The organism is Pseudoalteromonas sp., from assembly GCF_041629635.1.
Taxonomy (GTDB): Bacteria; Pseudomonadota; Gammaproteobacteria; order Enterobacterales; family Alteromonadaceae; genus Pseudoalteromonas.
Map to the genome: position 1 here is coordinate 1 of NZ_JBFKMX010000020.1, position 41,492 is coordinate 41,492.

Here is a 41,492-nt window from a genome sequence, read left to right on the forward strand (position 1 = left end):
GTGCAAGGCATCAACTTATTCATATTTTTAATCATCACATATTTTGCTAGTCAATATTATGGCAAAACTCACAATGGCTTATTAGCTTGGACAAATAACAGTTACCCTGTTCAAGGCTCTGTAGTGAGTTTAAACAGCCAATAAGAGGAATACCGTAATCGAAAAGGTCGAAAACGTACTGAAACTCTTTATTACGTTCAATACCGAGTTGATATTGATGGTGAATCATATGAGGAAATTAGCGAAATTAAGTACTCTTTATATAATTCCTTAGCAGTTGATGATCCAATAGATGTCATCGTATCGCAAAGTGTTGATCACTTTGACCTTAAAGCGAATGTTGATGAAGCTAGGGCAAGTAACAATTTTTTAGGTTACGCAGTGAAAGTAGGTATTTTTACAGCTCCTGCATGCCTTTTCTTATATTATATTTTGTCCGTTATTTTTGTTAGAGAAGCAGCCAACGCGTTACCTGAGGGTTTTTACAACAGTAACTCTTGGTTAGATATTGATGACTTTTATCTAATTTGGCTTGCGGACAATCAACTAATTTCTGTCAAATTTGATAAAAACGAAGTGAGTAAGGTGCAAAATGCGTATCAAAAACAAAGTACGTTAGATGAAATAGTCTCTTTAATCAAAAAGCCTAAGGTAGTTACAATACCCCTCAGTGAAATCACAGAAGTCATAAGCAAACATAACAGCGATGTGCTTTCAATTAGTGTCGGTGAGTCTGATCACAGTATTGAGTTTTTAAACCAAGCGGTTAAACATCATGCTTTAGACCAAATAAAGGCTTTGTTACCGCAGCACCTTATTCATACCACAAACAAAAAGTCACGTTTTATGGCGGTATTGCCTTGGTTAGTCGTAGCAGGTATTTGCGCGGGTGTGATGTTCTTTCTTGGTAAATCAATTTTAAGTACGCTGCTGGCTTTATTTGTTATTGTGAAAGTGCTGCCAAAGCTTATTGCGCGTCTAATTTCACCAACCGTTGTACAAACATGGCAAGTGCCTGAAGTGAGCTCTTAACGCTTTTCAAATTAGCTAAAAGCCTACTGGGCTTTTAGCTAACTCAAATAAAACATAAATTGCAGCACTTTTTATTGAGCTACTGAGTGATATTTGTTTTGATAGCTTATCTCTCACAATTAGGTGCTATTTATGCGCAGCGCATTTTATATATCTGACGGTACAGCAATTACCAGTGAAGTATTTGGTCATGCTACCTTGTCGTTATTTCCTGTAGAATTTAAACACATCACAATCCCGTTTGTTGAAACAGAACAAAAAGCATACGAAGTTAAACTTCAAATTGATAAAGCATTTAAAGTTAGTGGTGAAAAGCCGTTAGTGTTTTTTACGTTTGTTGATCCACAACTAAGCGATATTATTTTATCTTCACAAGGCCAGTGTTTTGATTTTTTAACTGCTTACAGCGGACAAGTAAAAGACACCATTGGTGTTAACCCTGTACCCCGTACACATCGAACCCACTCAATACATGAAAAAAGCTACGATTTCAGAATCGATGCAGTTAACTATGCACTTGCCAATGACGATGGCAGCAATTTAAAAGACTACGATGAAGCAGATATTATCTTAGTTGGTGTAAGCCGAAGTGGTAAAACGCCTACCAGCTTATACTTAGCACTTCAATATGGCATAAAAGCCGCAAATTACCCGCTTACAGAAGACGATTTAGATATGATGCGTTTGCCAAGTGCACTGCAAAATCATAAACGTAAGTTATTTGGTCTAACCATAAACCCAGAACGCTTAGCTGCAATCCGCAACGAGCGGATGGCCAATAGTAAATATGCCTCTTTAAGACAATGTCGACTAGAAGTACGTGAAGCCGAAATGCTTTATAAAAAGAATAAAATTCCACATTTAAGCTCGACGCATTTTTCGGTGGAAGAAATCTCAGCAAAAATTTTGGCAGAAACAGGCCTTGAACGTCGTAAGTACTAATCACACCTAGTTATTGAAAATGCCTAAATGGTTAAGACTAATTTAGGCAATTCACCATTTATATTGAACTACACTAAACTTAATGTGAGTGCATTCGTATAAGTTAGATAGTTTTGATTTATCTATTTTTATCAAACTGTGTCATATTTAATCTAGGACTCAGATATATAAGAATTTTATTAAAGTTAATAGTGAGATGTCATGCGCTGTTTTGTTGTTTTTTTTTATTTTCAATTTGTTTAGTTGTTTCTCGTTGCAGGCCAACGTAATTGATATCTATATACCTGATGAGTTTATAAAGATTACACCACTTTTGTTAACAATCGCGATGTCACAAGTATAAATGATTTTTCTGCTAAAGCCATTCGCCGTGATGTAGTAGATATCATAATCGCCCAACAAGCCTTAAAGTTAGGGGATTTGAATATCAATTTAATCATATCCTCGGCAAAGTAAATTTTAGTAATATCCGCATGCTCGAAACCGGCAGACTACTCATTAGTTTTGACTCCTATTGGTTAACGGATGTTCATGCAAACGAATTTCTTATAAAAGTCTAGACCGCTTATTCGTCGTGGAGAATATATTGCCGGGATTTACACCCAATCTGGCCGTGAAAAGAAGTTAAAATTGAACGAAATCGCTGACTTTAAAAGATTAAGTACAGTCTCTACCCCTAAATGGCGAACCGATTGGAATACCCTTTCCGCATTGCTATTAAAGGAATTAGTAATTGAACACGAGTGGATCAGCATGGTGAGAATGGTAAATTTTGCTTTGGTCGACTTTATGCTAATGCCTTTTCACTCTTCGCCTGATAAACGCTTTACACTGGATAAATTAACCTAGTACCCTTGCGTAATGTCGCTGCCGAATTAAAGGACAGCCGTCATTTTGTGATTAGCCGCAACCATCCGCTAGGCAAAGAAGCATACATCGCTATTGAAAAAGGGCTTACGCAGTTACTTAAAAGTAATGCAATTACTCGCGCCTATACGCAAGCCGGCTTTTTTATTGATAAAAGTAAATACACCATCATTAACACTGATAACCAAATGCCACTTAATAAAGGCTAATAAGTTCAATTGTTAAAATCTTATATCCTCTCAAGTAGGTTATTCGGATCTGCATAAGCAACTTGAATTCACTTTTAGAAATATCTTTAACAATCTAGTTGTTTGTACTTCGATGTTTAAAACTAAGAGATGTTTCTTTAATCAGGTCGCCGCTTTAATTTATCGGTATAGAGTAGAAATTAACGTGTAATTGTTCTTTTTTTATTATCAATTTCAATATGTGCAAAATCCCAAGTAAAGGCTTTATGACAAAGTAAGTCATATTTATCATATTGTTTTTCTTGATAATCTGCTAATCCACGATGTATACCACGCATTTTTGAAGCTGCACCACTAATAATTAGTGGTAAGGGTGGTTTTTTAGCAGTGCTTACGTTTGTGCAATCATCTGTTAAAAGCTCTTAATCATGTTCATGACCTGCAATATAAGCATCTGCATACTCACACAGCTCAGGCAAGATTAAGCGTCTTAAAACATGTGCTTCATCGTAAACTAAAAGTAATTCATAGCGCACATTCTCCAAGATAAAGCTATCGCTTAACCCAAGAGGTCCTGCGAATGTTGCTGCAATTGCACCAACCATAACAACTTTACCAATCGTTCCTGCCATGGCTGGAATAGTATCTTCTAATTCGAAACGATAATCTCGAAACGGTAAATTAGGTCGCCAGCGTTTAGGCTGCATAATTTGTAACTCATGTTCGAGGTACTCATCGCGGCTGTTAAATTCACTACTTGGTTTATGGAGGGATTCATAACTTTGAGCTGTTACATCATCTTTGTTGGATTTTGCTGTTGTCATTACATCTCCTACTTCGAATGTTAAATTACGGATGTTAAATTGGTAATGAAAACAGGGTAACTTAGTCAGTTCTGCTTTAGACTAAGCAATAAGTCGAGTAGTAATTTATAAATCAGCTAATATCGATTGGTTTTTAGACAGTATTATAGCCAATAATGAGATAACCCTTTATTTTAAAGGGTTAGAAATGATGCTCACTAATTAAACTGGTTGTTTTTAACTCTTTATCTTTTAGTCTAATAGCGCACAAAAAAGGCCAATAAGTGTTCAGCTTATTGGCCTTATTGTAAAAGAAAACGTTAAAAATCTTTTGCAATGAGCTTAATGCAACTGAGCGCTTCATCAATTTGCTCGTCCGTTACATAAGGTGCAGGCCCAAGCCTTAGCTGATCACCGCGACTGTCTGTTTGAATGCCGTGCTCTGCGAGCATTTTCACCCATTTAGCAGCTTGTTTAGTTGTAAGTGATAAGAACCCAGCATTATCGTTTATTGAATGACTTGGCAGTGATAAAACATTATCTGGTAAATCCATTTTTTCAATGCCTTGCCACAAACGCGCAATTTGCTCTTTGTTCACATTAGACAAAACTTCGGCCGTTAAATTATGTTCTTTAAAAAAGGTAAAAACCGAAGCAGCACGATAGTGGCTTGCAGGATCGTATGTTGAACCGGCAAATGCTGCTTGCCCTTTACCATAACCAACTTTACCGGGTGCTTGATCTAAACTTTCAAATTCAGCAAACCAACCTGTAATAATCGGGCTGCCGTTATAACCTGTTGGAATACGCATAAAACAATTGCCCTCACCTGCTTGGCAATATTTATAGCCTCCACCAACGATAAATGCGCTGTCTAAACGCCAATCATAAAGATTAAATGGGATCACATTAAGTGCATGATAAGCATCAACTAAACATGGTATTGCTAAGTTTTTAGCCGCAACTGCTACATCGCCTACCCCATGAAAAATACGACTCGAGGCAAAAAAAACGGCTGAGATCATTACAGCATCGGTAGTTTCGTCTAGTTCATTTATCAGTCGTTCTGCTAGGGTCTCTGCAGGGTGAGTATCAACAACATTGATATGAATATTGAGATCTTTCAACCTGTCTAACTGTCTTCGCATTGAATGAAATTCACCATTGGTAGTAACAATTTTAATCGGTGAATTCTTTTTGCTTTTAAAACACGCTAAATCTGATAAAAAACGCAGGATAAGCTCATGCGTTGATTGCCCTAAAGCAATCTGAGCATTTGACTCACCCATCAAATCACGATAAAAATTTCGAACGATCTCGGCTTTTTCAAATGCCGCGCCCCATTTATCATCAATGTGTTTTGCAGCATCGCTAAAACACGCTAACAAGCCATCTTTTGCAACATTTGGCCATGCTTGATGAGAATGACCAGATAATAAAATTCGATTACTTACATCAAATTCTGAGTAATAAGGTTGTAGTTGTTCTGCTTTCATTCTTATTTCTCTTAAAGCTTGGTTCTAAGTTCAAAAAGCTCAGGGAAGAAACTAATATCAAGCGCTTTTTTCAAAAAGGCAACGCCAGATGAGCCGCCCGTGCCAACCTTATTGCCAATAATGCGCTGCACTGTATACATATGTTTAAAGCGCCATTGTTGGAAACTGTCTTCAATATCTACCAGTTTTTCGGCAAGTTCATACAACTCAAAATATTTATCAGCATCTTTATATACTTCAAGCCATGCGTTAAGCACTGAATTATTGCTTTGGTAAGGTAAACTGACATCGCGATTTAACTGGCTAGCGTCAATATTAAGGCCATGCTTTTGTAAAATACTGATGGTGACATCATATAAACTTGGCGCATTTAAAATGGCTGATAATTCACTGTGCACCAATTCATCATTTTCATGCACTTTTAATAAACTGTGATTTTTGTTGCCTAGCAAAAATTCTAATTTTCGATAGCCGTATGATTGAAAGCCTGAAGAGTGACCTAATGCATCTCTAAATTTAAGATAATCAACAGGTGTTAACGTAGATAGAATATTCCAAGATTGTGTAAGTTGATTAAAAATTTGCTTAACACGCGAAATCACTTTAAATGCATGGCCAAAATCGCCATTATTTAAATTGGTAATTGCAGCACTTAATTCGTGCCCTGCCAGTTTTAACCACAGCTCACTTGATTGGTGAATCACAATAAACAACATTTCATCATGCTGATCAGAAAGTGGTTTTTGCGCCGATAACACCTGCGATAATTGCAAATAATCACCGTATGACATATCGTCTTTAAAATCGGTGTGAATGTCTTTTTCTAACTCACGAAAGTTATGATGTGGGCAAGTCATTAGAAGCTCCAAAATTTATTATTAGTGTAGCGTGTCGCAATGCTCACGCCACTTTATATAACCCAAGAGAATAACTTAGATAACTCAGCTATTAGAGCATTATTTTTGCTTGATGTCAGTGAAGCCAACATTCTTTAACTATTGAACTTGTAAGATTTCAATGACACTTGTGTAAAGTGTATACTTTTATTCGTCATTTCAACTAATCAGACCTTTTATCCCGTGAATTTACTGGACAAAACTCAGCTAAAGCGCTAATATTCAAAACGCTTAAAACATAGATCAATCCCTATTACTGCGTTATTCCTGTTTACTCCTTTTTGAAAGTTGTACATAGAAGCTAGATGCGATATTAGCTGAAATATAAATTAAGCTCGGCGGTGAGATTCACCACAATAAACACTTTTAAAAAAGGTAAAAATTATGTCTAACAAAGTAAATGGCGTAGTAAAATGGTTTGACGAGTCAAAAGGTTTTGGCTTTATTTCACAAAACGATGGCGGCAAAGACGTATTCGTACATTTCCGTGCAATCCAATCAGAAGGCTTCAAAACGCTTACTGAAGGTCAAGCGGTAGCTTTCGAAGTTGAAGACGGCCAAAAAGGTCTTCAAGCTGCGAACGTTGTAGTACTTTAATTAGTCACTACAAAGAAAAAGCGAGTTTATAAACTCGCTTTTTTTGTGCCTGTCATTTATAAAAAACAGCTAGCCACACCGTTTCACTGTTAGGATCTGTTTCAACAACTTTATGTTTGCACCCAGCAGGGATTAAAAGGTGATCACCCACATCTAGCTTTACTTTGCTACTATTTTCAAATTCCAGCACCCCGTAACCACTTAGCACACAAACCCACTCGTCTTTGTCTTGATCATACCATCCACTTTGTGGTGAAGATTGTCCGAAACTAACAATGCGTTCAATGCGTGTAGATGAAGATTTTATGAGAACACTAAAATGCTCTTGCGTTGTGTCCTTGGGTAAATTAGCAAAAAGGTTATTTTTATCGAGCATAATTACACCGAAATATCGTGTATCACTTGTTTTGCCAAAGCACGTAAATCCTCAGCTTCAGGGTGAGTGTAACCATAAGTACGCAAACCATAGATGCTCATTACTAAAAATCTAGCTCGACATTTTGCATCGCGAGTGCCACTAATTTCACCTCGTTCCTGAGCCGCTTTAATAATGTTTTCGAGTCCTGATTGCCACCGTCTTAGCTGCGTTGTGACTAAAGTTTGTACATCACTATCTTGCTCTGCAAGTTCATTCAGTGCTTTTTGCAGTAAGCAAGAGGATTCCGGTTCACAACTAATACACTGGTCAACAATATAATCCAAATAGCGTGTTAACCCTGCTAATGGCGAATCAACACTGTCAAAAAAGGTATTAAAACAGGCACTACTATCAAGGTTATATTGCTCAATTGCTGCAAGCAATAAACCTTTTTTGTTGTCAAACGCACAGTAAATAGAACCAGGATGGAGCCCTGTTGCGGCTTTTAAGTCTTGCATACTGGTTTTATTAAAGCCTTTATGCATAAAAGCTTTCATTGCTGCTCTTAAAACAAATTCACGGTCAAATTCAGCGCTTCTCATCTGTGGCCTCATAAAATATTACGCCTCAATATAACTCAATTTGAACATTTGTTCAAAAAAGCACTTGAACGATCATTCAAAAAAGGTTAATTTGAATAAGCATTCAAATTAACCACATGAGAACATTATGACAAAGTCACTTTTTGACAAAGTGCAGCTTAATGCCGAAATAACCTTAGAAAATCGTATTTTAATGGCACCTTTAACCCGTTGTATGGCAGATGAAAACTTGGTGCCAACACAGCAAATGGCAGATTATTATGCCAAAAGAGCCGAAGCTGGACTGATTATTTCAGAAGCAACAATTATTCGTGCTGATGGTCAAGGCTACCCTAATACACCTGGTATTTTTACAGCTGAACAAATTCAGGGCTGGCAACGTGTTACACAAGCCGTACATAACAATGGTGGAAAAATTTTTGCACAGCTTTGGCATACAGGGCGCGTAGCACACCCGCATTTTTTCAATGGTGATACTGTTTTTGCACCAAGTGCATTAAAAGTTGAAGGCTCGGTGCCGCGCATGCGTGAACTAGAATATATCACCCCAACCCCATTAAGTGAGTGCCAAATTGAGCAATTAGTAAATGACTATGCACAAGCAGCCAGCAATGCAATTGATGCCGGGTTTGATGGTGTAGAAATTCATGGTGCAAATGGCTATTTAATTGACCAGTTTTTACACTTTGATAGTAATCAACGCGATGACCAATTTGGTGGTAATCCTGAAAATATGTCACGCTTTGCACTACTCGTTGTAGATGCCATAAGCAATCGTATTGGTGCTAAGCGCACAGCCCTTCGTGTTTCTCCAGGTGCCTATTTTAATATTTCTCCGGACCCACGTGATCGTTCAGTATTTGATTATCTTTTAAATGAACTGACAGATCGTGAACTTGCTTATTTGCATATCGGTATCTTTGATGATGCGCTTGAGTTTGATTATTTAGATGGCCGAGTATCAGACTATGTACGTAAAAATTACCCGAACACATTAGTTGGTGTTGGCGGCTTTACTGCAGAAACCGGCCTAGAGGCAATAAATCAAGGGCGATTTGATTTACTGGCCATTGGTCGTCCATTTATTGCGAATCCTGATTACGTGGCAAAAGTTAAATCAGGTGACGAGGTCGTTGCATATAACGATGAAATGCTAAAAGAATTGATTTAATAGTTTACAAAAAGGCATGTTTTACATGCCTTTATGGATATTACAGTATTTAAAAAAGCAGCATGATAATTAAATTTTTTTCTATGACTCTTGCCTGTAAGCTTAATAAGGAGACTTACGCAATGTAATATTTTTCTCTTCTTCTTATTATTTATACCTTAGCTTATTTTACTGTATCCATTACTGAAGCAATTTTTACGCTATCGTTCTCAATCAGAGAACAATTTATGCGAAAGTAAATATCAAAAAAATTAGTAGTACCCCCCACCCACTTTCAACTTATTTTTGATAATTAAATAACTATTTTATTTTTAACTCAGAGTCTGTTAGCTATTTTGTAATACCCAAAAGGAACAACTAATAAATTCTAGCTTTTAATAAAGCTAGCATGAATTTACATAGTGATAAATTAACCTACACTTTAAGAAAACTCTAAGTTATAAAACGTATGAAATTAAAGACAGCGTTTATCAGCTCACAGACTTTCCTTCTTTTAAGCTTTTTTGTTGTTCTGATTTCTAGTGCCATTATTTATCATAACTTTACAACTCATTATAACATTACTCAAAGTTTAAATGATTATAAACAAGTAGTTACTGACACTATAAGTTTACAATACGAATTCACTCTTGATAGAGATAATCTGATGGAGGAATGGGCAAACGAACAATTCGCTGATTTTTCTCAAATACATTTCGAAGTATTGCAATTAGTCAAGCACAATGAAATTGCAAAACGATTATTAATACAAATTCAAGAAGCCATTCTAAATTTCGAACAAAATTTACGTTTACAGATTTCAATACAAAAAAAATTAGGTTTTGATGAAGAACAAGGAATTCGTGCGAATTTTCGTAGCTCAATACATACTATCCAGCAATCGAGTCAGCAAATAAATGACGCAAAGCTTGAGTTACTTATTTTAGAATTAAGAAGAAGGGAAAAAGATTATTTGTTACGCCGTAAGCCAAAATATCTTGAGATGCACAAAGAGATATTGGTCGAATTAAAGGTTTATTTACAAACCGAGAAAAGCGTTTCAAGTACAAGATTACTCTCCTTTTTAAAAGAATACGAAATTAACTTTAGACAATATGCTTCATATTTAGAACAAATTGGCCAATCACCAACACAAGGGCTTTTAGGTAAGAATAAACTTCTGTCACAGATCATTAATGAAAGATACACTAATCTCTCTCTTTATTTAAATAAACAGTCTATAGACAACAGTAAAAAGACATTAATCATCACTTTTATAATTGTTTTTACCTTTTTATCATTGAGTCTGACTAGTTCATTTTTAATCAATAAACGGATTGGCTATGGTTTATTTGAATTAAATAAATTTATCGCCGCCATTTGCCAAGGTGATAGCTTTTCAACGAGAACAAATTTACGTGGCGATGATGAAGTAAGCGATTTAGCCAAAAATATCGATAATTTACTTGCACATATTGAAGAATTAATTAATCGCCTAGGGTTTGCTCAAAAACGTTTGATTGAAGACGCTAAAATGGCAAGTTTAGGTACAATGGTGAAGGGATTTGCACATGAACTCAACACACCACTTGGTATTGCTATCACCAGTGAATCTCATTTAAGGGAGCAAGTTGACCAGCTCAAAGAAGCATTTCACCAAGGAACATTACAAAAGAATACTCTTCAGCAATTGATATCAGATGCGGATAATTGCTTAAGCTTGATGGAGTCTAACCTTAATCGTTCAGCTAACTTAATCAATAATTTTAAACAAGTAGCATCACATCAAGAATATGATGAACTTGTCGAGTTCAATGTTGAAACTTTTTTATCTAATTTATTCGATAGTTTGAAACATGAGCTTGAAAAATATAATGTTACTTACTCCATTGATGTCACTAAGGGCTTAGTAATTCGCAGTTATTTAGGCGCTTTTAATCAAATATTTACTATTTTTATCATTAATAGTCTTCGCCATGGTGTCCATAACAATGAGCCAATTAATATTGAGATTCTCGCAAAAATAGTCGGTGCTAGTCTTCACTTTAGGTATATTGATGATGGTGTTGGTGTTAAAGAAGAATTACTCGATAAAATCTTCGAACCTTTTGTCACCACAAAACGTGCAAAAGGTGGAACCGGGCTTGGTTTGAGCATTGTTTATAACCTTGTTACTCAAAGGCTAAACGGTACAATTGAGTTTCAAAGTATCGAGGGTGATGGTGTTTGCATCTATTTACACTTCGATGACGTAGATTATAGTTTGAAGTTTAATGAGTAATTTATCAAGGTTATTAATTAGCCCCACTCCACTTATAATATATGCTAATGTTCTCACTTTTACACAATACTATTACATACTATGGATCAATTAGTTAATCAGTTTATTAGCCTTCTTAAACTTAGCGACTTTGCAGATATTAAATCTTTTTACCAAAGCCAATCACAATCCATTCAAACCCAAATTTTGCTATTTTTAGCAATCCAAGCTAATAAAAATAACAATTATTACGATTATTTCCAGACCCTCAGTGTCAATCTCTCTGAGGGGCAACCCATGCCAGTCTCACTTGTTTCTCAAGTAAAAGAAATTGAACGTCTTAAATTTTTTACCCCACTACTAAAAACAATGGCTCACTTTACAGTACAAGATGAAAAAAAACGAAATGTATTACACTACTTATTTGTTGCCCGAGGACAACCAAAGGTCGTTCCCTTTACTTACATACGTTCGTTACTACTGTTTGAAAGTAATTTATTTTTGCCTAAAGCACTCACTCAAACTGAATCCAATAATTTAACACCGCTGGAATGTTACCTTCATTTAAATATTCAAGGTAACATTTTACCATACCCTGAACTAACCGCATTTTTGGCACTCATTGAGATAGAACAAACTCAACGACCAGTTAACACGAATAGCTTAGGCATTGCGCTTTCACGTTTTCACAAACAAAAACGTGATTTTAGATTGGACAACAAATTCATAGATCAAAAAGCGTTACTGTTAGCAAGTTATTATGGTGTGTCTGTGCAAGCAGTGTTAAAGAAAATATAACTTTTAACGTTTATTTTAATTATATTTTGTGTTTAACAAGATAGTAATCTCAGATACAAAACATTTTCTTTACCTGTGGTATCCACTTTGTTTGGACTTTATGATCTCAATTTTATCTCAACTTAAAAACTCTTTTGAAAAGCTGTTTATCACATCTTTTTTAAAAGTGTTCTTTATAAATTATATTGCTATCTTTGTAATCACCTCATTCGTTAATTTAAAATTCATTCATACAAAAAACGACAGCCCTCGTCATAAGCTTGCCTTTATAGATCAATTTCAGGAGATTACAAATATTATGTAATAATCCCCTTGCTATAAAGTCAACTCGGCAAATAAATCAACAGCTAACCCCAATACAAAGGAAATAAGCAATCAAAACAGATAGGTTAATTCTATTGTAGCTTTTTACAATCGGGTTCGGTTGCATAGCGACCTTAGCCATCAATCTCCTTAAAAAATTTTAGCAATAAGACGCTCTTGTTAGTTAACTGTTTACAAGTTTGTGAGAAAGCCAATGATTTGCTCTTTGCAAGAAATAACAGCATTAGGGTGTTGCCGTATTAACATTAGACGGCTTGTTTATTTGTTAGCAATGCTGACATTTGTGCGCTTCAATCTGTAATACACTTTCCTTTACTAAAAACTCTTTCAATAAACATTTTTCTACTGCCAACTGGCACAGTTCATGATGCATTTCTTTTGTACAACTTGGTTTAAGCACAATATGAGCACCGACAATGGTTTTACTACCCTTTTTATCAACGGTTACGTTATGCACACTACTAATATGCTCTAAGGTAGCAAGGCGAGATTCAATTTTACTTGCATCAGGTAATTCTTTATCCGATTCAAGCAATCCTTCAACACATTTTTTAATTACGCGAAAACCGGTAACTAATACAAATCCAGCGATAAAAATACTTGAGAAAATATCAATATCCACCCAACCAGTGAAATAAATAACTATTCCTGCAGCAAAGGTAAGCACTGTTGATAACAAATCTAAGAAACTGTGCAAGAACACAGCGTAAACGTTCACACTTTCTTTGCGTCCTTGGTAAAGTACATAAGCAGATGATGCATGAAATAAAAAACCTAATCCCGAAACTGCAGTCATTAAAAAGGTATCAACTTCATGATTATGATGTTCATGGTTTAATAGTTTACTGGTGCTGGCTAAAATTATTGCAGTAGCAATGACTAAATAAAAAATCCCATTGAGTAGACCACCGATTAATTCAGCTTTTTTATAGCCGGTGTTGTAATTTTTAGCTAGATGAATAGCAATGCTCGATGCAATTAAGGCCACAACCAATGAACTATTATGCACAAATAAATGCCCTGCATCGGCAAGTATTGCCATAGAATTAGCAAAAAATGATGCTATGAATTGGATCACCATAAATGTGCTAGTAATAGCAAGCGCAATTAAAAGACGACGCCTTGCAGTTTTATGGGTGGTGATGTCTGTCATGAAAGGGAAATAAACTAGAACTAAAATGTTATATTGTCTCAATTATATCGCTTAGTTCTGACAAAATCACTCTAATCGCTTCTAAAAGCCAAAATAAAATGATAGATTTTGCATATTGCATACAATAAAGAGAATTTTATTATGACTATCGGGGTCGGTGGCAGCACAATCGAACAAGCTTTAGCCAAGCTTGAAAATATGACGCAACATGTTAAACCAATATCAAATCACGAGCTAAACTCACGCATTGCCAAAGCACAATCACTAATGCAGCAACAAGGTATTGCTGCAATGTATATTGATGCTGGTACCAACCTAACCTATTTCACCGGGTTAAAATGGTACAAGAGTGAACGTTTAGTGGGAGCTATTTTACCTGCAAATGGTGACCTTTGTTATATTGCACCTCATTTTGAACAGGGCTCACTCAATGATTATATGAAAATCCAAGGTGAGTTTTATGGCTGGCATGAACATCAAAGCCCTTATCAGTTACTTGGTGATGTTTTAAATAAATTAAACATATCTAAAGGAAACATCGCAGTAGATCCTAGTGCCGGATTTTTTTTAGTGGATGGCATCATTAAAGCCAATCCATCATTTAACATTATTAATGCGGATGTTATTACTGCACCATGTCGAGAATGTAAATCAGCTTCTGAAATCGCCTTAATGCAAACGGCTAAAAATATGACCTTAGAGGTTCATAAAGCAACGGCTAGCATTCTAAAACCTGGTATTACAACAAAAGAAGTTGAAGCATTTATCAACCAAGCACATAAAAAAGTAGGCGCATCAGGTTCTTCATTTTGTATAGTGTTATTTGGTTTAGCAACATCGTTCCCTCACGGTGTAAAAGATCCACAAGTGCTAAAAGAAAATGATTGGGTATTAATTGATACCGGGTGTATTATCGAAGGTTACCACTCAGATATCACACGCACTTATCCGTATGGTAAAGCAACTCAAGAGCAACGTGACGCTTGGCAAGTTGAAAAAGAAGCCCAAATTGCTGCATTTAATGCGGCTAAAATTGGAGCCCCTTGTGAAGTAACCGATGCTGCCGCGCGCGTTGTGCTTGAAGCAGCTGGTTTTGGTCCAGAATATCAGTTACCTGGACTACCACATCGAACTGGCCATGGATGTGGCATGGATATCCACGAATCACCTTACCTAGTGAAAGGTGACACTACGACACTTGCAAAGGGAATGGTATTTAGTAATGAACCTATGTTAGTTATTCCTGGCAAATTTGGGGTACGTTTAGAAGATCATTTCTATATGGATAGTGATGGTCCAAAATGGTTTACTGAGCCATCATATAGCATCGACGACCCATTCGCACTGACTGTAGAATAACACGTTAAAAAGCCGCTAAAATGCGGCTTTTTTATTATTGTAATCCTTGATATAAATTTTGATGTTCACTGCGGTGCAAATTAAATAAAAATTTTCGAAGACGGTCACGGCCGCGTTGCACTTTAGCAATTTTTGCTGCAACTATGTCACGTTCCACTCTCACTGTTTCAAATTCAAAATCTACCTCTTCATTATTTGGTAAATTAATACAAAGCGATTTTTCATTCAAAATACGTTTAAGGCTGCGTCTATCACTTACTCTAAAAGCAATACCGGTACTGGAAAGCGATAACAGATCATGCTTTTTGCCCTTTTGATCTTTAAGCGCAACATCATTAAAGTCGCCAACACGCCAACTTCGTTCACCATTTTGAATATCAACTATCTCTGGTGTGCCTAGAATAGGTTTAAACTCACCATCTTCAATCGTCATTTCGAGTGGAAACCACAATTGGTAGTGACTTATTTCAGCAAGTAGCGTTAACTTAGATTGTTCAAATACTTGATATAAACTTGTCGGAATATCAGATTTTACACTGAGTGCATGCCCAGACTGAAGCGTGTCATCAGCTAACTGCCTGTCCGCAAACATTCCAGAAAAAAACTCAAGTTCTTCTTGTGATAATTCCATAACATTAGCCTTATTCTATTTGGTAGAGCCTTTCTTTAACAATTTTTAGAGGAATAGTCGGCTCGTCACATCAAATGTCCCCAAAAAGTGTGACAAACCTTACCGAAAAACTTGATTTAACTCAATGTTTGCACTGAATTTTTGTGCATTTATCATACAAAGCAAGTTGTTTTTTGTACCATTTGTTTGACAGATTAGTTAGTTTTTACTAAGTGAGATGTGTTTTTTGTTAGTTCACCTCACTATTTGGTGACTAATCGTTTATCAATTAACTTTTTAAATTAATTGCTGTAAACAGTGTCGAAATTTATCTTGAAGGATCTCACATGAAAAAGTCTTTTCTAGCACTAGCCTTATCGGCAACTTCTGCTATGCCTGTTGTAGCAGAACAGTTTCACTTCAATGCGGCAACATCACCTGACTCTGATACCATGGTTATTTTCAAACATGAAAACCAAAACAATGATGTTTTTTCAAATTATCCATTTTCAGCCCAATTAGCAGAGGCTATCGAAGCAAACGATTTTAACGGTAAGTTCGCAAGTAAATTAGAGGTAATCGCTCCTCAAAATAGCATATATAAGCGTGTGATTGTGATCGGTTTAGGTGAAGATAATACACTTGAGAAAGCAGAACTTACTAAACTGGGCGGCCAACTTTCAGGCATGCTTGAGAAGAAATACATTGAAAACATCGCGGTGGATGCAGCTTCATTTAGCGCTAACGATGTTGCACTTCTAGCGCATGGTATAAACCTACGCGCTTACCGTTTTGATAAGTATCAAAAAGAAAAGCGTAATGAGAAAACATATACCTTTATTACACCGCAAGCAGATGAAACGAAAGCACACTATAAGCATCTAGCAAACATTGAAAAAGGTGTTTTTCTTGCACGCAATTTAACATCTGAAGTTGCAACAGAAATGACACCTGTTGATTTTGCTAATGAAGCTAAGAAACTGAAGAAAATTGGCGTAAAAGTATCAATCTTAACACCAAAAGAAATAAAAAAGCTGGGCATGGGTGCACTTGAAGCTGTTGGTCGAGGCAGCAGCGAAGGCTCGCGTCTGGTAGTGGCTCATTATAAAGGTAGCGATGACGCACCAATTGCCCTTGTTGGTAAAGGCATTACCTTTGATTCAGGTGGCTATAGTATTAAAACTGGTTCTTCGATTGCACGTATGAAGTCAGATATGGCAGGCGCGGCTGCTGCACTTGGTACAGTCAAAGCACTTGCCCTTAACGAAGCAAAAGTCAACGTTGTTGCTGTAATGGGTATGGCTGCCAATATGGTTTCAGAAAACTCAGTTGCACCAGGTGATGTTGTTCGTACAGCAGCGGGTCATTCTGTTGAAATTTTAAATACTGACGCTGAAGGTCGTTTAGTATTATCTGATGCACTTTGGTATGCTCGCACCGAATTTGAACCAAAAGTAATGGTTGATATCGCAACATTAACTGGCTCAAAAGTACGTGCTTTAGGTAACCGTTATGCTGCCGTTTTCTCAGATGATGATGCTTTAGTTGAATCACTTACGTTTGCAGGCAAGCAAGTGAACGAAAACTTATGGCGTTTACCGCTTGGTTATAAAGACATGCTAAAGAGCCCTATTGCTGATTTTGCTAATATTGGTTCTGGTGGTCCGGGTGCTACAACAGCAGCAACATTCTTACAACAGTTTGTTGGCGATACTAAGTGGGCACACATTGATATCGCAGGTAATGCACTTGCCTCATCAGATAAGAATGAAGTACCAAAAGGAGGTACCGGCTACAGCGTACGTTTATTAACACAGTGGATTGAAAACCAATCTAAATAAGCTTAAATTATTAATAAAAGTGGGCAATGCCCACTTATTATTTAAAACGCCAACTAAATTTGCCAAGCGTAACTAAATTTGGTGAAGAATGTACGCTCGTTCGCTTTTAAATTCTGCTCATCACTTTCAGCATAGCCATTATCAGAGTAACCCAAATAAAACAGAGTTTGCGGGTTTATCTTGTAAGAGTAAATTAATTGAGTTGCAAAATCGCGCTCTTTGCTAATTAGGTTAACTACATCTAAAGGTGAATCACCATATTTTCCAACCTCATATTGCACCACGAGTTTCAACATGCTCTGCATGTTAAATTTCATATAAATGCGAAAATCAGTTAAGTTCACTCGAAAAGACAGAGCATCATCTAACTTCATTTCACTATAAGTGTGGTCCAGTTTAAATTGCAGATAATCATTATAATCCCATGATATACCGGGATTAAAATACAATGAATCACCTAATTCTGCATTGCGATAATCAATCCGATCACCAATGCGACCATAGAAGGTAAATCTTAAATCACCATAAGGTTTACCCGAAAACCATAAATTGCCCCACTGTTCATCATAATAACGAGATAGGTACTTTGCTTCTCGTGTCAAATATCCAACTTCAGTATTAATATTGTAAATGGCTTCTAAACCCGCATAAATCTCAAACTCTCGCTCCAAACGGTCACCATGTTGTTCGTATGTAATATCAAAATCACCACTCACCCAATAATCCGTTATCGCTTCGCCTTTTGGCATATACCAGTGATAACCACCTCCAAGTAAACTTTTGTTGTAGCCGGCTTTGGTGATAAAACCGAGATCACTACGAAAGTCTTTATCGACTTGCTGGTAAGATGCAACCAGATCATATGCTTTAGTATCTCGCTCATATTTTACAGATAAAGCATGACCCGTTTGGTTTTTTGCCAGGTCATAATCTGTAACCAAATCATCCGTATTTTCGGTATCAGAATAAGCCACTTGGTAAGTAATTTGATCTTGCTTTGATAAATAAGTTGCGCCGTCAAAAGACGCTAAATTATTGTAATAGTTTTCACTTTGACGACTGGTTACTAACAAACCTAGATTATCTCGAGTACCATAGTCTAGTTGATAACTTGCTATTCCTGCATTTGCATCTTCTTTTATAACTGCAAATTTGGATCTTTGTGCACCTGGTAAGATTAATGCACTTTGTTGATCATCCGCATAGAGTAACCCATAGGTGTGCGAACCTGATTTCCCAGTAATTTTTGCACCTACATCAGGATCTGCAATGTTACGTGTATGCACTAAATTCAATAATTCAGTTTCGAATGTATCAGCTCCATCTAAAAAGAAAGGCCGTTTCTCTTCATAAAAAAGCGCAAATGTTGTGTTTACATCTAATTGGCCAGTATCTGCTTCTACTTGCGAGAAATCAGGATTAATCGTTGCGTTTAAAATCGCATCTGAGCTAATGCCATAACGAATATCTAAGCCTGGTTCAATTTCTGTGTCACCACTTTCCCAACTATTGCTTATGTCACGTGTATCATTTCTTAAAGCTGTAAACGTTGGTGTCAACTGAAGGTTTTTGCTAGGTGTTGCATTTTCGAAGCCTGTAACTTTATCGAATTGGCAAAAGCTGCATTTAATATCGTAATCAAATTGAACATTAGAATATTGATATCGTACATCTCTGGGCATGTTTCTATACAAAGATAAGCCCCATGTTTGAACCCCGTCTAATAATGGGAAACGTACTGCCGTAAATGGAATTATCATTTCAACAGTGTAGCCATCATTTGTGATTTGAGTTTTTGCATCCCAAATAGCATCCCAGGAGGGGTCTTCCTGCCACGAGCCATAATCTGTCATACGCGCATCAGCTTGTGCCCCAAGTGCATTAACATAAAACTGATACCCAGTGCGCTCATCGTTAAATGTATCTATCATCAAAATAACATTATCATCCGACCATAAGTCATCACGGTCACGTAGAGATGCTCGGATATTTTTAGGGTTAGGGTCATACGCTTTAAATGCAACATAGAGTTGCTTACCATCTTCATATAGCCAAGCATGGGTTTTTACTTTTGCCGCAACGCCCTCCACAGGCTCCACTTCCCATTCTAGGTCAATAAACGTAGCGTCTTTCCAATGTGTTTCATCTAGCACACCATCGAGCGTAATTGACGAATTAATTCTTTTTAATTTGTAGTTTTGTTTCGCTATAAGCGAAGTACTTACACAAAATAAAAAAATTGCTAATACCCAGGACAATTTTTTCACACCGTATCCTTACTAAAATTTAAATTATTGTTATTTTTTTCAATATCGCAATTCTAGTGCTAAACTTGTCTTATTGTAAACCCATAATTTATAATGAATTTTAACATCACAGTATCGTTTGCTTTGCTATATTTTTATCAATTTTTCTTGAACTTAATTGGACTAGTGCTTACAGTAGCCGGTGAGTTAAATTAAGTAGATGAAAGCATGGATCGTAGAGTTAAAAAAGGAATTCAATTTTTACTCCTATTATTTGGTGTAACTCACTCTGCTGTTATTTATGCCATTACTAATAGTGCGCTTTCTGATAAAATTAACCTTATTCAAAAGCAAAGTGACCTTGCCCAACAAAATGACGCCTATTACTCGCTTAAGGCGAATCAAACACTTAATGATGAACAAAATGCTCGTTTATTACACCTTATTGCAGTTAACTTCGCTAATCAAGGTAGACTTCAAGAAGCAATTTCACCTTTAAATCAAGCGCTTAAACTTAGCCAAAATCAAGCAAAAATTGCTGACATTAATAAACTACTTGGCTTAATCCATTTCTATATAAATATTCCTGATGCTGCAATCAAATATTATAACGCGGCCCTTATTTACCAAGTTGAACAACACGAACATGTAAAAGCTGCAAATTTAGAGAACAACATTGCTCTTGCCTACGAAAAATTAAACCAATACTCGAGGGCATTAGAATATTATAATCAAGCTGAACCAAGATATGCTCAGTTTGGTTCCAAACAAGATGTCTTAGATATTAAGCTTAATCGCGCCGGCTTGCTCTCAAAATTAGGCCATAATTACAAAGCTATAGCACTATATCAATTATTGCTCAATAAACATGCGGATGAACTAAATGAAGATTCTCTAACCCTTGCACATAGTAACATTGCTGTTGCGCTTAATGCCATTGGTGAGTCGGAAAACGCCATAAAGCACCTCAATTCTGCAAAACAATTACTATCGACTCAACAAGATACTTACCAACTAGCATCTGTAGAACTTAATCTAGCTGACAGCTACATTTGGTTGAGCGACTTTCAACAAGCACGTGTGCATATTGTTGCTGCAGCCGATTTAAACACTCAATTAAATAATCCAACATTAAGTTTCAGTCTTGCTTATCACCGTTCTCGCATAGCGGTTGCTTTAAATGAGCCTGATATTGCGCTAACACAAATTAACAAGGCGATTGAGATTGCAAAAAAATATAACTACAGGAATGATTTGCAACGAGCCTACGCACAGGCACTGATAGTCTATGGCGCTAACAATTTAATTGAGAAAGCATATGCATTGCGAGAACAACAGTTGCTTATTATTAATGAAATAAATGAGCAGACTATGAAAGAGTTACTTGCAAAGGAACAATCCAAAGAAGACCGAATCCATCTAGAAGATCGTGTATCCAAACTCGAGAAAGAAAAGCAAATACAGCAACTTGCCATTGAAAAATCAAAACAACAACGGATTTTTTTCCTCGTTGCGGGACTTTTAATAATTTTATTAATTGTCGCAGCGCAACGGAGAGCACATGAAAGAAAAGCAAAAAAACAACTTGAATTGATCGTTGCTCAGCGAACTGCAGAATTACAAAAAACAAGTGAAGACTTACGTCATGCAAGTCTTGTAAAGTCGAAGTTTTTGGCCAATATGAGTCATGAGATTAGAACCCCGCTCACTGCAATTATTGGTCATTCAGAGGCAATGAGTAATAGTCATTATGATATGCGTAACTTCAATAAAGACCTAAATATAATTAACAATAACGGTAAACATTTACTCGATTTAATAAACGATATACTTGATATCAGCCGTATAGAAGAAAACAAGCTAGAACTCGATATAAGTACCTTTAATCTCAATTGTTTAATTGATGACATCAGTGCTATGTTTGCGACCTTGGCAGAGAAAAAACATATTCAATTTCAAATTATTAATAGCCTCGATGATGATTTTGCTATCAACGCGGATCAATTCCGTCTTAAACAGATCCTATTAAACTTGTGCTCTAACGCGGTTAAATTTACCGATAAAGGCAGTGTTACATTATCAATACGCGAAACATTCACAGGCGTGCGCTTTAATGTTATTGATACCGGCATAGGCATGGAAGAAAAGCAGTTAGAAGAAATTTTTGATAGCTTTACACAGGGTGATAGCAGTATTTCTCGTCGTTTTGGCGGCTCAGGACTTGGACTTTGCTTATCTGAACAATTAGCAAACTTAATGAGTGGCTCAATATCTGTAACCAGTGAAATTAATAAAGGTAGTGAGTTTACACTTCATTTAAACGTTGATAAAAGTAAACTAGTTAAACCATCAAATCAATTGCAACATGATGATAAAACTATTTTTGAAGGCAATGTGTTAATTGCTGAGGACCATGACGATAATAGAGAGTTAATTAAACGGTTACTCACTCATTTAGGCTTAACAGTTGTCGCTGTAGCAAATGGCAAAGAAGCTGTCGAAGCATGCATCACACAGCGCTTTGATTTAGTCCTATTAGATATCCAAATGCCTGTACTGGATGGTATTGGCGCTTTAAAACAACTTAAACGTTCTGGATATGGCCAACCTATTGTCGCAATCACTGCAAATACTATGCAACATGAAATATCAAGTTACCTTGAACTAGGTTTTGCTGATCACATTAAAAAGCCACTCGAACAAGATAACTTTATCTCAACGTTGAAGAAATATGTCAGTTATGACAGCAAACAACGTAGCCATAAGGCTGTTAATTTTGCCACTAAAATCGATAATAGCGATCTTTCTGCAAACTTTTCTGCTGGTTTAGCAGAAGAAAAAGCCTCTTTGAAAGCGCTTTATTTGGAACAAAACTGGCAAGAGTTACAACAGGCTTTACATAAGTTACGCGGCGCAGCTGCCATGTTTAACTATCACTCAATTGAGCAAGCTGCCGACTATTTTGAAAAAGCTTTAAAATACAATGATAAAGAAGCTTATCCAGAAGCATTTGAAGGTATTATCTTTGCACTATCAACACATAACTAAGGCTATTCACAAAAATAAAGTATACTTTTCTTTGCTAATAACCAATTCTAGTAAATAGCTATTTTATTACATTTGTTTCAATTGTGATATCAGTGATAAAACCCGCTATATTATAGGAATCGTTCAAAATCATAACAACTTAGTTATCCACTCATGGAATAAGCACACTGCAGATTCTATAGTAAGCAATAATAACCAAATAACAATTAACACGCTTTGTAGATTGAACAAGCATCATAAATTAGCCGGATACATGTGTTTATCTCTAACAATTGTAAAGCGCGTATTTGCAAACAAATAGTAGTGCTCAATTAATCTTTAACTAGCTTTTTTAGTTAGCAATAATACACGCTAGGATGGGTACTTTTACGCGAATGATATTTTTTACTTTGCATATAACTGATTTTGATATCGCTAATTAAAGCTGTTGCAGCACACAATAGATATTAAAAATGAGTTAAGAGAGTTACTGAAACGATAACCCCGAGCATCTTAAAATGCATTAATTATTACGAACCTTGATTAAACCCTATTAGTGAAAACATTCAAAATATGAAGTGTGTACCTTTACAAATAGTAAAGGCACTCTTCTTAAATTACACTTTAAAGCGTGAAATGAGCACTGAAAGTTCAGATGCTAATTCACTTAACTGCTTTAATTGTGCTTTATCTTCAATTGCTATGGCATTGAACTGACGCGATAACTCTGCTATTTCTACCGCCGATTCATTGATATGTTGTACAACAGTGTTTTGCTGCTCTGTGGCTGTAGCAATTTGTTGATTCATGTCTTTAACATCAGTTATAGACGAATCAATTAACGCTAAAGTGTGACTCGCCTCTAAGGAACTCTCACTAACCGACTTTGTTGTTTCATAACCATTAGCCATTGCACCTAATACAGCTTCGGTTGATTTTTGAAACTGTTCAATTTGACTTCGGATCTGTTGTGTTGAACCTTGTGTTTTACTGGCGAGCGTTCTTACTTCATCAGCAACAACTGCAAAGCCTCTCCCCTGTTCACCAGCACGTGCAGCTTCAATTGCAGCATTGAGTGCCAATAAGTTAGTTTGCTCCGAAATCGCATTAATTACATCAACAATTGAATTAATGGATTCGGCTTGTTCAGCTAATCGATGTATGTCTGTATGTGCGTTTTCAATTATCTCAGTTAACGCTTTCATGGCATGTGTATTTGTATCAGTTTGTGAAATATTTTGCTTAGTATTAGCTACAGCTTTTTCACTGGTTTTCGCAGTATCAAGTGCAAGGCTGGACACTTCTGATACTGTTGTCCCCATCTGAGTAATCGCAGAGGCAACTTGTTCACTCAAACCATCCTGTTGAGAAGATAAGATAGTTACTGTCTCAAATGAATTAACTAATGACTGAATATCTTTAACAAGCCTTGCTTCAATTTGTTTTAAGTTTGATATCATCATTTGATTGTTTTCAATAACAGCATTAAAGCCTTTGGCGAGTACTCCAAGCTCATCTTGACGATTCTCGTCTAAACGTATTGTTAAATCTCCATCACGTTTACCCATTGAAAATAATTTATTTGATATAGAAGAAATACTGCGGGCTATATGGTTGGCTTGAAGCACCATTAGAACAATAAATACAAATGCTATTGCAATACTAACAGCGACCGTTTTCACCAAAACACTGCTTACTTGCTCTTTTGTTTCATAGCTTGGTAGCAAAGCAATTAATTTTAACCCTGTTCCTTCCAGTTCTTGCATTGCAACAAAATGCTCAACGCCTTTTAAATCATGTTTTTCGATAATTACTTTATCTAATTCTGAACTAGGTGTTAGCAATTTAGATAACCCTGCGTACTTACTAATATTTGAAAATGATTTCCCAACTAGGCTTTCATCAGGGTGCGCAGCAATTGTGTTATCTGATTTAGCTAAAAATACATAGCCAGTTTCACCAATTTTGTTGCTTTTAATTATTTCAGTAATTCTACTGATGTCATAACCAAGTCCTGTTAAGCCGAATATCTTTCCGCTCTCTTCTACTTTTACATTAACATAAGCTATCAGTTTTTTAGTTTCTTGGTGAATATCTACAGCAAGCTGTTGCTTAACTGGTTTTTGTAAAAAGTTATAAAACCATGCATCTCGCGGATCGTTACTCGACATTACTTTTAAGATGCCATCATTTTGATAATACTTGCCAGTTATGCTCGATACCCAAAATACAACTGCTGCGTCATTTTTGTTCTTAATATGCTGGAAGTAGGATTGGATCTCAGGCCATTTCGCTGCATTTTCATCATCTCTAGCCCACTGCATCAGGTAATAATTTTGCTCCATTGCATGAGCCAAAGCTAATGGCGTATTTAACTCTGCACGAATACTCGCTTCGACTTTACCAAGCAGTGCGGGGAAATATGACTTATCATTAAAATTATCAACTACCTGATTAAACTGAATACTCGTAAATAGGGTAGAGAGTAATGTGCTTAATACCAATGCACAGGTTATTGTTAAAATTAGTGCATTACGAATACTAATATTTAGACGTGTTATCATACTACTGTTATCAATTTGATGTGTGATAGGCTAAAACCAATCACATTTGGCACAATGGCTTAAAATCCTACTATATCTGTTTCGAAATTTCGAGTAATTAGATTGAGTTAGCCTTTTTCTTCACATCAATAGATAAGTTTATAAATGACTTTTAAACAGTAAATTCAGAAATCAGCGAGTTAAGTGTAACAGCCAAATCATTTAAACGCTTTAACTGCTGCTGATCTGCAATTGCAATATCATTAAACTGTTTCGATAAATCAGCTATTTGCACTGCGGATTCATTTATATGTTGCACAACCACATTCTGTTGCTCTGTAGCTGTTGCAATTTGTTGATTCATATCTTTCACTGCAGTGATACTCGCATCAATCGTACTTAAAATTTGTGATGAACTTGCAGAAGTATCACTTACTCTTCCTGTGGTTTCATTGCCTTGAGCAATCGCATTCAGCACAATTTCTGTAGAGCGTTGAAACTGGTCAATTTGGCCACGAATTTCTTGGGTAGAACTTTGCGTTTTACTTGCCAATGTTCTTACCTCATCAGCAACAACTGCGAAACCGCGCCCTTGCTCACCTGCCCTTGCCGCTTCTATCGCCGCGTTAAGTGCTAATAAATTAGTTTGTTCCGATATTGCATTGATCACATCAACTATCGAATTTATCGATTCAGCTTGCCCTGCCAACTCCTGTATATTTTGGTATGCTTGCCCCATTACATCTGTGAGTTGCAACATTGCTTCTGAACTTGAATTCATATGTTTGATACTCTGTTGTGTGTCACTTACAGCGCGTTCACTGGTATTAGCTGTATCAAGTGCCAAATTGGAAACTTCAGAAACTGTTGTCCCCATTTCTGTTATAGCCGATGCAACCTGTTCACTTAATGCATCTTGATTTGCCGACAATATGGTTACTTGGTCAAAAGAATCTACCAATGATTTAATATCTTGCCCCATTTGTAGTTCTATTTCTTTAAGCTTAATGACCATAGCTTGATTGTTTGCAATAACGGCATTGAAACCTCTTGCTAATTCGCCGAGTTCATCTTTTCGAGAATCATCTAGCCTTAATGTTAAATCGCCGCCTTGATTCCCCATATCAAGCAGCTTCTGACTAATGCTTGCAATACTTTTGGCAATACGATTTGCAATCCAAACCATTAGAACAATAAAAAGAGCTGCAATAACACTATTAATGGCAATTGTTTTGAACATAGCTTTATTGATTTTAGCGCTCATTTCACTTGTTGGCATCACGGCTATTAGTTGCCAGCCAATATTTTCAAGCGTCAGGCTGGCAGCAAAATACTCTTCATTCTCCAGTATTAATTTTTCTAAGTGTACACTGTCCGTATCTTGGGCATCAGCAATTAAGTTTGTTAGCGGCTGGTACTTTTTAATATTTTGATACGTTTTTCCAACAAAGTCCTGTTGTGGGTGTGCAGCAATCCTTCCATCCGACTTCACTAAAAATACGTAGCCAGTTTTACCAATCTTATTTTGAGCTACGATATCAATAATTTTACTAATATCATAACCTAAGCCTGTCAATCCAATATCCTGGCCATTGACGTTTACTTTGACGTTAATAAAGGCTGTCAATCGTTTAGATTGTTCATCTACATCGACAGCTACTTGATGTCTCTCCGACGACCTCATAAAGTCAAAAAACCATTTATCTCTGGCACTATTTTTTGAAAGTGTTTTTAAAATTCCATCATTTTCATAATACTTAAGGGTTTGACTTGATACCCAAAAAACGACAGCAGCATCGTTTTTACGCTTTATATTGGTAAAATAATTTTGAATACGAGGCCAATCTTCATCAGATTCACCTTTTACAGCCCAGTCTCGTAAAAAATCGTTCTGTTCTAAGCCTTTGGATAGAGCTATTGGGGTATTTAATTCTGCACGAATGCTAGACTCTACCTTACCTAGTAGTGCCGGAAAATAAGCTTGTTCATTAAACTCATCAAACACAGTATTAAACTGAGTACTGCTAAATAATGTTGACAGTAAAGTCGTTAAAATAAGTGCAAGGGTAATTGTTAAAATAAGGGCATTTCGAATACTAATATCTGAAATTTTCATAGCTATTTATTCTGATACGCGATATAAAAATAATAGACCAATATTTAGATATTTTTGTATTTATAGTTTAATAACTTCTTTAAATATAACCATTAAACCGCAGTAATAAGCCAAAAATAAGCGTTACTTAAACCAATCATGGGATATTTTTTCTCACTAATTAAATATTCAAGTCAAGCAATTGCCAGAATAGTAAGATAAAATTGGTTTAGTTTTATCTCTATGGAAGTACTGTGAAAGTTCTTGTAATTGGTTTTGTTTGGCCTGAACCTAAATCCTCTGCAGCAGGCAGTCATATTTTATCGATTATGCAAACCTTTCTTAATTTTGGCTGGCAAGTTGAGTTTGCATCTGCATCACAAAAAACACCTCATATGTTCGATTTAGAGGACGCAGGATTCTCTACGTCTGAAATCAGTTTAAACTGTGATAGTTTTAACGATTACATCTCAAATCTAAAGCCAAATATTGTGATGTTTGATCGCTTTATGATTGAAGAGCAATTTGGTTGGCGTGTTGATTCTTATTGCCCTAAGGCACTCAAAATCCTTGATACCGAGGACTTACAAAGTGTTAGAAATGCACGTTATACAGCACATAAATCTGGGCGTGAATTACAAGCCCAAGATTGGTCTAGCGACCTTGCAAAACGAGAGATAGCCGCCATTTTGCGCTGTGATCTAGCGTTAATCATTTCAGATTTTGAAATGAGTTTATTAGTAGAGCAATACAAGCTAGATCCCGCAATATTACATCATTTACCCTTTATGATTGACCCTGATAGATTAGAGTCAAACCCTTGCTTTCAGGACCGACAGCACTTTATTACGATTGGGAATTTCAGGCATGCTCCGAATTGGGATAGCGTGCTTTATTTACAGAAGTTGTGGCCTAATATTAGAAAACAACTGCCCGATGCAGAATTACATATATATGGGTCCTATCCTCCTCCAAAAGCCACCGCATTGAGCAATTCTAAACACGGTTTTGTTGTTAAAGGCTGGTGTGATGATGCCTATGATGTTATTAAAAATGCTAAGGTATTACTCAGCCCGCTACGTTTTGGTGCGGGGATCAAGGGTAAATTTTTAGATGCCATGGCCTGTGAAACGCCCTCGATTACTACTGACATTGGCATTGAAGGGATGTTCAGTGCCGAGTATTGGCCTGGATTAGTAGCTAATTCAGATGAAAGCCTGATAGATAGCGCTATAACACTTTACAATGACGAACAGTTATGGCAAAAAAAATCGGCTTTGTGCCAGCAAGCTATTAAGTTAAAATTTTCAAGGACAGTACATGCAAACACCTTACTCTTACGCATTTCTGAAATTCTGGATAACTTAACACAACATAGATTAAACAATTTTGTCGGTGCCATGCTTAAACATCACAGTCATGCTAGCACCAAATACATGTCTCAATGGATTACAGAAAAAAATAAAGTGCGATAATTCGATATTTTCATACTTTGCAATATAGTGAACGAGTAATCGACATGAAAAAGTGCGTTACTCGTTTACAAACTATAACAATTTTCATTCTATTACAGTTTTATTACATCGCTTCTTGTTGTACCTTTGCAACCGCTGTCAACTTGGATGATTAACCGTATGAATTTAAAGCAAAAACTTTTGTGTTCATTTTTTGCACTCGCATTTTTTCCTATTGTCATTATTACAATAATCGCAATCACGATCTCTAATAATGCTCTTGAAAAGCAGGCGTTTAATCAATTGACGTCTATCAAAAACATCAAAGCTACTGAAATTCAAAATTACTTTGAACAAAGCAAAGCAGATTTATCTTTGATTGCCTCTTCGTGGAATAACTTTGGTGATGTCACTAATCAGCGTCTAGCTGAGACTAAACATGAATACTTTCATCGCTTTATCAAGACCAACCAATATTATGACCTTTTTATCATAAATGTAGAAGGTGATATCTTTTATTCTGTAACAAAAGAGTCTGATTACAACACAAATTTATTAAATGGCCCTTATAAAAATTCAGGCTTAGGTAAATTATTTAGCAAAACGCTCAGCGCCCCTCACTTTAACATTATCGATTTTGCGCCTTATGCACCCAGTAATAACGAACCTGCTGCATTTATTGCACAACCATTAATAGAAGATGGCGAGATTAAAGGCGTAATCGCATTACAGTTATCTATAAACAAAATAAATAAAATGATGCAACAACGTGATGGTATGGGAGAAACAGGTGAATCTTACATTGTGGGGTCTGATAAACGACTAAGATCTGATTCATATTTAGATCCTGTAGGTCGCTCTGTTGTTGCAAGTTTTGCCGGTTCAATCGAAAAAAATGGCGTTGATACCCTCGCTGTTAAACAAGGATTAAATGGCATTAGTAGTACTGAAATAATAAAAGACTACAATAATAACGCTGTTCTTTCGGCTTTTATGCCAATAAATTTTGAGCACTTAAATTGGGTTTTAATTTCAGAAATTGATGTTGCGGAAGCATTTGCTGCTACATCAAAGATGAAATATTCAATCTTACTAGTAACATTAGTTAGTTTAATTATTGTCACTATTACCGCTCTGCTTATAACGCGTTCAATTTTATTACCCCTAGGTGGAGAACCTATGGCAATGCATCAATTGGCAATGCGTATTGCAGAGGGGGATTTAACCTATGACTTTAATCAAAATGATAATGCGCACGGTTTATTCAAATCAATGAAACAGATGAATCAGAGTTTATTAAAGGTTATTTCAGGTATCTTATCATCGACTTCACAACTCTCACATACGGTCGAGCAGACAAGTGCCACTAGCATACAAGCTAAAGCAAGTCTTGCAGAACAGCATATGAATATAGAGTCGGTTTCTTCTGCAATGCATGAAATGGCCATCACGATTGAAGAAGTAGCTAATAATGCAAAAGATTCATCAGATCAAACACAATTTGCTACATTAAAAAGCACAGAAGCTAATGAAAATATCAATGCAGCTCTAATTGCGACAGAAGAATTAAAAGCGACACTTACCGATGCAGATAACATTATTAAACAAGTTGAAAGGAAAAGCCTAGGCATTAACTCAGTACTGGAAGTCATTCAGGGTATTACAGAACAAACAAACTTGCTTGCACTTAATGCCGCTATTGAAGCCGCACGCGCAGGAGAGCAAGGTCGAGGGTTTGCTGTTGTAGCAGATGAAGTTCGACAACTTGCATTTAAAACGCAACAATCAACTGCCAATATTGAAAAAATGATCCAAGATTTGCAATCCGACACAGAATCAGCGGTTTCAACAATCGAACAAAGTACACAGCTTGCAAATACAAGCCTTGAGAAGGCCCATAATAGTAAAAACACAATGATCAATGTACTGAAAGACATGGAAGTAATAACATCAAACTCGGAAGCTATTGCTACCGCTGCTTCTCAACAAAGTATCGCAGCAGAAGAAATAAACCAAAGTATTATTGCGATTAACAATGCAGCCATTGAAAATGCATCTGGTGCAGAACAAATAGCTACAGCAAGTATCGAATTAAAAGATTTAACACATAGTTTAAACAAATTAAGTGCACAATTTAAATTGGATTAAATTTGATTCATATTAAAAGCGGCAAATGCCGCTTTTAATATATGTATTTAGTATAAACAGCGCTTTTCTAGTACAAATTCTTGTTCAGAAATATCACTTTTAGCTCTCGGTAAATACTGCTTTTTAATCTCAGTAATTTCACCTGAGAGCCGCATCATATCAATACCTTGCTGTAGCTTTTTTACAATTTCTATTGGCATATCATTGTTAAGGGCTAAATAATTACCTAATAATTTCTCGTCGTTAATATAATAAGCTGGTTTAACCTCATTTTTTTTCAACCGATTATTATCAATATGAAATTGCAACGTATTTGCCGAAGCGATAAATAAATCAAGCTTGCCAAGTTTAAAAGCATTGATCTCGCCAAATTTTTCAGAATAATTTATATAGTGTTTGTTTTCTTCGAGCCCCCAACTTTTTAGTAGGTGTTCATAAACATCTCCTTTTTGCAGGCCCACAGTATAATTCTTAAGTTGTTGATGATTAAAAATATGAATATCCGTTCTATCAACTAATTGATATAAACAAGCGGGGCTTGATATAAGCGGTCCAACCCAATGAAAAAATTCTTCACGTTCAGCTAATCTAGAAGTCGATATTAAGCCTGCAAATCGCTTGGATTTTGTTAATGCCATCGCCCTTTGCCAAGGGTACAATTTAAATACACACTTTATTTCTGCTAAATGACAGGCTCTTGCAACAATATCGTGGTTAATTCCCACAATGTCATTTTTTAGGATGTAATTATAAGGTGGAAAATGCTCGGTAAAGATTGTTATTTCATCTGTTTCAAACCCTAAGAGCACAAAAGGCTTGTAGAAAACGACAATAAATAACCATAAACCGTATTTAGATTTCACAACAAAACCCTAATATTTAGTGTGCTTGTTTCAATTATAAATAATTTATTTATAGATATAAAACATAAACAAAACTAGACAAAACGTAAATAAAACTTAAAATTTGCAGGTCAACACATTTAGTAGATTTACATATTGAACACTGCCAGTTTTACGCAAAAACGCCGCTTTATTGTCAAGCTTGGAAAAATGCTTCATAAGTTCGGTACTCCAGCGTACCGCTTAGAAGCACACTTAGAAAACTTAACAATATTTCTGGGTTTGAAAGCATCTTTTATCATTACGCCGACTGCGCTCACTTTTGTGATATGGACCGAAGGCCATGAAGATGAGTATACGCATGCAGCAAGAGTGTCACCTGGTGAACTCGACTTAGGAGCTCTGGCACATACCGATGAATTGGTCGATAAGTTAACCGACTACACAATTACCTTAGAACAGGCAGATCTTGCACTAGATGAAATAGCAAACTTGCCCAACCCGTACAATCGTTTAGCAACCGGAGCCGCATTTGCTATGTCAGGTGGAGCGTTTGCTATGTTAATGGGCACGAGTTGGAACGATGTACTGTGGTCAATTCTCATTAGCTCCATTGTTTATCTATTTGTACTTTGGTCCGATAAGTCAAGACGTGTCGCGCATATGTTAGAGCCCCTTGTTGCAATAGTTGCAGCGATTACGGCTTGCGCAATCAGTGCTTATATCGACCCCGGTATCAATATTCGCATGGTAATTCTTTCAGCGATTATTGTATTTATTCCAGGGCTAGCATTAACTCTAGGTCTTGCTGAATTATCTGCCCGTCATTTAGTTTCTGGTACTGCGCGAATAATGGATGCGTTTATGCTGCTATTTAAGCTTTATTTTGGCGCTTTCTTGGGAATAGCAGTGGGCTTTGCGTTCTTTGGGCAAGCAGATTTTATCGCCCCTACACCAATTCCAAAATGGACCGCATGGCTGGCAATTGCAATTTTATGTATGAGTCTTATTATCATTTTTAGAACAAAAGCTAAACATGCTGTTTGGTCGATTTTAGCGGGTTTTGTAGCATATGCTGCAAGTATTGCGGGTGCATTTTATTTGGACTATGCTTTAGGGACCTTTGTTGGCGCTTTCGCTGTTGGCGTATATAGTAATTTCTTTACACGTGCCGCTAATGCTCCAGCTTGTATAGTAGCAATGCAAGGATTAATAGTTTTAGTCCCCGGAAGTAAAACCTATATTGGCTTAAATTCTTTGATCTCTGGTCAAGAATTTGTTGCCAGCACAGGTATTGGTCAACAAACATTTTTGATATTTATGTCATTAATAGCTGGATTAATCTTTGCTAACGTTGCATTGCCGCCTAAGAAAAGTCTTTAATTGTTATTTAACAATTAGGTAAGGCGATTTAACAACCGCCTTACCTATATTAGCTAAACAAATATCATTGCTCTTTAAATTAATTATTTAATGTTATATACGTCAATATCAAGCTTTCCCTATACCTGCCTACTTTAGTCCGTATAAGCGGGCAAAGATATCAGCCAGATCAGACTGTACTGTGAATTTAACTCACAAATAAATTGTTTTAATACGTTATCTCAATTCACAATCCTTTTTCCTAAATTAAAAAACTTACTCTGAATACCCTCAGATTGATTTAATAGTTACCAATGTATTCTAGATAAAGAAAGCAATTAAAATGTTAACTTCTGTTAATAATGTTATTATTCGTAACCCATTGTAATAGTAAGTAAATTTTGTCACATCACATTTTTTCCGTGACATACTCATTGACGATAAATCAATCGTTCACGGAAAAAGAATAATGACCCTTTTAAAAAATCTTCAGTTTTAATATTAGCCGCGTTACTAGCAGCATGTGGTAGCAGTGATGAATCATCTGGAACAGGTTATGTACAAATGTACAATGCCAGTAGCAACAGCCCAAATGTCTATTTGGAAATCGATGATGTGGTCCGCACGGGTGCAGGATTTGGACAAGTCACTACTCGCCATAATTATAACAATGATGATTATGAACTGAATTACCTCTACATTAATGACAATGACGATTACATTGCGTTATTGGAAGACAATGAAAGCCTATCCATTAGAAGTGATGTAAAGCACCTTAAAGTGCTTGCTGGTGACTATAACGAACCACAAATAAAACAATTTGAAATTGCCGAGTTTGATAAAGAAGATAAGTTTCAATTAGCAGCAATCAATACCGTAGCTAGCGATAAAGAATACGACCTTTATCTTGCAAAAGATGACTATGACTTTGTTGATGCCGAACTTATAACAACTACCAGCTATTTAGAGCTGCCAGAGCTTAACGAGTTAACAGAAGATAACTACACCTTTTACGTCACGTTAAAAGGTGATAGCAATGTACTCTTTCAATCAAGTATGGTTATTTTTGATGATGAAGAGACCTATGTAGTGATGATAAGACCAAGCTTCTCAGCTGAGGCTGGGGGGATAATTCTTGATATTGTCTCTGATGCGTCAAGTGTCACATCGCTTACCCATGTAGATGCAAAATCCCAAATGCGTTTTTATAATGCAATTGATGAATACGCGAATGTGAGTTTCAAGGCTATCAGTACTAAAGATGAGATAAATACTGATCTTGTAAGCAATGATATTGCTACTGAATACCACAGCGTTAATGCCGGTACATTCACATTATCAATGTTAGATAGCTCAAATAACCTAATTGTCAGTAACTATGTTGAAGCCGTTAATAAAAACATATCTTTGTTAAGTATTTTCTATCAGCATAGCGCTGGATACCCTGCGATGATTTCAGTTACTGAAGATCTGACTCCCAATGAAGTATCCCACAAAGTCCAAGTAGTTAATTTAATTGATACATCGCCATTTGATACAAATGTCAGTGAAGTTGATATTTATTTTACTGAGGGCAATGAAACAATTGAAGACACCACAAGTTATATTAAAGATATCGATGCATTTGAAACCAAATCACTCTATCTAGACTCACAAAGTTACGATTTAACAATTACTTACCAGGCTAACAATCAAACAATTAGTATCTTGCAGCTAGCCGATTTAGATTTTTCACATAAGGGAAATTATATTTTGATCCTTGAAGAAGATCATACGCAAAGCGACGGCTATAAAGTCACTTTACTTAACACCTTAGCGTTATAAAAAGAGTGACTTAGGTGAAAGCCTAAGTCACTTTTCACAAATTTTATAGAGCACCTTTTCAAAGCGCGCCAAGCCCCAAAACGAAGGTACAGGGTAATCTGGATGCGCTTCTTTACATGCAGCATGCGCCAAATAAGGGATATCTGACACTTTAATATCTGGTAAAGTGGTTTGAATATTAGAAGCGTTTTTTAGGTTTTTAATTGCCTCAATTAAGCAAAAGGCTTTATATTCGATGTTATCTTGTGGCTTTGATAAGCCACAATAATCGGCTATTTCAGCAAGTTTGCCATAAATCTCATTACCAAATTCGGTTAATACCACGTCTAATAACACAGCATTCGCGAGTCCATGCGGTACATGATAGTTGGCACCAAGTTGATGGGCAATGGCATGCACATAGCCCACTGAGGTTCGAGTAAACGCTTCACCAGCATAAAATGATGCGTTAAGTAAATGCGCACGACACGTTAAATCTTGTGGCGTTTTCAGCACTAACGGCAAATTATCAAAAATTAGCTTACATGCCTTAAGTGATTGTTTGTTTGTAAAAGCCGTACCATTGACGCCAATATAAGCCTCGATTGCATGGGTCAATGCATCCATAGCTGTCGTCGCTGTAATAAACGCAGGTAATCCTTGCGTTAATTCAGGCATTAAAAGTGCATACTTTGGTGCTAAACAGTAATCCGCAATGGCAAATTTTTCGTGAGTCTCTCTGTTAGAAGCAACCGCTGCCACAGTTGTTTCAGATCCAGTGCCTGCAGTAGTCGGTACTGCAGTAATTACTGGCAGTTTTCTAAGAACTTTAAACAGACCTTTTAATTTAGTTAAGGGCGTTTTAGGTCTGGCGATACGAACGCCAATTAACTTACTTGCATCAATTACTGAACCACCACCGATAGCCATAATACCTTGGCAATTATTGTTTAAATAAGCCAAATAACCTTGTTCAATTTCTTTGATATCTGGATCAGGCAAAATACCCGAAAATACGGTGGTTTTTATACCATTATGGTTAAGAAAGGAGATTAGTTTTTCAGGAATACCTAAGTTCAAAAGGGCATCATCGGTCACCACCAACATGTGCTCAATTTGATTTTCTTTCACTTCACTAAGCCAATTATCAAGCTGCTCTGATGTAAAACAGCGTGGCCGCGGAATCGGATAAACTAATAACGCAACACGAAGTGCAAAGTGGTAACTTCTATAAAGCAGCGCCTTTACTGAGCTTAGCGTATTTTCCATAACCTATTGTGCCTCAACATTATTAGAGTAAATATCCTAGCACAATTTCTTGCTATACAATCAAGGATATAAGAAAATTAAACGGAAACGAAAACAAATAAGTGGCTTCATGGAAATACAACTCGCATGTCATCATTGCGATCAACTTGTCAGCATCCCTGAGTTAAATCATGGAGAACATGCGTATTGCCCAAATTGCCATACTCTTTTAAGTCGTACCATTGAGTACCGCAATCAAAAAGTCGTCGCGCTGAGTATTAGCTCTCTTATCTTATTGTTTAGCGCACTACTTTACCCATTTATTTCATTTAGCAATCAAGGTCTAAGCCAGACTATAAGTTTATTAGATGCAGCTAAGATACTTTTTTATCAAGATAACTTTTTTGTTGCTGCATTAATTGATGCAACCATTATCGGTCTGCCTTTTGTATTACTTTCGCTTTTTATCCCTTTACATGCTGGCGCACTAAAAATACTGCCCAAACAAGTTTCACGCATTTGTTTGAAAACGGTTTTTTATTTAAAGCCTTGGGTGATGTCTGAGATATTTTTAATCGGTGTGCTGATCAGTATGATAAAAATTATGGCAATGGCGGAAGTCACCTTTGGTCTTAGCTTTTGGGCTTTTTCCGGTTTTGTTGTCTGTTATTCTTTAACCCTTTATTACTTCGACAGTAATGCACTTTGGCAACAAATTGCTGATCAAGACAAAGTCATTGTGAATTCAGCGCAATTTCAACGAGCAAAAGAACAAAACTTATCTGCCTGCCATGTTTGCCAACTACTCACACACGAGCCAATTTGCCCACGCTGTAATACAAAAACCAGTGTACGCAATCCACGTCATATTCAGTGGGTGTTAGCATTTAGTATTACCTCTCTAGTTTGTTATCTGCCCGCAAATTTTTTTCCGATAATGCATACTTGGGTGTTTTCAATTGATGAACCATCAACAATTTTGCAAGGGGTGTTTACCTTGTGGAACATTGGCTCTTACCCCATTGCAATTATTATTTTTATTGCCAGTATTTGTATTCCAATCGGCAAATTGCTAACACTATTTTGGTTATGTTATTTAGTATCTTCAAAACAACACATTAGCCAACAGCAAGCCAGTAAAGCCTATGTGCTTATTGAACTGATTGGTAAATGGTCGATGATTGATGTCTTTGTTGTTGTTATTTTAGTTTCACTTGTACAATTAGGTGTTTTAATGTCGATAACAATTGGCATCGGCGCAATTTTTTTCGCGATAATGGTAATTACCTCAATGATTGCCGCTCAATTATTTGATCCGCGCCTAATTTGGGATAAAAAGAGGCCTTCTGAATGAATCACGCTGCAGCGATTAGTAAAAAGCGTAAACTCTCTCCTATTTGGATAATTCCATTGATTGCGATTTTTGTCGCCTGTTGGATGTTTTATCAATATCACAAAAGTCAGGGCACCAGCATTTATATCACTATGCCTAATGCAGAAGGAGTGATCCCTGGTAAAACCGAAATAAAAGTACGTTCTGTAAAAATGGGTGTAATTGCACAAGTCCGCTTAGCTGATGATCAAACCACGGTAGTTGCACGTGCTGTAATAGATAAAGATTATGAGCACCTGCTTGACCAAGATGCCAAAATTTGGATAGTCAAAACACGTATTGATGAATCCGGTATTTCTGGATTAAGTACTCTTCTATCAGGGGTTTATTTTGAGTTTCTGCCGGGTAACAGCGATACTGAAACACGCCAATTTACTTTGTTAGATACCCCGCCACAGATCCCCGACAATATAAAAGGACAGCGCTATTTGCTCACCAGCAAAAATACCAATGTGATCGATGTTGGCACTTCAATTTTTTATAATGGCTATAACGTGGGTCAAATTGAAACTACAAAGTTTGATTGGCAACAACAAATCATGCGCTACGGTATTTTTATCCGTTCACCTTACGAAAACTTAGTCACTGAAAATGTGGTTTTTTGGATTAACTCTGCAATTGAAGTAGATCTATCAGCAGATGGTATCAACTTTAAAACCAGCTCATTAGCAAAAATGCTCAAAGGCGGTATTTCATTTGCTATTCCAGAAGGTGAAAAACCAGAAGCATTAGCTAAACAACAGCATGCCTTTAGACTGAGTAGCGATTACAAAAAAGCGCTTGAACATCGTTATGATGAATATGATTATTACGTTATTCCATTTGAACAATCAATCCGAGGCTTAACCCCAGGTGCCCCTGTAGAGTATCGTGGCATTCGCATTGGTACGGTTGAAGAAGCACCTGCTATGTTGATTGTAGGCGATCGCCCTGCTTATTTTTCAACTGAAAATACTGCGGTACCAGTTAAAGTTAAAATTGAATATAAGCGTATTTTCCATGATGCTAAAATTGCCAAAGAATTTTGGCAAGGCAATGTTGATAGCTGGATTGAAAAAGGGCTAAGAGCATCACTTAAAACCGGTAATTTGCTTACCGGTTCAGTTTATATTGATTTTGATTTATACCAAGATGTAGAGCCCTTTAATTCACATGAACTAGCTGGGCTAAAGGTGTTTCCGAGTACATCAAGTGGCTTTAGTGTGATGGCTAACCAAGTATCTGAATTGCTTGCGAAATTTAATAGTTTGGATATACAAACGCCATTAAACACCTTTAATCAGGCAATGATGCAATACAATGCGTTTGCAGTTGAGTTACGTGAGATGCTAAATCGACAAGATACTCAGAAATTGCCAATAGAGTTTAATCAGACACTGGCACAAGTTGAAAAATCAATGGCGACCTTTGATGAAACCATGCTGCAATTTGAAAAAACCATGTCGGATTATGAAAAAGGCTCAGCTATTTATCACGAACTAAATAATACGTTGAGTCAACTTAAGCAATTGTCAGAGCAATTACAACCTTTGACTAAGGGCCTAAATGAACAACCTAATATGTTTATCTTTGAAAAAGAGTTACAAACTGACCCGACCCCAAGGAAGCAGTAAGATGATACGTTGTTTACTTTTCTCTGTGTTAGTTATATTTCTGGGTGCATGTAGTAGTATTGAACCTATTAGTTATTACCAATTAGATGGTGGAGAGTTTGTGCCAAATAAGCTGGGTAATGAAGCTCGCGCGAACATTATTGTCAGTAGCCCAAAGTTAATTGGTCATTTAGCTAATCGAGGTATCGCTGTTGAAGTAACTCCCTTACAAATTCAAAGTGCCAATAACCACCTTTGGAGCAGTGTTCCTAGCGAGCTCTTGTTACAAGCAAGTATCGTCAGTTTAGACAACAAATTAAATGATATGCGCGTCATACCATTACAATTAGAATCAGCAATTAATGCTCAATTACCCACCTATCGTATTGATTATTACTTGAACAAATTTCAAGCAACGTTAAATGGTGAAGGGATCATAGCTGGTGTTATTACGGTTTATAAATTAGAACACACAATGGCTAACATTGTTTATAGCCAAGGGTTTACAGAACAAGTTAAATTAAAAGAAGATGGCTACCCAGCACTGGTTTCAGCATTAAACACAGCTTGGCTCAAAACCAACCAAGCTGTTGCCAATGAGATTAAAGGGCTAGTTGATAAAGATTAGAGACACCTTCGTAGCCCGTTAGCGTAAATTGTTTTTCAAACTTAAAGCCAAGCTTTTCAAGCACATTAATTGAGGCTTGATTACTTGGTGAGGTTATTGCGTTTAACTGGGTTAAATTTCCCAAGCCACGAGCAAACGCTATACTCATTTTCGCTGCGGCATCAACATAGCCCTGTTTGGTATATTCATCTAGCAACGCATAACCTAAATCTGGCACTTCAAAGTCTGGCCTTGAAACTAAGCCACAAACACCAACAAAACAGTTCAAGTCTTTATCTCTTATGCCCCAGAGGCCATAACCAAACTCTTTATAGGATGCAATATACTTTTCTTTTAAATGGGTTAACGCAGTTTTTAAGTCGATAACCCCTTTATCGCCAATATTTGCTTTGAAGCTCGGTTGAGTCAGCAATTTAAAAATGAATTCAGCATCTGTTTCTGTTAATTCACATAGTTCGATATTTTTCACAACAATCCTTATCACGCAATAATGTATATAATATTCAATTTATACATTTAGTGCTATAAATCAACCCTTATTTGCAAAGTCTTCTTTACTGTGACGTTCATGTACCTGTTCATTTTCATCACCCCAACTTCGATTCACCATTCGCCCGCGTTTAACTGCTGGCCTTGCAAAAACACATTCAGCCCAAGCAGTTAAATGAGTGTACTCATGCACCGCTAAAAATTCAGCAGCATCATATAAGTCACCGCGTACAAGTACACCGTACCAAGGCCAAATAGCCATATCTGCAATCGTATATTCATCGCCACAGATGTATTTGTTATTAGCTAAATGTTTGTCGAGCAAATCTAACTGACGTTTTACTTCCATGGTAAAACGGTTAATTGGGTATTCCATTGGCTCTGGAGCATAGGCATAAAAGTGACCGAAACCACCACCTAATGCTGGACCGCTACCCATTTGCCAAAATAACCATGATAAACATTTTGCTTTTAATTGTGGGTTACTGGGTATAAAACAATTATATTTTTCAGCTAAATATAACAGGATAGCGCCCGATTCAAACACCGGCGTAGCAGGCTCTGTGGATTTATCGAGTAAAGCCGGAATTTTTGAATTTGGGTTTATTTCAACAAAACCAGAACTAAATTGAGCGCCTTCCATAATATCGATGATAAATGCATCGTATTCAGCATCTGCAAAACCTTTTTCAAGTAATTCTTCAAGTAAAATGGTCACTTTTACACCATTGGGTGTGGCTAAAGAATATAACTGCAGTGGATGTTTACCCTTAGGCAATTGTTTTTCATGCGTTGCCCCTGAAACTGGGCGATTTATATTAGCAAACTTGCCACCATTTCCCTGTTGCCATTGCCATACCTTAGGCGGTGAGTATTTGTTGTTGTTCATCATATTCCTTGGATAAGTTGAAAGTACAAAATGCCAAAACAGCTAATAAGTATACTTAAAAACGTTAAACCCATACCGGAAACTCGAAAGACCAGTTTTTCATGCGCCATACTCACCCCAAAGGCATGTAAGATCCGTCCTGTGAACAAACACATACCAAGTATATGAATAAGCCAGCTAAATGCGCCTAAATACTCAAAGCAACCAATTAAAATGAGTGCGATAGGTACATATTCTTGAAAATTGCCATGTGCACGCATTTTCTTATGCAGTAATTTATCGCCGCCGTCTCCGAGTGCAACCAGCACTTTTTTGCGCCGTGATACCGTTGCGACACTTAAGTAAACATAAAGTAAGCCAAGTAATGCTGCGTAGAATGGAATAATAGAAATCACAGGTTAAGCCTCTTAACATTTTTACTTAACCTGACATATTCTTAACTAGATAGCTAGTTTTA

The 41,492-nt window shown here is 36.6% G+C and carries 33 protein-coding genes and 1 pseudogene; 18 read left to right on the plus strand and 16 right to left on the minus strand.

Features of this window, described 5'->3' with window-relative positions; genetic code table 11:
• Positions 1–381 precede the first annotated feature (381 nt).
• From ABYD77_RS04925 to ABYD77_RS04940, 4 genes are all read left to right on the plus strand, one after another.
• Positions 382–1,032, plus strand: a complete 651-nt coding sequence (locus ABYD77_RS04925) for a hypothetical protein (RefSeq protein WP_372767578.1) — start codon at positions 382–384, stop codon at positions 1,030–1,032.
• 132 nt (positions 1,033–1,164) lie between these two features.
• Positions 1,165–1,974, plus strand: coding sequence for a pyruvate, water dikinase regulatory protein (locus ABYD77_RS04930; RefSeq protein ID WP_372767580.1), 810 nt, complete (start codon positions 1,165–1,167; stop codon positions 1,972–1,974).
• Positions 1,975–2,604: 630 nt separating this feature from the next.
• Positions 2,605–2,823 (plus strand): hypothetical protein, encoded by a 219-nt coding sequence (locus tag ABYD77_RS04935; RefSeq protein ID WP_372767582.1) that lies wholly within the window; start codon positions 2,605–2,607, stop codon positions 2,821–2,823.
• A 5-nt stretch (positions 2,824–2,828) separates the two neighbouring features.
• Entirely contained in the window at positions 2,829–3,050 is a 222-nt protein-coding gene (locus ABYD77_RS04940) for a hypothetical protein (RefSeq protein ID WP_372767584.1), read from the plus strand.
• Between the two features lie 179 nt (positions 3,051–3,229).
• Here ABYD77_RS04940 and ABYD77_RS04945 read toward each other — a convergent pair whose 3' ends face one another.
• The 4 genes and pseudogenes from ABYD77_RS04945 to kynA form a co-directional block, all read right to left on the minus strand.
• Complete coding sequence (locus ABYD77_RS04945; RefSeq protein ID WP_372767586.1) at positions 3,230–3,367, minus strand: hypothetical protein; 138 nt, start codon at positions 3,365–3,367, stop codon at positions 3,230–3,232.
• A 135-nt stretch (positions 3,368–3,502) separates the two neighbouring features.
• Positions 3,503–3,853 (minus strand): annotated as a pseudogene (locus tag ABYD77_RS04950) (DUF3360 family protein); the annotation flags it as partial.
• 299 nt (positions 3,854–4,152) lie between these two features.
• Positions 4,153–5,328 (minus strand): kynureninase, encoded by a 1,176-nt coding sequence (locus tag ABYD77_RS04955; RefSeq protein ID WP_372767588.1) that lies wholly within the window; start codon positions 5,326–5,328, stop codon positions 4,153–4,155.
• 11 nt (positions 5,329–5,339) lie between these two features.
• A complete protein-coding gene (kynA, locus tag ABYD77_RS04960; RefSeq protein WP_372767590.1) occupies positions 5,340–6,185 on the minus strand; it encodes a tryptophan 2,3-dioxygenase in 846 nt (281 codons plus the stop codon).
• Between the two features lie 423 nt (positions 6,186–6,608).
• Between kynA and ABYD77_RS04965 the strand changes: the two genes are divergently transcribed.
• On the plus strand, positions 6,609–6,821 hold the full coding sequence (locus tag ABYD77_RS04965) for a cold-shock protein (RefSeq protein ID WP_274761311.1): 213 nt from the start codon (positions 6,609–6,611) through the stop codon (positions 6,819–6,821).
• A gap of 52 nt (positions 6,822–6,873) precedes the next feature.
• On the opposite strand, the gene ABYD77_RS04970 is transcribed toward ABYD77_RS04965, so the two are convergent.
• Positions 6,874–7,197 carry a cupin domain-containing protein gene (locus ABYD77_RS04970; RefSeq protein WP_372767592.1) on the minus strand — a complete coding sequence of 108 codons (324 nt, stop codon included), beginning with the start codon at positions 7,195–7,197 and terminating at the stop codon, positions 6,874–6,876.
• A gap of 2 nt (positions 7,198–7,199) precedes the next feature.
• Positions 7,200–7,781 (minus strand): TetR/AcrR family transcriptional regulator, encoded by a 582-nt coding sequence (locus ABYD77_RS04975; RefSeq protein ID WP_372767594.1) that lies wholly within the window; start codon positions 7,779–7,781, stop codon positions 7,200–7,202.
• A gap of 127 nt (positions 7,782–7,908) precedes the next feature.
• Here ABYD77_RS04975 and ABYD77_RS04980 point away from each other — a divergent pair, with 127 nt between their 5' ends.
• The 3 genes from ABYD77_RS04980 to ABYD77_RS04990 all read left to right on the plus strand — a co-directional run bounded on the left by ABYD77_RS04980 (position 7,909) and on the right by ABYD77_RS04990 (position 11,989).
• Positions 7,909–8,952 carry an alkene reductase gene (locus ABYD77_RS04980; RefSeq protein WP_372767596.1) on the plus strand — a complete coding sequence of 348 codons (1,044 nt, stop codon included), beginning with the start codon at positions 7,909–7,911 and terminating at the stop codon, positions 8,950–8,952.
• Positions 8,953–9,400: 448 nt separating this feature from the next.
• On the plus strand, positions 9,401–11,212 hold the full coding sequence (locus ABYD77_RS04985) for an ATP-binding protein (RefSeq protein ID WP_372767598.1): 1,812 nt from the start codon (positions 9,401–9,403) through the stop codon (positions 11,210–11,212).
• 276 nt (positions 11,213–11,488) lie between these two features.
• On the plus strand, positions 11,489–11,989 hold the full coding sequence (locus ABYD77_RS04990) for a hypothetical protein (protein WP_372767600.1): 501 nt from the start codon (positions 11,489–11,491) through the stop codon (positions 11,987–11,989).
• Positions 11,990–12,578: 589 nt separating this feature from the next.
• Here the strand turns inward: ABYD77_RS04990 and ABYD77_RS04995 are convergent.
• Positions 12,579–13,466 carry a cation diffusion facilitator family transporter gene (locus tag ABYD77_RS04995; RefSeq protein WP_372767602.1) on the minus strand — a complete coding sequence of 296 codons (888 nt, stop codon included), beginning with the start codon at positions 13,464–13,466 and terminating at the stop codon, positions 12,579–12,581.
• Between the two features lie 141 nt (positions 13,467–13,607).
• Between ABYD77_RS04995 and ABYD77_RS05000 the strand changes: the two genes are divergently transcribed.
• Positions 13,608–14,825, plus strand: a complete 1,218-nt coding sequence (locus ABYD77_RS05000) for a M24 family metallopeptidase (RefSeq protein ID WP_372767604.1) — start codon at positions 13,608–13,610, stop codon at positions 14,823–14,825.
• Positions 14,826–14,859: 34 nt separating this feature from the next.
• Here ABYD77_RS05000 and ABYD77_RS05005 read toward each other — a convergent pair whose 3' ends face one another.
• A complete protein-coding gene (locus tag ABYD77_RS05005; RefSeq protein ID WP_372767606.1) occupies positions 14,860–15,456 on the minus strand; it encodes a hypothetical protein in 597 nt (198 codons plus the stop codon).
• Between the two features lie 326 nt (positions 15,457–15,782).
• Here ABYD77_RS05005 and ABYD77_RS05010 point away from each other — a divergent pair, with 326 nt between their 5' ends.
• Positions 15,783–17,276, plus strand: a complete 1,494-nt coding sequence (locus ABYD77_RS05010; protein WP_372767608.1) for a leucyl aminopeptidase — start codon at positions 15,783–15,785, stop codon at positions 17,274–17,276.
• 53 nt (positions 17,277–17,329) lie between these two features.
• Here the strand turns inward: ABYD77_RS05010 and ABYD77_RS05015 are convergent, their stop codons facing one another.
• On the minus strand, positions 17,330–19,543 hold the full coding sequence (locus ABYD77_RS05015; RefSeq protein ID WP_372767610.1) for a DUF5916 domain-containing protein: 2,214 nt from the start codon (positions 19,541–19,543) through the stop codon (positions 17,330–17,332).
• 207 nt (positions 19,544–19,750) lie between these two features.
• Between ABYD77_RS05015 and ABYD77_RS05020 the strand changes: the two genes are divergently transcribed.
• Positions 19,751–22,570: a response regulator gene (locus tag ABYD77_RS05020; RefSeq protein ID WP_372767612.1), complete on the plus strand. Its 2,820-nt coding sequence runs from the start codon at positions 19,751–19,753 to the stop codon at positions 22,568–22,570.
• A 596-nt stretch (positions 22,571–23,166) separates the two neighbouring features.
• On the opposite strand, the gene ABYD77_RS05025 is transcribed toward ABYD77_RS05020, so the two are convergent.
• Both ABYD77_RS05025 and ABYD77_RS05030 read right to left on the minus strand, forming a co-directional pair.
• Entirely contained in the window at positions 23,167–25,113 is a 1,947-nt protein-coding gene (locus ABYD77_RS05025) for a methyl-accepting chemotaxis protein (RefSeq protein ID WP_372767614.1), read from the minus strand.
• A gap of 151 nt (positions 25,114–25,264) precedes the next feature.
• Positions 25,265–27,208 carry a methyl-accepting chemotaxis protein gene (locus ABYD77_RS05030; protein WP_372767616.1) on the minus strand — a complete coding sequence of 648 codons (1,944 nt, stop codon included), beginning with the start codon at positions 27,206–27,208 and terminating at the stop codon, positions 25,265–25,267.
• 233 nt (positions 27,209–27,441) lie between these two features.
• On the opposite strand from ABYD77_RS05030, the gene ABYD77_RS05035 reads away from it, so the two are divergent.
• Positions 27,442–28,662, plus strand: coding sequence for a glycosyltransferase family 4 protein (locus ABYD77_RS05035; RefSeq protein WP_372767618.1), 1,221 nt, complete (start codon positions 27,442–27,444; stop codon positions 28,660–28,662).
• Positions 28,663–28,821: 159 nt separating this feature from the next.
• Entirely contained in the window at positions 28,822–30,789 is a 1,968-nt protein-coding gene (locus tag ABYD77_RS05040) for a methyl-accepting chemotaxis protein (protein ID WP_372767620.1), read from the plus strand.
• Between the two features lie 47 nt (positions 30,790–30,836).
• Here the strand turns inward: ABYD77_RS05040 and ABYD77_RS05045 are convergent, their stop codons facing one another.
• Positions 30,837–31,652: a substrate-binding periplasmic protein gene (locus tag ABYD77_RS05045; RefSeq protein ID WP_372767622.1), complete on the minus strand. Its 816-nt coding sequence runs from the start codon at positions 31,650–31,652 to the stop codon at positions 30,837–30,839.
• Positions 31,653–31,787: 135 nt separating this feature from the next.
• On the opposite strand from ABYD77_RS05045, the gene ABYD77_RS05050 reads away from it, so the two are divergent.
• On the plus strand, positions 31,788–33,014 hold the full coding sequence (locus ABYD77_RS05050) for a threonine/serine exporter ThrE family protein (RefSeq protein WP_372767624.1): 1,227 nt from the start codon (positions 31,788–31,790) through the stop codon (positions 33,012–33,014).
• Positions 33,015–33,557: 543 nt separating this feature from the next.
• Positions 33,558–34,817, plus strand: a complete 1,260-nt coding sequence (locus tag ABYD77_RS05055) for a hypothetical protein (protein WP_372767626.1) — start codon at positions 33,558–33,560, stop codon at positions 34,815–34,817.
• 27 nt (positions 34,818–34,844) lie between these two features.
• Here the strand turns inward: ABYD77_RS05055 and ABYD77_RS05060 are convergent, their stop codons facing one another.
• Positions 34,845–36,065, minus strand: coding sequence for an iron-containing alcohol dehydrogenase (locus ABYD77_RS05060; protein WP_372767628.1), 1,221 nt, complete (start codon positions 36,063–36,065; stop codon positions 34,845–34,847).
• A 109-nt stretch (positions 36,066–36,174) separates the two neighbouring features.
• Between ABYD77_RS05060 and ABYD77_RS05065 the strand changes: the two genes are divergently transcribed.
• The 3 genes from ABYD77_RS05065 to ABYD77_RS05075 are packed head-to-tail and all read left to right on the plus strand — an operon-like array spanning position 36,175 to position 39,657.
• The gene (locus ABYD77_RS05065; RefSeq protein WP_372767630.1) at positions 36,175–37,398 is read left to right on the plus strand and encodes a PqiA/YebS family transporter subunit; all 1,224 of its coding nucleotides are present in this window, start codon (positions 36,175–36,177) and stop codon (positions 37,396–37,398) included.
• Positions 37,395–39,050, plus strand: coding sequence for an intermembrane transport protein PqiB (pqiB, locus tag ABYD77_RS05070; protein WP_372767632.1), 1,656 nt, complete (start codon positions 37,395–37,397; stop codon positions 39,048–39,050). The genes ABYD77_RS05065 and pqiB overlap by 4 nt, the downstream gene beginning before the upstream one ends.
• 1 nt (position 39,051) lies before the next feature.
• Positions 39,052–39,657 (plus strand): membrane integrity-associated transporter subunit PqiC, encoded by a 606-nt coding sequence (locus ABYD77_RS05075; RefSeq protein ID WP_372767634.1) that lies wholly within the window; start codon positions 39,052–39,054, stop codon positions 39,655–39,657.
• Here ABYD77_RS05075 and ABYD77_RS05080 read toward each other — a convergent pair.
• Genes ABYD77_RS05080 through ABYD77_RS05090 form a run of 3 tightly spaced genes read right to left on the minus strand, consistent with a single transcriptional unit; the run spans position 39,632 to position 41,430 of the window.
• Complete coding sequence (locus ABYD77_RS05080; protein ID WP_372767636.1) at positions 39,632–40,126, minus strand: GNAT family N-acetyltransferase; 495 nt, start codon at positions 40,124–40,126, stop codon at positions 39,632–39,634. The genes ABYD77_RS05075 and ABYD77_RS05080 overlap by 26 nt on opposite strands.
• Positions 40,127–40,186: 60 nt before the next feature.
• A complete protein-coding gene (gene yghU / locus ABYD77_RS05085; RefSeq protein WP_372767638.1) occupies positions 40,187–41,035 on the minus strand; it encodes a glutathione-dependent disulfide-bond oxidoreductase in 849 nt (282 codons plus the stop codon).
• Entirely contained in the window at positions 41,035–41,430 is a 396-nt protein-coding gene (locus tag ABYD77_RS05090; RefSeq protein ID WP_372767640.1) for an MAPEG family protein, read from the minus strand. Before ABYD77_RS05090 ends, yghU begins: the two co-directional genes overlap by 1 nt.
• Positions 41,431–41,492 lie beyond the last annotated feature (62 nt).

Excerpts from the sequence above, each read along its gene's own strand:
- ABYD77_RS05065 (WP_372767630.1), top strand. The coding sequence starts at position 36,175 with ATGGAAATACAACTCGCATGTCATCATTGCGATCAACTTGTCAGCATC.
- ABYD77_RS05055 (WP_372767626.1), top strand. The coding sequence starts at position 33,558 with ATGTACAATGCCAGTAGCAACAGCCCAAATGTCTATTTGGAAATCGAT.
- ABYD77_RS05030 (WP_372767616.1), bottom strand. The coding sequence starts at position 27,208 with ATGAAAATTTCAGATATTAGTATTCGAAATGCCCTTATTTTAACAATT.
- pqiB (WP_372767632.1), top strand. The coding sequence starts at position 37,395 with ATGAATCACGCTGCAGCGATTAGTAAAAAGCGTAAACTCTCTCCTATT.
- ABYD77_RS04930 (WP_372767580.1), top strand. The coding sequence starts at position 1,165 with ATGCGCAGCGCATTTTATATATCTGACGGTACAGCAATTACCAGTGAA.
- ABYD77_RS04955 (WP_372767588.1), bottom strand. The coding sequence starts at position 5,328 with ATGAAAGCAGAACAACTACAACCTTATTACTCAGAATTTGATGTAAGT.
- ABYD77_RS04985 (WP_372767598.1), top strand. The coding sequence starts at position 9,401 with ATGAAATTAAAGACAGCGTTTATCAGCTCACAGACTTTCCTTCTTTTA.
- ABYD77_RS04965 (WP_274761311.1), top strand. The coding sequence starts at position 6,609 with ATGTCTAACAAAGTAAATGGCGTAGTAAAATGGTTTGACGAGTCAAAA.
- ABYD77_RS04980 (WP_372767596.1), top strand. The coding sequence starts at position 7,909 with ATGACAAAGTCACTTTTTGACAAAGTGCAGCTTAATGCCGAAATAACC.
- ABYD77_RS04995 (WP_372767602.1), bottom strand. The coding sequence starts at position 13,466 with ATGACAGACATCACCACCCATAAAACTGCAAGGCGTCGTCTTTTAATT.
- ABYD77_RS05040 (WP_372767620.1), top strand. The coding sequence starts at position 28,822 with ATGAATTTAAAGCAAAAACTTTTGTGTTCATTTTTTGCACTCGCATTT.
- kynA (WP_372767590.1), bottom strand. The coding sequence starts at position 6,185 with ATGACTTGCCCACATCATAACTTTCGTGAGTTAGAAAAAGACATTCAC.
- yghU (WP_372767638.1), bottom strand. The coding sequence starts at position 41,035 with ATGAACAACAACAAATACTCACCGCCTAAGGTATGGCAATGGCAACAG.
- ABYD77_RS04945 (WP_372767586.1), bottom strand. The coding sequence starts at position 3,367 with ATGCGTGGTATACATCGTGGATTAGCAGATTATCAAGAAAAACAATAT.
- ABYD77_RS05000 (WP_372767604.1), top strand. The coding sequence starts at position 13,608 with ATGACTATCGGGGTCGGTGGCAGCACAATCGAACAAGCTTTAGCCAAG.
- ABYD77_RS05020 (WP_372767612.1), top strand. The coding sequence starts at position 19,751 with ATGGATCGTAGAGTTAAAAAAGGAATTCAATTTTTACTCCTATTATTT.
- ABYD77_RS05025 (WP_372767614.1), bottom strand. The coding sequence starts at position 25,113 with ATGATAACACGTCTAAATATTAGTATTCGTAATGCACTAATTTTAACA.
- ABYD77_RS04975 (WP_372767594.1), bottom strand. The coding sequence starts at position 7,781 with ATGAGAAGCGCTGAATTTGACCGTGAATTTGTTTTAAGAGCAGCAATG.
- ABYD77_RS05005 (WP_372767606.1), bottom strand. The coding sequence starts at position 15,456 with ATGGAATTATCACAAGAAGAACTTGAGTTTTTTTCTGGAATGTTTGCG.
- ABYD77_RS05075 (WP_372767634.1), top strand. The coding sequence starts at position 39,052 with ATGATACGTTGTTTACTTTTCTCTGTGTTAGTTATATTTCTGGGTGCA.
- ABYD77_RS04970 (WP_372767592.1), bottom strand. The coding sequence starts at position 7,197 with ATGCTCGATAAAAATAACCTTTTTGCTAATTTACCCAAGGACACAACG.
- ABYD77_RS05060 (WP_372767628.1), bottom strand. The coding sequence starts at position 36,065 with ATGGAAAATACGCTAAGCTCAGTAAAGGCGCTGCTTTATAGAAGTTAC.
- ABYD77_RS05010 (WP_372767608.1), top strand. The coding sequence starts at position 15,783 with ATGAAAAAGTCTTTTCTAGCACTAGCCTTATCGGCAACTTCTGCTATG.
- ABYD77_RS04990 (WP_372767600.1), top strand. The coding sequence starts at position 11,489 with ATGCCAGTCTCACTTGTTTCTCAAGTAAAAGAAATTGAACGTCTTAAA.